A 57,413-nucleotide genomic window follows, 5' to 3' on the forward strand; every position below is an offset into this window, starting at 1 on the left:
GTCGGCAGCCTCTCGCGTTCCGGCGCGTAGCCCCGCTGCCGGGCCGTGATCCAGATGGCAACCGCGAGCGCGGCCCAGAGCAGCAGGCCCGGGATGATGCCGGCCGCGAAGAGCCGGCCGATCGAGACCTGCCCGACGGTGCCGTAGAGGATGAAGCCGATCCCGGGCGGGATGATCGGTGCCATGAGCGACCCGTACGAGATCACGCCGGCCGCGTAGCCGCGCGAGAAGCCGCGCTTCAGCATTTGGAGCCCGAGCACGCGGGCGTTCATGGCGGCGTCCGCGATCGAGGATCCCGTGACGCCGCTCATCAGCGTCGAGAGCGCGATGGAGGTCTGCGCGAGGCCGCCCGGCATGCGGCCGGTGATCACGGTCGCGAGCTTCAGAAGATTCTGGGTGATCCCCGACCCGTTCAGGAAGTTTCCGGCCAGGATGAAGAGCGGGACCGCCAGGAGCGCGAAATTCTGCGTCTCCGTCACGGTCAGCTGGATCGGGATGGTCGCCGGGAGCTCCGGGTTCTGCATGAAGAAGACGGTGCCGGCGATCGCGACCGCGAACGCGACGGGCATGCCGATCAGGAGCAGGACCGTGAAGGCGATGAGGACGAGGACCATGGCCGCCGCTCACATCACGTCGACGGCTTGATTGACGGCGTGCTCGCCTCGCATCTCGGCGAGGACTTTGCGCAATGTCGTCAGCAGCATCAGGGCGGCGCCGACCGGCAGGCTCATGGTCACCCACGAATAGCTGACACCCGGAATGCCCTGGAAGCTCCGGATGCGGCTGGTCCAGGACAGGTAACCCCCCCAGACGATCAAGTAGACCAGGAAGGCAGAGATGAGCGCGTAGTTGAGCATTCGGAACGCCGATTGGAGGCGCTCGGGAAGCTTGTCGGTCACGATCTCGATCGCCATCAGGCTGTTCTTGCGCCAGGCGATGTCGGCCGCCAGGAAACATGCCCAGGCGAAGAGGCATGTCGCCATGTCGATCGTCCAGTTCAGGGGGACATGCGCCAGCCGCGCCAGCCCGCCCACGAAGATCAGGACAACCATCAGGATCAGGAACGTGCCCGCGATGATGGCTTCGGCTTTGTTGAGGCCGGCGAGGAATAGGTTCATCTTGGGTTCCGTCGCCGCGAGCAAGGTCCTGTCGCTCAGTTCTTGCCGATTTCCTTGTGCACCGCCTGCTTCGTCTCGAGCAGGCCGAGCTTCTCATAGGCGGCGTTGCCGGCCTGCTGGAAGGCGGCCATGTCCACGTCCTCGACGATGGTCATCCCGCGACCCTTCAGCTGAGTCTTCACGGTCGCCTCGGAGGCCAGGATCTTCTCGGACGTCTCCCGGCCGGCCTTCTGGCATTCCTCGACCAGCGCTGTCTGGTACTCGGCCGGCAGACCGTCGAAGAATTTCGAGCCGACGACCTGGAAGTTGATCAGCATGATGTGCTTCGTCTCGCTGGCGAACTTCACCACCTCGTAGAAGCGGGCACCCGGGATGTTGTTGTAGACGAGCTCGACCCCGTCGATCGCCTGCTGCTGCAGCGCCGGATACATCTCGCCGAAGGCCATGGCGGTCGGCGCCGCACCGAGTGCGCGGATCGATTCCTGCCAGATCGGCGCCGGCGGCGTGCGGATACGCAGGCCCGCGAGGTCGGCCGGCTTGCGGACCGGCTTGTTGGTGAAGAAGTGGCGGTAGCCCTGGACCCAGTCGAAGCACACGACCTTGAGCCCGTGCTGTTTGGACAGCTCGTCGGCCGCCTTCGTGATCGTCGGCGCCTTGCCGAGCTTGTCGACATCCTCGAGCGAGGTCGCGAAATACGGGCCGTTCATCACGGCGAGGCTCTTCACGTAATTGCCGAGCCGGGCGGCGTCGGTATTCTGGCCGATGGCGGCGCCCTGGCGCATCTGCTCGATGATGTCCTCCTCCACGCCGAGCTGCGCCGAGTGGAAGACCTGGATCTTGAGCCCGCCCTTGGTTCGCTCGTCCACGCGCTTCGCCCAATCCTGGAAGCCGCGATGGAAAGGCTCGTTCGGGCCGAGCACGTGGTTCAGCCGCAGCGTAAAGGTCTTCTGCTGCGCATCGGCTGCAGGGACGCCGAGGAGCGTAGCGGCAAGTGTCGCGCCGAGGGCGACGGACAGGTGAACGGCTTTTTTCATGGTGACCTCCCTGATCGTTGGTTCGTCGAGACACTCGTCATTCGGCCGGACAGACCGGCTGCGGAAGCTCAAGACCGTGCCGCTCGGCCATGCTGGCGAAAGCAGCGAGCGTCGTCGGGTCGATCGGGATGCCGTCCCGTTCGCGGCCTGCCGCTTCCGCCCATTCCCGGTCGCCGGGCGCCATGACGGACCCGCCCTCGGTCGGACGCGACCCGCGCAGCGCCGTGAGATAACGCTGCATGCCGGCCCGGAACGCCTCCGGCTCCATGAAAGCAGACGGGTTCAGCGCCATGACGAAAGCGCCCATCTCGCGAGGTGTCGAGAGATCGGGTCCGCCCATCGGCAGGATCTCGGGGCTGAGCCGCATCCCGGTCAGCACCGCGCTGAAGATCTCGGCGACGCCTGCGAGCGCGGCGCCCTTGAACCCGAAGGCGGCGCCGAGCGGGGCCAGCATCTCGACGGCGCCCGGGTCGCGCGTCTCGCGCCCCTCTTCGTCCGAGGCGGTCCCGGGCGGGAGCTCGCGCCCAAGCCCCCGATAGAGCAGCACGCGGTTATACGGGATCGCGCTCGTGGCCATGTCGAGCAGCCAGGGGCGTCCGTCGCCGGTCGGAACCGCGAAGGCGAGCGGGTTCGTGCCGTGGAAACGCTCCGCGCCGTCGTGCAACCGGACGAAGCTGTCCGTGTTGCAGGTCGCAAAGCCGACGAAGCCTGCCTCGGCCGCGGCGAGCGCGTAGGCGCCGGCCGCACCGAAATGGGAGGAGTTGCGGATCGCGACCGCGCCGATGCCGAAACGGCCCGCGAGCCCGACGGCGTGATCCATGGCGGCATAGGCGGCTCGGGCCCCCTGCGCATGACCCGCGTCGAGGGTTGCGACTGCTCCGGCCCCGGTCTGGAAACGGAGCTCCGGCGAGCCCTTGACCCGACCCGCTTCGATCACGGCGGCATAATGGGGCAGGAGGCGGAAGCCATGGCTGTCCACCCCGAACCGGGACGCATGCAGCATCGACCGTGTCGCCGCATCCGCACTCGCTTCGTCCGCCCCGGCCAGCGCGAGCGCGTCGCGCGAGAAGGCCGCGAGCGCCTCGGCGGAGAAGCGGCTTTCCGCCTCTGCTCTCACAGCGTCTGCCCCCCGTCCACGACGATGACCTGACCCGTCGTGAAGGCCGAGTCGGGGCTGGCGAGATAGACCGCCGCGGCCGCCATTTCCTCCGGCGTGCCGAGCCGGCCCATGGCCTGCCGCGCGACGAACTCGCGTCGCCGGGCCTCCGGATCGGGTGCGCTCTGGATCCGCTCCTCGAGGGACGGCGAGAGCGTCGTGCCGGGGCAGAGCGCGTTGCAGCGAATCCCGGCCGAAACGCCATCGCGCGCGACGGCTTTGGTCAGTCCGATCACGGCGGCCTTGCTCGCGCCGTAGGCGGCGCGGCCCGCCACGCCCGTGATGCTGGAGGCGACGTTGACGATGGAGCCGGAGCGGCGCTCCAGCATGGCCGGAAGGGCGGCCTTGATGGTGTGGAACATCGAGGTGACGTTCTGGTCGAAGCTCTTCGCCCAGTCGGCCTCGCTCGTCTCGAGCAACGTGCCGCCATGCACCCAGCCGGCGCAGTTCACCAGGATGTCGAGCGGAGACGCGTCCGCGACGACGCGGGCGACGGCCGGTCCGTCGGTCACGTCGAGCGAAATCGGTGTGATGGCCGGCGAAATCTTGCGCAGATCCGAGAGCTTCGACGCCGTGCGGCTCGCGGCGATGACCTGCGCACCCTCCGCCGCATAGGCGAGCGCGATGGCGCGCCCGATCCCCTGGCCGGCGCCCGTCACGAAAGCGGTGAGTCCCGCAAGGCGCCCCGTCACGTTTCCTCTCCCAAAGATGTTCAACGGATACAGTGTCCAGTCGTCGGGATCTAGGCGGAGCGCGAGGCCGTTGACAAGTCCGACGAAGGGCGGGTCCGATATGGCCTGGTCCGAACGGGTGGGCATGACAGACAGCGGAATGGAGAATGCCCGCCATGAGCCCGGGCGGGCAGGCGCCGTCCCCCGGCTGCACAGCCAGGCTGCCGAGATCCTGGCCCGCCGGATCCGGGCGGGCGCGCTTCCGCCCGGGACGCGTCTCCTCGAATCCCGGGTCGCTGCGGATTTCGGGATCAGCCGGGCGCCTGCCCGGCATGCTCTCGCGGCACTGGCCGATGAGGGTCTCCTCTCGCGTGCTGAACGGCGCGGCTACGTGGTGACGAGCCTCGCGGGCTCAGGCGACGGTTCGGCAGAGGCGCCGGGGCCCATCCACCTTTCGCCCGCCGCGAGCTGGGAGCGCATCTACGCGGAGGTGGAGACGAACATCGTGTCCCGCACCGCCTTTGCGAGCTGGCGCGTGGTGGAGTCGGAGATCGCCAAGCATCACGGCGTGAGCCGGACCGTCGCCCGCGAGGTCGTGGCAAGGCTTAATCAGCGCGGGATCATCCGCAAGGACGACTCCCGTTGGTTCGCACCCGCGTTGACGCCGCTTCACGTGACCGAGCTCTACGAGATGCGCTGGACGCTGGAGCCGATCGCACTCGCGAAAGCGGCCGATTCGGTCCCGAAGGACCTGCTCCGCCGAGCTCTCCGGTCGACGCAGACCGCCATCGCGCGAGCAGACACTCTCACGGGGGCGGACCTCGATGCGCTCGAGGCGGAACTGCACGGCGAGATCCTCGGATTCTGCGGCCAGCGCACCCTCATGGAGGCGCTCCGCTCCTACCAGTCGCTCCTTGTGGCGCACAGCTTCCTGTACCGCTGGACGCCAGCACTATTTTCCTCCGAACCCTTTCTTCCGGAGCACCTGAAGGTGCTCGAGGCGCTGAACCAGGGGCGGACGGATCACGCCGTCGAGGCGCTGCGCGAACATCTCCGGGCGTCCCTCGGGCGTGCGCTCATGCGGATCGAGGCGGTAGCAGCCGAATTCCGCCCGGAACCACTCCCCTACCTTCAGAATGCGCCACAAGCGTCGACCAGCGACGCTGCTTCACTCGAGGGGAAACTGCCTGCCCTGGGAGGCCGTTAGTCCCGTCGCAGCCTGTCTGCCGCACGCCCCGACCGGAGCCTCCCGGCTTGTCGCGACGTCGAGCCTGCGACCGGACGCCGGCGGGTTGCACACCGGCTCCCGCGCGAACTTGCAAGCACGGTCGTTCCCAGTCCGGCGCTTCGCATGTACTGATAGCTGAAAAGCACGGCAGTGTGCGGTTGGGGGGAAACATGAGGCTTGGACACATCCTGTTCTCAGGCGCCGCAGCTGTCGCCTTGATTGCAGCGACAGCCGTGCTTCGGGTTCCCGCCAGCGCGCAACAGGCCTCGATCGCGCTGGACGAGGACGATATCGGCGGAGTGGTCACCGGGCCGAGAGGCCCGGAAGCCGGCGTTTGGATCATCGCGGAGACCACTGATCTCCCCACGACCTACGCGAAGATCGTCGTCACCGACGATCAGGGCCGTTACGTCCTCCCCGACCTTCCCATGGCCAATTACCAGGTCTGGGTTCGTGGCTTCGGGCTCGTGGACTCGCCCAAGATCCGAGCAAAGCCCGGCCAGAAGCTCGACCTGACGGCGGTCGCGGCGCCTGACGCGCGCTCGGCGGCGCAGTATTACCCGGCGATCTATTGGTACGCGATGATGCGGATGCCCCCGGCCAGCGACTTCGGGGGTGCCAGCGACATACCGAAGGACGTCACGCGCGAGCTCTGGCGCCAGCGCATGGGGAATGTCGATTGCGTCGGGTGTCACCAGCTCGGTCAGGAATCGACCCGGATGATCCCGGCGCAGCTCGGGGCTTTCGCGTCCGGCGAAGAGGCCTGGATGCGTCGTGTCGGCTCGGGTCATACCGGCGAGTGGATGATCAACCGTCTCGCCGGCCAGCTCGGCGGCGTGCCGTTCAAGTATTTCGGCGACTGGACGGACCGTGTGGCCAAGGGTGAGTTGCCCAAGGATCAGCCGCAACGGCCCCAGGGGGTGGAACGGAACGTGGTCGTCTCGTCCTGGGAATGGGGAACGGAGAAGACCTTCATCCACGACCTGATCTCGTCCGATCGGCGACAGCCGACGGTCAACGCCTACGGGCCGCTCTATGGCTCCCCGGAATATTCGAGCGACGACATTCCGATCCTGGATCCGAAGACGCACACGACGTCGTTCTTCAAGATGACCGTGCTCGACCCGGACGGGCCCGAGTCGTTCGGCCCTCCCTTCCACGCCACCGCCATGGCGGAGCCGACGATGCCGTCGCCATACTGGGGCGACGAGAAGATCTGGAAGCAGCGCGCCAACAATCACAACGGCATGTTCGATCGACAAGGACGCGTCTGGTTCGCGGCCGCCGTTCGCGGCAACGACAACCCGGCATTCTGCAGGGCCGGGTCGGACCACCCATCCGCGAAAGCGTTCCCTGTCGAGCGGTCCGGGCGGCAGGTGTCGATGCTCGATCCCAAGACGATGAGATACACGATGATCGATACCTGCTTCGGCACGCATCATCCGCAATTCGGCTACGATTCCGACGAGACGGTTTGGTTTTCCGGCGGCGGGCCGGTGGCCGGCTGGATCAACACCGCCGTCCTGGAGCAAACCGGGGACCCCATCAAGGCGCAGGGGTGGTCGCCCTTCGTCCTCGATACCAGCGGCAACGGCAAGCTCGACGACTGGACCGAGCCCGGGAAGCCGCAGGAGCCCGGCAAGGACATGCGCCTGGGGGGCTCCGGCCCCTATGCCGTGATGCCACATCCCACGGACGGATCGGTCTGGTACGCCACGAACACCTTCGTGGGAACGCCCGGCTTCCTGCGCTTCGATCCGAGGACGAAGCTGTCGGAATTCTACGCCGTGCCGAAGGACATCATCGGCCTGAGAGGGGGCGACATCGACAAGGACGGCGTCCTTTGGGGTTCCGGTTCGAACGGGGCACTGGTCAGCTTCGACCGGCGCAAGTGCAAGGGTCCGCTCACCGGGCCAGGCGCAACGGGCGCCCATTGCCCCGAGGGATATTCGCAGCACAAATATCCGGGTCCCGCGTTCGAGGGCTTCGAAAATGGCACCGCCGAGGCGAGCTACTATAGCTGGGTCGACCAGCACAACACGTTGGGACTGGGCGAAAACGTGCCGATCTCGACCGCGAACCTCAACGACGGCTTCGTGGCCTTCAGGGACGGCCAGATGGTGATGCTGCGGGTCCCCTACCCTCTCGGGTTCTTCGCCAAAGGCCTGGATGGACGGATCGACGACCCGAAAGCCGGCTGGAAAGGTCGTGGCCTCTGGAGCACCAATGGGGATCGAACCCCTTGGCTGAAGGAGGGCGGCAAGGGCTCGAAGCCCCGTGCCGTACACATCCAGGTGCGACCCGACCCGCTCGCGCATTGAGCTTGAGCCGGCGGTTCCGGGGCGCGATATCGAGCTGTATCATTCGCCGAGGGCAGGCGTCCGGAAGCGAGGAGGAACGGATGGACAAGGCAAGCCGCCGCAGGGTGCTGGAGGCGGCGCTGGGCGCCGTGGTCGGTGCGCAGGCACTACCCGGAACCGCGCAGGCCCAGGTTCAGGCTGGTCCGAAGGTGCCGTTCACGGTCGCGCAGACGCTCCTGCCGATCGCTGCCTCGGACGAGAGCTTTCCGGTTCGCCGCATCTATTGCATCGGCCGCAACTATGCGGCGCATGCGCGGGAGATGGGCTCGGATCCGACCCGCGAGCCGCCCTTCTTCTTCCAGAAGCCGACGGACGCGGTGCAACTCGTGCGCGTCGGCACGGTCGCGGACCACGCCTATCCGACGCTCACCAAGAACTACCATTACGAGCTGGAGCTCGTCGCCGCCCTGAAATCCGGCGGGCGGAACATCCCGCGGGAGCGGGCCCTCGAGCATGTCTACGGCTACGCGATCGGCCTCGACATGACGCGCCGGGACCTGCAGCGCGGGATGGGCGACCAGAAGAAGCCCTGGGAGATCGGCAAGAGCTTCGACAACTCCGCCCCGATCGGGCCGATCCACCCCGTCGAGACGGTGGGCCATTTCGAGAAGGGCAGGATCCAACTCCAGGTGAACGGGCAAGTGAAGCAGGAGGCCGACCTGTCCTACATGATCTGGTCCGTGGCGGAGCAGATCGCGAACCTCTCGGATGCCTTCGAGCTCAAGGCCGGCGACATCATCTTCTCCGGGACGCCTGAGAATGTCGGTCCCGTGGTGAAGGGTGACGTGCTGCTCGGGAAGATCGACAATCTGCCGGAGCTATCCATCCGGATCGTCTGACGCCCGTTGATTGGGTGGGCTGAGGTTCGCTGCAGCGCAGGAATAATCACGTGGGACTCGATCGTCGCGTGGCCCGTCGCTGCACACGACGGGATGCCTCATGGTTGGCGGCGGGTTCGGAAGTGTGAGGGGCGTACGCCCGTGACCTTCTTGAAGACGTTCGAGAATGCGAAGGCGTTCCGGTAGCCGACGCTGTCGGCGATGGTCTCGATTTTCGCGTCCGTCGTCACAAGCTGATGGGCCGCATGTTGAACGCGCAGGTTGGTCAGCTGCTGCATCGGGCTGCGGCCCAGACTGCCGTGGCAGAGCCGGCGCAGATGCTCACCCGAGAGCCCGGCGAGGCTCGCAAGCTCTGCCAGCGTCCAGGGCCGGGCAAGATCCTGGCGAACGCTGTTCCAGACGGCCACGAGGCGGGTTTCGCGCCGCCACGGCTCCGCGAAGGCGTCGACATAGGTTTCGATCAGATCGAGCCATAGCGCGCAGGTCGCGATGTCTCGTCGCCCCTGCATCTCGTCGTAGAGCCCCATGATGGCGTGGCCGAGCGGCCGGCAGTCGAAGCGCCCCACGATCGGCGCCATGGCGTGGATAATCGAGCGCGGTGACGTCGGCGTGAAACGGACCCAGCAATAGTTCCAGCGCCGCGACGGGATGGCGTGGAAGGCATGCAGGACATGGGCTGGCGCGAGCGACGCCATACCGCCCGCATGTGGACGCCAGCGGCCGTCGATCAGCATGCGGCCTTCGCCGCCGAGTGAGCCGTGCAGATAGGCACCGGAGAGTTTGGTGCGGACGATCCGGTACGGCACGGCGGCGTCGCCCAGACCGACATGCGCGATATGTCGGCGGGTCAAGGCCGGGCATTCCTCGGCCCTGACCGACCAGAGCTTCGTATCGGGCCCGTCGATGTGCGTTTCGAGTAGGTCGAGGTGGTCCCTGGCCATGGCGCCGGACTGTCGGTCCCGGCAATCTCACCGTCAAGAACAAGTCAGGGAGGACATCATGGTCAAGATGGCAGTGCGCTTTGCGTCCGTGTTGACGGCTGCGACATGCCTTGTCGCGCCAGCCTATGCTCAGGCACCCAAGATCTCGGACGGTGTCGTGAGGATCGGCGTCCTGACGGACATGTCGGGCATCTACTCGGATCTGTCCGGCAAGGGCGCGCTCGAAGCCGTCCGCATGGCCGTCGAGGATCACGGCGGCAAGGTGATCGGCAAGCCTGTCGACGTCGTCTATGCCGATCACCAGAACAAGCCGGATATCGGCGCCAATCTGGCGCGGCAATGGTTCGATACCGGCGGTGTGGATCTGATCCAGGACCTGTCGAATTCCGGTGTCGCACTGGCGGTCGCCGCGATCGCGAAGGAGAAGAAGCGCCACATCGTGGTCAACGGCTCCTCCAACATGGGGATCACGAACCAGGCCTGTTCCCCCTACGCCGTGCATTATGCCTATGACGCCTATTCGCTCGCGAACGGGACCGGACGCACCATCGTCGAGCAGGGCGGCGACAGCTGGTACTTCCTGACGGTCGATTTCGCCTTCGGGCACGGGCTCGAGAAGCAGGTCACGGACGTGGTCACCGCCGCCGGCGGCAAGGTCCTCGGATCGTCGCGCCATCCGCTGAACACGACGGACTTCTCGTCCTTCCTGCTGCAGGCCCAGACCTCGAAGGCCAAGATCATCGGCATCGCCTCGACCGGGGCCGACGCCATCAACGCGATCAAGAACGCGGCCGAGTTCGGCATCACGAAGAACCAGAAGCTCGCGGCTCTGCTGTTGTGGATCAACGACGTCCACGCTCTCGGGCTCGACGCGGCGGGCGGCCTTCAGCTGACCAACGCCTGGTACTGGGACCAGAACGACGAAACCCGCGCCTTCGCCAAGCGTTACTTCGACCGTGTCGGCTTGATGCCGAACATGAGCCAGGCCGCCGATTACTCGTCGACGCTGCACTACCTGAAGGCGGTCGAGAAGGCCGGCACGGATGAGCCGGACGCGGTGTCCAAGGCCATGCGCGAGCTGCCGATCAACGACATGTTCGCCAAGGGTGGCCGCATCCGCGAGGACGGCCGCATGGTGCACGACATGTATCTCTGGCAGGTCAAGACCAAGGCGGAATCCAAGTATCCGTGGGATTACCTGAAGCCGCTCGGCACCATCCCGGCCGACAAAGCCTTCCAGCCGCTGTCCCTGTCGACCTGCCCGCTGGTCAAGAAGGGCTGAACCTCAAAGGGCCGCCTGCGGGCGGCCATTCCTGGAGACCTTTCGACATGGCGGCAATCAAGCGGGCGGACATCGTCGCCCGGCTGAACGAGATGGTCTCGCGCCGGGAGCCGATCATCGGCGGCGGCGCGGGCACGGGGCTCTCCGCGAAATGCGAGGAGGCCGGCGGGATCGACCTCATCATCGTCTACAATTCCGGCCGCTACCGGATGGCCGGGCGAGGCTCCTCGTCGGGTCTCATGGCCTATGGCAATGCCAATGCCATCGTGAAGGAGATGGCGGTCGAGATCCTGCCGGTCGTCAAGAAGACGCCCGTCCTGGCGGGCGTGAACGGGACGGATCCCTTCATCATCATGCCGGTCTTCCTGAAGGAGTTGAAGGAACTCGGCTTCTCGGGCGTCCAGAACTTCCCGACGATTGGCATCATCGACGGCAATTTCCGGACGATGCTGGAGGAGACAGGCATCCAGTACGCGCAGGAGATCGACATGATCCGCCAGGCGCACGAGCTCGACCTTCTGACGACGCCCTACGTGTTCAATGCCGATGAGGCCGTCGAGATGGCGAAGGCCGGGGCCGACATCATCGTGCCCCACATGGGCACGACCACCGGTGGCACGATCGGGGTCACGACCGCGAAATCGCTCGACGATTCCGTCGCGCAGATCGACGAGTGGGCGGACGCGGCCCGGCGCATCCGCAAGGACGTGATCATCATCGCGCATGGCGGCGCCATCTCGTCCCCGGACGACGCCGCCTACGTCATGCGCAAGAGCAAGCATTGCAACGGCTTCTACGGCGCGAGCAGCGTCGAGCGGCTCCCGGTCGAGATCGCGATGACCGAGCATGTGCGAACCTTCAAGGCCATCACCTACTAAGCGGAGCCAGCGATGAAACGCGTCTATGTCAGCGCCGTGATCGATGCGCCGGTCGCCGCGACCTGGGCGGTGCTGCGCGATTTCAACGCGCTGCCCCGCTATAATGCGAACCTCTTCTCGACGAGCCACATCGAGGATGGCCTTCCGTCCGACCAGATCGGCTGCATCCGGAATTTCCGCACCAAGGACGGGACCGGACACATTCGGGAGCAGCTCCTGACGCTCTCCGACCGCGAACATGTCTGTGCCTATTGCATCCTCGAGGCGACGCTTCCCGTCCGCAACTACGTCTCCGAGATGCGGCTGAAGGAGGTCACCGAGACGAACCAGACCTTCGGCGAATGGTGGGCGACGTTCGAGGTCGATCCGAAGGACGAGCCGGAGGTGATGCGGGCCGTGACCGACACGTTCCGCTTCGCATTCCAGGGCGCCGAAGCGATTGCCCGATCGGGCGGCTGACGGCATGGTGGAGCGTCGCGCCTACGTGGTCGGGACCTTCGACACCAAGGGTGACGAACACCATTACGTGGCGGGTCTGATCCGTGCTGCGGGCGTGCCGACCACCACGGTCGATGTCGGCACGAAGAGCGATGCGCGCGAGGTCGATGTCACGGCGGCCGAGGTCGCGGCTTCCCATCCCGATGGGGCCGCCGCGGTCCTCGGAGCCGCGGACCGCGGCGTCGCCGTCACCGCGATGACCGAGGCGCTGCGTCGCTGGATCGGCGGCCGCGAAGACGTCGGCGGCATGATCGGCCTCGCCGGCTCCGGCGGCACCGCGATCATCGCGCCTACGATGCGCGCGCTGCCGATCGGCACGCCCCGGATGCTGGTCTCGACGCTGGCCGCGGGCGACATGTCCGCCTATCTCGGCATCCACGACATCACATCGATGTTCCCCGTGACAGACGTTGCCGGTCTGAACCGCATCTCGCGGGTCGTGCTGGGCAACGCCGCCCATGCTTTGGCCGGCATGATGCTGTGGCGGCCGCCCGCGAGCCCGGACGAGAAGCCGGCGCTGGGCCTCAGCATGTTCGGCGTCACGACGCCCTGCGTGATGGCGATCCAGGCCTTGGTCGCCGCCGAGTTCGATGCCCAGGTATTCCATGCCAACGGCCATGGAGGGCGAGCGCTGGAGGCGCTGGTCGATGCCGGCCTGCTGCGGGCCGTGCTCGACATCTCGACGACCGAGGCGATGGATCACCTGTTCGGCGGCGTCTGCACCGCCGGACCGGAGCGCTTCGACGCGATCTCGAGGACGGGAACGCCCTGGATCGGGTCGGTGGGGGCTTTCGACATGATCAACTTCTGGGCTCGCGAGACGGTGCCGGAGCACCATCGCGACCGCCTGTTCCACGTCCACAACGCCAATGTCACGCTGATGCGGACGACGCCCGCGGAGAACCGGGAGGCAGGCGCCTGGCTCGCCGAGAAGCTGAACCGCTCACCGGGGCCGGTACGGCTGCTGCTGCCGGAAGGCGGCGTCTCCATGCTCGACGCGCCCGGCCAGCCTTTCCACGCGCCCGAGGCCAGCGCGGCCCTGTTCGAGGCGATCGAGGGAACGTTCGTCGTCAGCGACGCCCATCGGATCCGCCGCGTGCCGCATCACATCAACGATCCGGCCTTCGCGGCCGTGATCGTGCGCGAACTCCGCGACGTGCTGGCGGCGGAGCCCTAACGCCAGTCCTGGCGATTGAGCGGGACCAGCCGCGTGAGCCGGCTCGGGTTCGGCTCCGCCAGGTAGAGATGGCCGTCGCGACCACCCCAGATGCCATGTGCGCCGTTGAGCACCGGCCTGCAACGTCCGAGGCGGGTGCCGTCGGGGGCGAGCATGTGCAGTGACGGCACGAGGTCCGTGACGAAGATCGTTCCGTCCGCCTCGCCCCAGATGTCGAGAGGCTGCCGAAAGCCCCTCCAGATCGCGCTCGGGCGCCCGGCAGCATCGAAGACCTGCAAGCGGTCATTCTCCCGGTCGGCCACGACGACGCGGCCGTCCGGCATCACCCAGACCGCGTGCGGGTTCAGGAAGCCGCCAGGGCCCTCCCCCAGGTCGCCGAACGATCCGAGTGCGCTGCCGTCGGCGTCGAAGCGGTGCAGGCGGCTGTCCGCGTATCCGCCGGAGACGAGGATCCCTCCATCCTGCGCGATGGCGACATCGCTTGGGTGGTTGAACGGCTCCAGCGGATGGTGGCGGCGCCCGAGGCCGCCGATCCTCTGCCCGTCCGTCGAGCAGATCACGACCTCATGGGCGTCCCGATCGACGATGAACAGCCTGTCGTCCGGCGCGCAGGCGAGCATATGCCCGTCGGCGATCAGGTCCTCGCCCCAGGACGCGAGCCGCCGGCCGTCCGGCGCAAGCTCCAGGACCGGGGTCCCTGGAGGACCCGCGAGCGAATCCGATCTCAGCAGGGCGAAGACGTGGCCGCGGCTGTCCACGGTGACGTCGCTGACCATGCCGGCACCGACCGGAATGTCGCCCCAGGGTCGCTCGACGCGGTAGCGCCGATCGCCCAATGCCACGATCAGCTGGCCTTCGCTCCGGGACATGGCCTTCTCTCAAATCCGATCGTTGAACCCAGCCCCGCTTTGTGATGACTGGACGGCCTCGGCAAGCCTTGGAGGCGAGATATGCGGGCGCTCGATCTCGTGATCCGCGGCGGCACCGTCGTGACCGGGACGGATGCGGTCCTGACCGATGTCGGCGTGAGCGACGGCCTCGTGACCGCGATCGGCCGGGACCTCGGTCCGGCCGAGGAGACCGTCGACGCCACCGGCATGCTCGTCATGCCCGGCGGGGTCGATAGTCACGTCCATCTCGACCAGCCACCGGTCGGCGCCGAGATGTGCGACGGCTTCGACACGGGCACCGCCTCGGCCGCCGCGGGAGGAACGACGACGGTCGTCGCCTTCGCCTGGCAGACCAAGGGATCGTCGTTGCTCGCGACGGTCGCCGACTACCACCAGCGCGCCAACCAAGCCCGGGTCGACTACGCGTTCCACATGACGATCACCGACCCAACCCCGACGGTGCTCAAGGAAGAACTCCCGCTTCTCGTCGCCGAGGGCAACCGCTCGATCAAGATCTTCCTGACCTACGACGGCGTGCGGGTCGACGACGCGCAGGCGATCCGGATCTTGGCGGAGGCGCGCCGCAACGGAGCCCTTGTCTGCGTCCACGCCGAACACCACGACCTCCTTGCCTGGCTCACGGAACAGCTCGTCGCGGCCGGACTGACGGCGCCGAAATACCACCCTTGGGCGAAGCCGATGGTGGTGGAGCGCGAGGCCGTGCACCGCATCATCGCGCTGGCGGAAGCCCTCGATGTGCCTATCCAGGTCTTTCACGTCTCCGGGGCTGAATCGGCCGAGGAGATCGCGCGCGCCCAGGCGCGCGGCCTCAAGGTGTGGGGCGAGACCTGCCCGCAATACCTCGTCCTGACGGCGGAGGACCTCGATCGACCGGATTTCGAAGGGGCAAAGTTCGTCTTCGGGCCGCCCGCTCGCACCAAAGCCGACCAGGAGGCGCTCTGGCGCTACATGCGCCGTGGCGTGATCGAAGTCGTCTCCTCCGACCATTCGCCGACCCGCTTCGATGCGACGGGCAAAAAGATCGCGGGCGAGAACGCCCCTTTTCACAAGATCCCGAACGGCATTCCGGGGCTCGCGGCACGCCTGCCGGTCCTGTTCACGGAAGGCGTGTCGAAGGGACGGATCGATGTGCAGACCTTCGTTCGCCTGGTGAGCACCAATCCGGCGCGGCTGTTCGGGCTGCATCCGCGCAAAGGGACGATCGCGGTCGGAAGCGACGCCGACGTCGTCATCTTCGACCCCCATAAGTCGGTGACGCTGACAAACGCCGCCATGCATCACGGCGGCGATTTCACGCCCTACGAGGGCTACCGAACCCAGGGCTATCCCGTGGCGACCTACCTGCGTGGCAAGCTCGTCTTCGACGGCCAGGAGGTCGTCGGACCTGCCGGGCAGGGGCGGTACTTGGCACGTGACTTGTATCCGATGATCGAGCCTCTCGGCAGGTTCACGTCGCCCTTCAACCCGGTTGACCGCATCCTGACGCGATGACTCTCGAAGGAGCGCTCGAGGACGTCAGCAGGGCCAAGCCGCTCGAAGATCGTTGTGCCTCCAAATTCATCGGCATAGCCTGGGCCGACTGACGCCGGTCGCACGAGCCCACCCGTCCATCGGAAACCGCATCATGCCTCACGAACTCAATCTGACCCGACGCGGCGTCGTTGGAGCCGGCACGGCAGCCTTGATCACGGGCTTTCCGGCCATCGTGCGCGCGCAAACGCGTGAGATCTTCATCGGCGGGCCAGCAACGCCCGGCATGCAGGACAAGTTGTTCCCGCTGATCGAGAAGAAGCACAACATCAAGGTGCTCTATGAGGGCACGAACTCTCTCATAAATCTCGAGAAGCTGCGCTCCAACAAGGCGCGTCCGACGATGACGCTGACCATGATGGACGATCCGGTTCTCGTGATCGCCGAGCGTGACAAGCTGATCAAGAAGCTCCCGGCGGAGATCACCAACTTGGCGGACCTGCCTGCCGGCGCCAAGCCGCGCGGCGCCATGTGGGCGAACTGGTGCCAGCCGATGTGCAGCTTTTCCTACAACACGCGCGCGCTCCCGCAGGGTCTCAAGAGCTATGCCGAGGCGTGGGACCCGAAGTTCCGCGACCGGATCATCCTCATCTCCATGCGGATCACGCAAGCTATCGCGCCGCTGATGGCCGCCACGCATCACGCCACGAAGAAGCCGCTCGGAGACTGCCTGCCGGAATGGCAGGCCGGCATCGAGCGCATGAAGGAGCTGCGCCCGAATATCCTGCAAGTCTCGACGAACGCGCCGCAGGCGCAGCAATTGCACGAGACCGGCGAGGCCGACCTCTACATGAGTCCGGATTCGCGCACGACCCTGTTCCGGAAGTCGCAAGGGGCGCCGGTCGAGCAGGGCCTGCCGGCCGAGGGCGTCATCGCGATGCCGGCCGGCGTCGCTCTGGTCGAGGGTGGACCCAACCAGGAGCTCGGAATGACCTTCCTGAACGAGATGCTGAGCCCGGAGACTCAGGCCTTCATCGCTCAGACCTTCTACTCGCGGCCGACGAACGCCAAGACCGTGCTGCCGGCGGGACTGAAGTTCCCCGAACTCGTCACCCTCGACTGGGAGTATTTCGCCGACAATCGCAACGCCATGATCGAGCGTTTCGAGCGGGAGGTGTCATCGAAATGAGCTTGGGCACGGCGGCGGCCGGACAGGCGGCCGCCGCCCCGTCCAGCTATCTCGACATCGCCGGCGTCACGAAAAGCTACGGCTCCGTCACGGTTCTCGAGAACCTGCATCTCGGCGTGAACCAGGGGGAGTTCGTGTCGCTGCTCGGTCCGTCCGGCTGCGGCAAGACCACGCTGCTGCGGCTTGTTGCCGGACTGATCGCGGCGGATGGCGGCAGGATCATGGTCGGGGGACGCGATCTCACCCGCGTCCCGGCGCACAAGCGCAAGATCGGCGTCGTCTTCCAGAGTTACGCCCTCTTCCCGCATCTCACCGTCGCCGAGAACGTGGCCTTCGGCCTGCGGGCGCAGCGAGCCCCGAGGGGCGAGATCTCGGCGCGCGTCCGCGACGCGCTCGCGCTGGTGCGCATGGAGAGTTTCGCCGATCGCGCCATTACGGCGCTGTCGGGGGGGCAGCAACAGCGGATCGCGGTCGCCCGCGCGCTCGTCGTCAAGCCCGCCCTCCTCTTGCTCGACGAGCCGTTCAGCGCGCTCGATCGCAACCTGCGCGAGACGATGCAGATCGAGCTTCGCCGGCTGCTGCGCGATCTCGGCATCACGTCGATCTTCGTCACGCACGACCAGGACGAAGCGCTCGTGATGAGCGATCGCATCGCCGTCATGCGCGAGGGAAAGATCGAGCACCTTGGCAGCCCGGCCGAGATCTATTCCCGGCCGCGAAGCCTCTACGTCCTCGAATTCGTTGGTCAGTCGACGCGGATCGCCGGGCAGGTCGCCTCCGCGGGCGGAGGCTCGGTCACGGTCGAGACCGCCTTTGGCGCGATACAGGCGCCGGGCAACTTCCTCGCCGGCTCTCCGGTCGCGATCGGAGTCCGGCCGGAGGCGATGCTGCTCGGGGCGGGCCCCGACGGCGGATACAACAATATTCGGGCCAAGGTTCTCGACATCGTGTTCCTCGGTGCCAAGACAACGCTGCTGTTCGCCGCGGAGCGATCGGGCGATCGCCTGATGGTCGAATTGGCCCGGCTTCCACCCGGCGTCGAGCCCGGCGCCGACGCGGCGATCCGCTGGCGGATCGAAGATACCATGGTGTATCCCGCCCCATGAGCACGGCGGCGATCGGCGCGGCTGATCAGGGCACCGGCGAGCGCCGCAGCTTTCTTTCCGGGCTGGACGGGAAGGCCGCTCTCGCGCTCCCGGGCATCCTGTTCATGGTGCTCGCCTTCGCCCTTCCCCTCGCGCTTCTCGTCGCCGAGAGTTTTCGCGGCGCGGAAGGGATCACGCTCGCCGGCTACCGCAAGGTCCTCGGCGATCCCTACTATCTCGGGATCATCTGGAATTCTGTGAAGCTTGCGCTGATCACCACCACGATCTGCCTTGTGCTCGGCTATCCGGCCGCCTTCGCCCTGGCACGCGCGAGCGGCACGACGCAGGTGGTCCTGTTCGCGCTGATCTTTCTGCCGTTGACGGTCAGTATCATCGTCAAGACGTTCGGTATCTCGATCATGATGGGCCGCGGTGGCTTCATCAACTGGCTCCTCGTGGCCTTAGGATTCATCGATCGTCCGATGCGGCTCGTCTTCACCGAATTCAACCTCTATTTCGGCATGGTGAACGTGTTCCTGCCGTTCATGATCCTGCCGCTTTATTCCATCATGCGCATGCTCGACGGGCGGCTGACGGACGCGGCGGCCTCGCTCGGCGCTTCGCCGCTCTACGCCTTCACGCGCGTCACGCTGCCGCTGACGATGCCTGGCGTGATCGCCGGCGTGTCGCTCGTTTTCTCCATCTCGGTTGCCGCCTACGTCACCCCGGGCCTGCTCATCGGCGACCGCTTCATGACCATGTCTCAGGTCATGGCGAAGGCCTACCTCAACATCCGCGACTTCCAGCTCGGCGCCAGCATGGCGGTGATCATGCTGGTGATCGCTGTCTCCGTCGTATTCGGGGCGTCCTGGCTCGGCCGCGGTCACGCCGTAAGAGGCCGCTGAGATGGCTCGTCTCGGCATTGCGCTGTCCTGGGCCGCTCTGGTCTTCGCGGTGGCCTTCCTGCTCATGCCGATCGCGATCGTGATGGCGGTGTCCTTCTCGCCCTCCGCGATCTTCGCCTTCCCGCCGGAAGGCATGTCGCTGCGCTGGTACGAGGCGGTCGGGCGGACCGACACGCTGCTCTCGGCCGTCTGGCTGTCGGTTCAGATCGCCTTCCTGTCGACCTGCCTCTCGCTCGTGCTCGGCACACTTTGCGCCATCGCCATCGTGCGCGGCTACGTCCCCGCCGGCGCCGCCATCGCGACCTTCATGGCCTCGCCCCTGATGCTGCCGGGGCTCGTCTTCGGGATCGCCTTCCTTCAGGCCGCGCGCGGCTTCGGCCTCTGGGACAGCTACACCTCGCTCCTCATCGCGCATGTCGTCATCACGATGCCGTTCGTCATGCGCACCGTGCTCGCGAGCCTGTCGCTGTTCGACTTCACCATGGTCGATGCCGCCCGCATGCTCGGCTGCTCGTATCCCGAAGCGCTGCGCAAGGTGCTCGTGCCCAATATCCTGCCGGGTTTCGTCAGCGCGGCGCTCTTCGCCTTCATCGCCTCGTTCGACAATTATCCGGTCTCGATCTTCCTGACCGACGTCCGCACCAAGACGCTGCCGATCCAGCTCCTGAACCAGGTCGAGATGTCCCCCGATCCGACGGTCGCGGCGGCGTCCTCGATCCTGATCCTCGCCACGATCGTCCTCCTCCTCGTGTGCGACCGCCTCGTCGGTCTGCGCCGGATGGCGTCACTTTGAGGGCGATGGCGGCCCCTCCGCCCTGGAGGTACTCTCCCTGGCCGGCCGAGCGCGCTGGGTCGAGGAGGACGGTGCCGACGTCCTGATATTCGCTGGGGCGCCGCTGTCAGGGCTGGCCGGACGCGTGGCCGGCCGAGCGAGGGCGCCGATCGTGAACCAGGTCGCCGCCGCCGTCCGCCAGGCCGAAACGCTGGCCCGGCTTCACCCGGCCGGCCGGCCCGGGCTGCGCCGGCTCCCGGCGAAAGCGACGACCGGCCTCCCGCCCGCTCTCGCTGCCCAGATCGAGCAATCGCACTGATGCGTCAGGCGGCCTGTCCGGTCGGGCGCGCGTGCGGGGCCGTGATCTGGCAGGTCAGCAGGGGGGAGGTCCGTCCGGATACTCGACGAGGGCCGACTGAGCGACCCTGACCTGGACCGGAGCGCCGATCGGACGGCGCATGGCAGCCGGCACGTCGACGAGGATCGGGGCCTGTTCGCCGCCGATCGAGATCGCGAGGCGGCAGGACGCGCCGAGAAATGTCGAGCCGATGACGTGTCCGGCGAGCGCCTCGCCTTCCGGGGTACCGCTCTCCGCGACCGAGGCCGCCTCCGGGCGGAACCAGATCGTGGCCGTCCGGTCGGGTCCGCCGACGGGAAGATGCCAGATACCGACGCGGAGAATGCCCTCGACGACCGGCCCCGTGATCCGGTTCGAGGTCCCGACGAACTCGGCCACGAAGCGCGAGGCCGGCCGGCCGTACACCTCCTCCGGCGTTCCGATCTGCGCGATGCGGCCGCGCTCCAGGACAGCCACGCGGTCGCCGATCGCCATCGCCTCGGCCTGATCGTGCGTGACATAGACGGCCGTGATGCCGAACGTCCGCAGGAGCGTCGAGATCTCGACCCGGAGCCGCTCGCGCAGGGCAGCGTCGAGGGCGGACAAGGGCTCGTCCAGAAGCAGGACGCGCGGCTTGATCGCGAGCGCGCGGGCGAGCGCCACGCGCTGCCGCTGCCCGCCCGAGATCCGGTCGATGCGGCGATCCGCGAATTCGACGAGGCCGACGGTGTCGAGAAGCCGCGCGACCTCCGCGTCCCGCTCGGCCCGCGCGACCTTCCGAACCTTCAGCCCATAGCCGACATTCTCGGCGACGTTCATGTTCGGGAACAGTGCGTAGGACTGGAACACCATCCCGACCTGGCGATGCTCGACCGGGATCCCGGTCACGTCCTCGCCATCGAAGAGGATCGTCCCGCCCCCGTCCGGGCGCTCCAGGCCGGCCAGGAGGCGCAGCAGGGTGGTCTTGCCACAGCCCGAGGGCCCGAGCAGGACCAGGACTTCGCCGGCCGCGATCGTGAGATCGGTCGGCTGCAGGGCCGCGACCCCGCTCACGAAGGACTTGGCCACCCCGGAGATCTCGACGCGAGATCCGCGCTTCGCCGGTCCGTTCACGCGCGGGCTCCGCGATCGGGCGCGCCAGCGGCCCACTGGAGGGCGAAGAGCAGAGGCATGATCATGATGAAGAACAGGAGCGTGTAGGCCGACGCGATCTCCAGCCGGAGCGACGCGTAGGCGTCAGCGAGGCCGACCGGCAGCGTCTTGGTCAAGGGCGTATGGAGCATCCAGGTCAGGTTGAATTCGCCGATCGACAGGGTCACGACCGTCAAGGCGCCGGCGAGGATGCCCGGACGGGCATTGGGCACGATGACGTCGACGAATCGCTGCCATTGCGATGCGCCGAGGCTCGCCGCGCCCTCGTCCAGGCTGCGCCAGTCGAGCGAGGCCAGCACCGCGATGACGGCGCGCAGCATGAAGGGGAGCGTGTAGAGCACGTGCCCCGTCACGATGAAGAGCATCGAGCCTCGGAACGTGCCGAAACTGCCATAGGCGATCAGGAGGGCGAGAGCGAGCGCCAGACCCGGCACGGCGACCGGCAGGGTCACGAATTCCTCGATGATGCGGGCCAGGCGCCCACCCCGGCGCACGAGGGCATAGGCGGCCGGCACGCCGATCGCGAGATCCACCAGGAGGGTGAGGATCGCAACGGCGATCGAGCGCCAGATCGTGCCCGAATAGCCGGTCCAGACCTGTTCGACCCAGGCGAGGGTCAGGCCGCTCGACACGCCACGCGCGTAGTTGACGGTGAGGCCAGCCACGATCGACAGCAATGCAGGCGTCACCAGGAATGCGGCGATCAGGACGGTGACGAACCCGGCCGCGACGGTGGTCAGGCGCATGGGTCAGGCCGCGGCCGCGACCGTGGCGCCCGATCCGAGCCGAGCCAATGCGAGCGCGATCCAGGTCACGGCGCCGAGCGCCAGCGAGAGCGCCGCCGCCATGCTGGCATTCGTGGCCAGCGTGAACTCGGTGTAGATGACCATGGGCAGGACATCGATGCGGGTCGCGAGGGTGAAGGCGGTCCCGAAAGCGCCCATCGCGGTCGCGAAGCAGAGGGCGCCGGCCGCGAACAGCGCGGGCGCGAGCGCGGGAAGCACGACGTCGCGCTGGATCGTGACCGGGCCGGCACCGAGGGACCGCGCCGCCTCGATCAGCGCCGGATCGAGCTTCTCCGTGGCTGCGATCAACGTCAGCACGACGCGCGGGATCGAGAAATACAGGTATCCCACGAAAAGACCGACGATCGAATAGGCGAAGACGACCTTCTCGCCGGTGAGCGCCTGCGTGGCCGACCCGACGAGGCCGAGCCGGCCGCCGATCAGGATCACCATGAAGCCGATCACCACGCCCGGGAAGGCGAGAGGGAAGGTCAGGAAGGCCACGAGCACCGAACGACCAGGGAAGTAGCGACCCGCCAGAAACTGCGCCGCGATCGTGCCGAGGATCAGGGTGGCGAACGTCGTCACGGCGGCCAAGGCGAGCGTGGCCAGGAGACTGTCGCGATAGCGCGACTCGGTCAGCACCGCGATGTAGGCGCGAGCCCCGCGTTCCCCGGTTCCGGCGACGAGCACGAGTTCGACGAGAGGGATCAGGAGGAAAGCCGCCGCGAAGATCGCGAGCGGCCCGAGCAGGAGGAGATCGAAGCGGAGCCGGGACCCTCGCGGGGCGCGCGAACCGCCCTCCCCAGTCAGCGGACTTCAGCCAGGTATTTTTCGCTGAAACCCTTTTGCATCGCCTGCGCCTTGCCCCAGTCGACCGCCTTGGCCCGCGCATAATCGCTGTCCGGCAGGAACTTGGCCTTGACGGCTGCCGGCAGCGCGATGGGGCGCGCCGGGCGCAGATAGGCATTCGTCCAGATGGCCTGGCCCTTGTCGGACAGAAGGTAGTCGAGAACCTTCTTGGCGCTGTCCGGGTGAGGAGCGTTCTTCACCATCGTCATGACGTAGGGAAACGAAACCGTGCCCTCGCAGGGGAGGACGAACTCGAAGTTGCCCTTCTCGGTGTATTTTGCCCGGTAGGCGTTGAAGTCGTAGTCGAACAGGATCGGGATCTCGCCGGAGACCGTGCGGGCGTAGGAGGTCTGCTTCGGCACGATCGGGTCGTTCTTGGAAAGCGCCTTGAAGAAATCGAGCGCGGGTGAGTAATCCGTCTCCGTACCGCCCAGCGCCGTGTTCACGGCGACGACGCCGACATAGCCGACCGCCGCGGAGGTCGGGTCGAGATAGCCGACGAGCCCCTTGTATTCGGGCTTCAGGAGATCGCGCCAGCAGGCCGGGACAGGCTTGTTCCCGAGCGCATCCTTGTTGACGAACAGGCCGAGCGTGCCCTGGTGAACCGTCCACCAATGCCCTTCCGGGTCCTTCTGGCCGGCCGGGATCTCGTCGAATTTCGCGGGTTTGTAAGGCTGCGTGAGCGCCTGGGCCTTGGCCGATATGCCGAAATTGACACCGAGATACGCCATGTCGGCCACGGGGCCGTTCTTCTCGGCGATGATCTGCGCGACCGCCTGGCCGGAATTCTTGTTGTCGCTGGGCATGTCGATGCCGAGATCCGCCTTGAGCGACTTCAGCATCGTGGCCCAGTCGGCCCATTCCGGCGGGCAGTTATAGCAGATCGCGTCGGCCGCCCTCGCCGTCGAAAGGCAGGCGCTGGACAGACCGGCCGCTGCCACGGCCGTCAGGAACAGTGAGCGTAGAGACATCTCGAACTCCACCCAGCCGGGATCGGCCAGGAGCCAACCTGTGACGGCCTTCCGTGCGCGGAGCGCAGGTCAGGCCTGAGGGCTGAGCCTGTAGGTGCTGGCCGTGACAGTTTGGCGACTGCGCGGCCGGCATGTCCGCCTGACCTCTCCGAACTGGATCGTCAGTGTGCGCACCGGCATTCTCTCGCTCCTCATCGATCGCCTTCTCCTCGCGCCGCTCGAACGGGGGAAGCCGGCGCATCCAGCGACGCAAGCCGCCGAACCGCCGGGGCCGGTGAACTCCGCTTGACAACGTTGATGTCTCGGCTTCAAGGCGCGGCTGCTGCGGCGAGGTCCTGGTATGACAGGATGACCGTATCGGCAGTCTCGATATCACCGACGCACATGGTCGGTTCAGGACGGGGAGAGCCGTTCCAGGTCAGCCCCGATGCAGCAAAGCGCGGCCTGCAGGCAGCGTAGCCCCATTGTCAGGTCCGACGAGGTACAGAGGCCTTCTCGGTGCATGTTGCTGAGCAGGCGGGCCGCCGCAGCGAGGGATTCGACCACGACGGGACCCTGCGAACCACCGCGGGCCAACATCAATCGAATCTGATCGTCGAGCGCTTGTGGATCAGACCCGATCGCGTGTCGCGCGAGAACGCTGGCATCGGCGGCATTCACGGTGCGGCCGACATCGTCCACCATTCCGGACGAGCGACCCTGCTGAGCCAGCATGAGGCGGGGGATAATCTCCGATTCGATCAGGCGCCCCATGCGGCTCGACCGTGAGATTGTTGCGACCTGAGCGTCGCGGCCGGTGAGCGGCAGGCACCGCTCGATCGCGGCCAGCTCGGCGGGACCCCACAATTCAGTCCCATCAGCGGCTTGTGCAGATCCCCTCACGTGGCCCTCCCACCCGCATTTTCAGCTCAGGAATCAGGCTATTCCGACAGGTTAAGTTGACACCTTCGGATGCCTTCCGAGCGGCCCTCCCTCGAAGAACCTGATCGTATCCCGTCATTGTCAAGCAAACTAGACAGTTTCATCGCTGCGGTGCAGCGTGGGTGCGGTCGGGGCTGGTCGAGCACTGCAAGCCACCAAGGCACTTGAACCGCGAGGGTCAGGAAACCTGATCTGGCAACGGGGCGAGGACAGAAGGCGGCAATCCATCGGCCGGCGCTCGCGCCCGCCGTTGGTTTTCGACGATGGTCTCGGGAAACCGGGAGAGGCTGGTCTTTGTCTGGAAGATCCGAAGAATGTAGAGAGAACCTCCGCTTCAGCGGCGACGGCGTCCGCGGATGGATCGCGAGGTGGTCGGTTATGCCTTCCGTGACGTCCACCCAGTCTGCGCACGCGGGCAGGCCGCGATGGTGAAACCCGACCCTGCCACGCGGCCGGACGTCACGCTCGTCCTCGACAGGGAGGGCTTGGTTCAGCAGACGAGTGTCACCGACACATTGTCGGAGCCGGACGTGAGCGAGTGGCTCGGCCGACCCTGGCAGGACACGGTCGCGGATGGCGCGATCGAAGTCGCAAAAGCCATGATCAAGGACGCCGAGACGGAAGGCGTGTCCGGCTTCCAAAGCATCCTGCAGCGTTTCCCGAGCGGGCGCGAGCTCCCGATCGAGTACACGATGGTCCGGTTTGGAGGCAACGCGGGCTACATCGCTGTTGGAAAGAGGCGGCATGCCGTCGCGGAACTCGAGTTCCGCCTGAATGCGACGCAGCGTGCCATGGAGCGGGATTACTGGAAGCTCCGTCAGCTTGAATCGCGCTATCGGCATCTTTTCAATACGTCGAATGACGCCGTACTTTTGGTGGCGGCCGACGAGACGTTGTCGATCCTCGAGGCAAATCCTCAAGCGATCCGGGCGCTCGCGCCAGCGCTCCACGATGTGGTTGATCGGGACCTGCTTTCGTTCCTGGTCCCTCGGCAGCAGAATGCCTTGCGGGATATGCTCGGTCGGGTTCGGGAGGAGGGGAAAGTTCCGGGCGTGCTGATCCATCTCGGCGCGGAGCGTAGGGCCTGGATCGTGCGGGCGACGCCAGCGGCTTCCGAAGGCGGATCCGTTTTCCTGCTCCAGCTTTCCGCCCTCGACCCCGTTCATTTCCAGCGTGGTTCCGGCATGGTCGCGCCCCTTCCCGCGCTGATAGACCGATTGCCTCACGGGTTCGTGGCCATCGACCGCGACGGAGTCATACGGCACACCAACCGGGCATTCCGCGATTTGGCTCAGGTGAGTGCCGACGAGTCCCTTGCCGGGCAGCATCTTGGCCACTGGCTCCGTGAGCCGGGAGCAGGCGTGGACGATTTGCTTGCCGCCTTGAGCAGGGACGGCGTCGTGGAGGAATTCGCGACGATGATACATGGCGATCTTGGTTCCCGGGCGGAGATCGGCGTTGCGGCCGCCAGGGATACGGAGACAGAGTTCCGGTTCGTGGCGCTCTCGATTCGGCATCTGCGCCCGCTCGGTCGGCGCTCGGATCAGGCGACGTCGCTGCTGTCCGCTTTGGGCGACATCAGCGCGCAGCTTGGCAAGGAGCCGCTCCGTGCCGTGGTGGACAGGGCCGTCGGATTGATCGAGCGACACTGCATCGAGAACGCCCTCGAACTGACCGCAGGAAACCGATCGGCCGCCGCCGATATCTTGGGTCTCAGTCGGCAGAGCCTCTACGCCAAGCTCGACCGCTATCAGCTTGCCTTGCGGTCCGAGGTAGCACCGCTTTCGGAGACCTGACCTGGATCAGCACATGGCATCCGGCGCTCTCCAGGAGCCCGCTTTCGGGCAGGCCGACCTTTCGAACTGCGAGCGCGAGCAGATCCACCTGGCCGCCTCGATCCAGCCGCATGGTGCCTTGCTGGTCGTCTCCGGGCCGGACCTGACCGTCGTACAGGCGAGCGCAAATGCATCGACGTTCCTCGGAATCCGTGGCCCTGTCCTAGGACGATCTCTCTGCGAATTCGGCGGAGACATCGCACAGCTCGTTCGCGCCTCTCTCGCCGAAGTGGCGGAAGGCACCGCTGTCGCCCTCCGTGTGAGGGTCGGCGATCCCGCCGGGTTGTTCGACGGGACCATGCACCGCTCGGCCGGCAACGGCTTCATCATCGAACTCGAGCGGGCAGGCTGCCCAAGCGATGTGTCCCCCCAGCTCGAAACAGCCGTGCGGACCATCCTGGCCTGCTCGTCCCTCTTGGGCCTGTGTGACGACACCGCCCGGATCTTCAAGGCTCTCACCGGGTACGACCGCGTGATGGTCTATCGCTTCGACGACGAGGGACACGGAGAGGTCATTTCGGAGCAGAGGGAACACGACCTGGAACCCTATCTGGGTAACCGTTATCCGGCGTCGGACATACCTCAAATCGCGCGCCGCCTCTATGAACGCAACAGGGTGAGAGTGCTCGTCGATATTCAGTACGACCCTGTCGAGCTTCAACCTGTCATCTGTCCGCTGACCGGGCAAGACCTTGACATGTCGCTTTGCACGCTCCGCAGCATGTCGCCTATTCATATCCAGTACCTGCAGAATATGGGCGTTGCCGCGACGTTGGTGATCTCGCTCATCGTCGGCCGCCGCCTCTGGGGTCTCATCGCGTGCCACCATTACGTTCCTCGCGTCACGCCCTTCGAAGTCCGGGCCGCCGGCGATGTGCTCGCCGAGGTCGTGGGGACGCGGATTGCGGCTCTGGAGAGCTTCATCCAATCCCAAGCGGAGACGTCGGTCCGGCGCCTCGAGCAGCGCATGATCGAAGCCGTGGCTCGGGACGGGGACTGGAAAGTCGCCCTGTTCGATGGGTCGCAGCTGCTCCTGCAGGCGACCGGTGCAACGGGCGCCGCTCTCCTCCTTGAGGATCAGGTCTTCTCCACGGGAGAGGTGCCGGGCACGCCGCAGCTCAAGCAGCTCGGCCAGTGGCTCGATTCACGACCCAGGCTCCCGGTCGCCGCGACGGCGTCGCTCGCCGCCGACGAGCCGCGCTTCTCGCCGCTCGTCCAGGTCGCGGCTGGGCTCCTCGCGGCTCCCATCACACGATCGCCTGGCGAGTATCTCTTGTGGTTCCGGCCGGAGCGCGTGCGAACGGTAACCTGGGGTGGAGACCCCAGGAAGCCGGTGCTTCTGGGACACGATCCAGCACAGCTGTCACCGCGCCGGTCGTTCGCGCAGTGGCATGAGATCGTCGAGGGAACCTCGGAGCCCTGGGGTGCCGCTGACCTTAATGCGGCGCGGCTCATCGCGCAGATCGTCGAAGACATCGTGGTCCAGTTTCGATCCGTCCGGATGCTGATTGCTCAGGATCAGCTCGTGCAAGTCAGCGGTCAGGTCGAGAACTCGGATCAGCCTCTCGTCATCGCAAGCCCTCAAGGCCAGATCATCGTTGCCAATAAGGCCTTTGAGAATCTGTTCCAGGTTGGTTCGCGCCGACTTCAGTGGATCGAGGATCTGTCTTCGCTATTCGCTGACCCGGGCGCGGCCCGGAACATCTTGCGAGAGCTGCTCGCCAAGAAGCGAACCTGGAGAGGCGAGCTCCTGATGGACGCGGCGACCGGGTCGGAGCGACCGCTTCTTCTGCGGGCCGATCCGGTCCTCACGTCGTCGGGGCGCCTCTTGGGTTACGTTCTACTCTTCGCTGACCTGACGGAGCGCAAGGCCGCCGAGACAGCCCGCCGTCGCTTTCAGGATGGGATCCTCGAGCCCCACCGGCCAATGACCGGCCGTCTCGATACGAGAATGGACCTCGTCTTCCACAACGTTCTGTCATCGATCATCGAGAACGCCCAGCTCGCCGCCCTGGAGATAACCGATAGCCTGGAGGTCTCGCGAATGCCTCACATGCTCGAGAGCGTTCGCTGTTCGGTGGAAAGGACGACGGAGGTGCTGGAGCAGTTCATGAGACATGCGAGCCGCACGTCGAGGAACTAGGAGTGAGCGCAAGGGCTTTCTTACGGGCGACCACGCGACAGGATCACGAGCAGGTCGACCGCATCTATGCACGCTTCGACCTTACGACCGTCGCGGGATACCGCTGCTTTCTGAGCGCGATCGCGACCGCCCATCTGCCGGTCGAGGCGGCGCTCGACCGCTGGGATGCGCATGCTGTCCTGCCGGATTGGACCGGCAGGCGGCGCGCGGAGGCTCTCCGCATCGATCTGATTGAACTCGGTGCGGCCACCTCGATCGGATTGCACGCTCCGGACTTCCCAAGCGTCCCGGCGCTCCTGGGCGGTCTCTACGTCCTCGAGGGCTCGAGGCTTGGTGGCGCCATGCTTCGACGATCGTTGCCGCCGGGATCGCCCGCGCGCTTCCTCGGGGCAGCGGCCGAGCCTGGATCGTGGCGAATGCTCCTCGACAGGATGGACTGGGCCCTTCAGGCACCGCACGATGTCGAGATCGCGAGCGCTGCCGCGCGCGCCGTGTTCCGCGTCTTCGCCGCAGCCGGCGACGAGATCTGCAGCAGGTCAGCCGACCGCGACTGAGCTGCGCTCGCCGCCTGTGCCGAGCCACTCACGCCGCGCGCTCCGCCGCGGCGTTGCGTCCGGCGATCCAGCCGAAGGTGAGGGCAGGCCCAAGCGTAATGCCCGGCCCCGGATAGGCGCCCTCCATCACCGACGCCATGTCGTTGCCGCAAGCGTAGAGGCCGGCAATGGTCGAGCCGTCCTGGCGTAGCACGCGGGCCTGCGGGTCGGTCACGATCCCGGCCGACATGCCGAGGTCGGCCGGTCGTACTGCAACGGCGTAGAAGGGCGCATCCTGGAGAGGCGCCACGCAGGGATTCGGTCGATGATCGGCGTCCCCGAGATGACGCTGGTAGATGTCGCAGCCTCGACCGAAGGCGGAATCTTCCCCGTGTCTCGCGCCATGGTTGTAGGTCTCGACCGTTTCGGCAAGCGCCCGAGCGGGCACGCCGATCGCGGCCGCAAGGTCGGCAAGGGTGCTGGCCCGCTTGAGGTAGCCGCTCGCGACATCCCGCTCGACCGAGCGGCTGAGCGGCTTGACCTTGCCGAGCCCGTGTTTCCGGAGGAACCGGTGGTCGCAAAGCAGCCAGGCTGGAATCGCGCGGCCCTGGCTCGCCAACTGGGCGCGGACGAACTCGTGGTAGGACACGGCCTCGTTGACGAAGCGCCGTCCATCCCCGTCCACCGAGATGAGGCCCGGCTTCGCCCTGTCCGTGACCGTGTGCGGGAAGTTACCGACCGAACCGTCCCGGCGCGTGAAGGTCGAGGCCGGCACCCAGAAGGCCCCCTCGTCCGTCGGCGCGCTCAGGCGGGCGTCGAGATCGCCGGCGAGCTGCGCGCCACGCCGTGCTCGCCCGGGATCGACGGCCGCAGTGAGCGTGCCCGCGGCATGCGGCACATAGGCGTTCCTCAGGTCGCCGCCATGCGAGAGCCCGCCCGTGGCCAGGACCACGGCGCGGCGGGCCCCGATCGCCCGCGGCGGGCCGTCGTGGGAGATTGTCTCGATGCAGCAGACGCGGCCGTCGGCCCCGGTTGAGAGGCGCTCCACGGCCGTACCGGTTCGGATCGCGACGCCGAGGTCGAGGGCCGATTTCAAGAGGCGCCCGGCAAGCGCATTGCCGAGATAGAGGGTCGTGCCCCTTCGCCAGCGAAGGCGCTGCAGGCCATAGCCGGCGAGCAGCTTCGCGACATGAAGCGTCGATCGAAGCGAGCGGAAGACGCGTCGGAGATGCGGAATGTCCTGGCGGCTGATCATCATGCCGTCGAAGAGCATGAACTCGGGCAGGGGATCACGCAGGATATCGAAATCGTTCCCGAGCGCGGTTGCGTCGAACGGCACGGGTTCGAGTACCCGTCCACCCGACGTGGCGCCCGGCAGGTCGGGGTAGTAGTCGGGATAGATCGCAACGGGCCGAAGCCGGAGCGAGGTGCGGGATTCGAGATCGCGCATCGCTTCGTCGCCCCACGACAGGAATGCGTTCAGGCGCTGACGATCTCCGGGCGGCAAAGTGGCCTCCAAATAGGTCCGCGCGGCCTCCAGGCTGTCGGGTTTTCCGGCCGCGGCCGTCTTCGCGTTGGCCGGGATCCATATCATCCCGCCGGAGATGGCCGTGGTTCCGCCAACGACCGGCGACTGTTCGACGAGCAGCACGGAGGCGCCGTCCATGGCGGCCTTGCAGGCGGCCGCGAGGCCCCCGGCACCGGCGCCGACCACCACCACGTCGAAGGTCTCGCCGCTCTCGGGCGACGACCGAGCGTCGTTCACACCAGGCTCCTATTCGCTTGCTACCGCGGACCCAAGAGGCCTCCTGTGCCGGGTCGGCGTGGCCCTTTCAGCGCGGCTTCGGCTCGTCGTCGGTCGGCGGGCTCGTGATCACCAGGAAGACGAGAGGGTCGATGCCGGTGTTGTGAAACGCGTGGACGACGCCGGGCGGAATGTAGGTCACGTCGTTGGCGCGGACGAGCCGCCGCTCGCCGTCGACGGTCAGCACCCCCTCGCCGGTCAGGATATGGTAGATCTGTTCCTGCACCTTGTGCGAGTGGCTCTCCACATAGGCGCCGGCCTCGTAGGTCGAGATGCGGTGATCGAAGAAGCGGCTTCCGACCGTCGCTGGCGTGACGATGGCCTTCGAGAGCGCCTGATGAAAGTGGCCAGGATACTGGATCCAGGGAAGCTCGGCGAGGTTGCGGGTGACGGCATAGGTCTTCTCGGTCGCGTCGGCGTGTGCGTTGGGGTCCTCGATGATCGTGGGCACGAGCATTCTCCTGCGCGGTGGTCGCCAGCCGCATCACCTCTGCGCCGGAACGGGTCGATAGGGTGCGCCAAAAACCGGCTCCTTGAAGGGCACGGGAGGCAGCTGCCAAGTTCCCGTCGAAGGCGGCCTGACCTCTGCGTCGACGTGGAGATCGATGACGCAGGGCCGCCGGTTCTTCACGGCTGCCTCGATCGCGCCCGCCAGATCCTCGCTGCGCGTGACGGTGACGCCGTCCGCGCCGCAGGCGCGCGCCCAGGCGGCGAAATCGGGGTTGTAGCGATCGCCGCCCGGGCCCTGGTTGCCCTTGTAGAAGGCCGTGCCGAGCTCGCGCCCTTCGAACAGCCCGTACTGGATGTCGCGGATCGCGGCCCAGGCGAAGTTGTTCCAGACCACCCAGACGCAGGGAAGATTGTACTCCACGGCGGTCGCGACGACATACGGCGCCATCATGAAACCTCCGTCTCCCACGACGGCGACACAGGGACGCTCGGGCGCCGCGAGCTGTGCCCCGAGGATGCCGCAGACGCCGAAGCCCATCGACGAGAACCCCCAGCTGTTCAGCATGCTTTGCGCGCGCCGGGGCTTCCAGAACTGCATGAACCAGTTGTGATGCACGCCGGAGTCGAGCGACATGATCACGTCGTCCGGCAGCGACTTCTGAAGCTGGCCGACGATGTATTCGGGCCGGATCGGCGTCGTGATGGCAGTGAAGTTCGGGCGGATGAACGCCTCCCACTCCTGCTGCCACTCCGCCACCGTCGCCCGCCAGCCGGCGTAGCGGTCGCGGGCGATGTCGCGCCGGCTCTCGAGCGCGCCGAGGAGCTGGCCGGCGAAGGTCTTGGCATCTGCGATGATGCCGATCGTCGGTGGATAGTTGCGGCCGAGCTCGGCAGGATCGAGGTCGACCTGGACGAGCTTCGTGGACGGGAAGTTCCACGAATAGCCGGCATGCCAGCTCGACGAGGAGCGGTCGTCGAAGCGAGTGCCGATGCAGAGAACGAGGTCGGCATGACGGCCGGCCTGATTGGCCGGAAAGGTGCCATTGCGGCCGATGAAGCCGAGCGTCAACGGGTCATCCGCCGGAACGCAGCCCATGCCGTTCGGGGAGGTGATCACGGGAATCCCGAGACGAGCCTGAATCTCGCTGATCTCCGGCCCGGCTTCCGACAATGTGGTGCCTTGCCCGATGAAGAAGACCGGCTTCGAGGCTTGCGCGAGCAAGTCCAGGACGGCCCGGAGATCGGCGTCGTTCGACGCGGGCCGGTGGTGTCCTTGGCGGTGGGACGGTGGGGGAAGTTCGATGTCGGCCTCCTCCTGGAAGACGTTGTAGGGGATGTCCAGGTTCACCGGGCCAGGGCGACCGGTGACCATCGTGTCGAAACCCTGCCGCAACGCGAGGGGCAGCATGTCGACCCGGCTCGGCTGGAACGTGCGTTTGACGACCGGCCGCAGCACCTGCGCGAAGTCCGACTGATTGTGTGCGTACAATTCCTGGAACGGGCCGCGATTGGCCTGCGAGGTCGGCACGTTCGCCGTGATCGCCATGAAAGCGGAGGAATCGGAAAGGGCCGTGGCCAGCGGCATCACCATGTTCGCGGAACCCGGTCCAGTCGAGGTCAACGTCACGACCGGTTGATGCTTCACGCGGAAATAGGCGTCCGCCATGTGGCCCGCACATTGTTCGTGGCGGGGCGAAATAAACGAAATCTGGTCCCGAACCGCATGGAGCGCGTCCAGGATGCCGACATTGCCGTGGCCGCAGATGCCGATGACATAGGGCACCTTCTGCTTGACGAGATATTCGGCGATCAATTCGCCGCCCTTCATGGTGGGCATTCGCGGGTTCCTCTCCAGCGCCGCCGTTCACGACAGCAGGGTGATCATGCGCCCTTCGCTCATCTCACGCGCGGCGAGTAGGCCTCTTGCCCGAGCCGCTGTCCCGTTTTCTTGGTCCCAGTGTCTTTATCGCGGACAGGGCAGGATCCAAGAAAGACAGACCCTGGACACCATCGACAGCCTCTTCTCGCGGTCCGCCCTGGAACAGGTCTTGCACTTGCTTGTGAAACGACAGGCGTGTCCCGTTCAAGAGGCGCGCAAGTCCGGGGAGGACGGGTATGATCTCGAGGCGAGCAGGGTTGGTCATGGGTGCCCTGGCGGGATTGTCGGTCGTATCCGGCGCCGTCGCACAAACCTGGCCATCGAAGCCGATCCGGCTCTTCGTCGGCAACCCGCCCGGCGGTACGAACGACATCCTGGCGCGGCTGATCCAGAACAGCGTGTCCGAAATTCTCGGCCAGCAGATCGTGATCGAGAACAAGCCCGGAGCCGGCACCGTAGTCGCCACGGAAGCGACGGTCCGCTCCGCTCCGGACGGCCACACGATCGGCACGATCATCAGCGTCCACGCGTCGAACCCGTCGCTGCAGCCCAAACTGCCCTACGACCCGATCAAGGATGTCACGCCGATCGCGTTTCTCGGGCATGTCGCCAACCTTGTCGTGGTGCACCCGTCCGTTCCCGCGAACACGCTTCCCGAGCTGATCGCGCTCGCGAAGGCGAAGCCCGGCACGATCCATCACGGGACGTCGGGGAACGGTACCTCCCAGCACTTCTCGGGCGAGCTCCTGAAGCTCGGCGCCGGGATCGACATCGTGCACGTGCCCTATCGGGGCGGCGGACCGGCCATCAACGACGTCGTCGGCGGCCAGATCCAGATGATGTTCGGCAACTTCGCCTCGATCCTGCCGCACGTGCAGTCCGGCCGGGTTCGCTCGCTCGCGATCACCAGTCCGCAGCGCTCGCCGGTCTTCCCGAACCTGCCGACCGTTGCCGAGGCAGCCGGGATCCCGGGCTATGCGGTCACCGAGTGGTACGCGGTCATCGGCCCAGCGGGCATGAACCCAGAGCACGTCAAGAAGATCAACGAGGCGATTTACACGACGCTCAAAAAGCCGGAGATCGCCTCGAAGCTCCGCGACCAGGGTATCGAAGTGGACTACAAGACGCCTGAGGACTTCGGGAAATTCCTCGTCGCCGAAATCGCCAAGTTCAAAGACATCGTCGAGCGCGCGAAGATCAAGATCGCCGACTAATCTGATCGTGGCCTCGGCCACAGCCATCTCGCTCCGGCTTCGCCTCGCGGCCTGAGAGCGGCGTCAGGCCGAGCCGCGCACCTCGACGCCTGACCAGCCCTCGAACAGCTTCACGATCGTGGTGATGTCGTCCTTGGGGTGCTGCTCGGCCCAGCCGTGCCAGAGATCGGAGAGGTGGGTCGCGATCGGCGCCTTGACGCCGACCCGCGCCGCCTCGTCCAGGAACAGGTGCAGGTCTTTGTCGACCGTGTAGTTCGTAGCGCCGTAATTGAAGCTACGCGGCAGCACGGATTTGGGAAATTTCACCTCTGTAGCCGAGTTCTTGCCGGTTCCGGTGTTGAGGACGTCCAGCACGATCTTCGGATCGAGCCCGGCCTTCACGCCCAGCACCATGGCTTCCGAGGTCGCCGCCATGGCAAGGTAGTTCAGCATGTTGTTGATGACCTTGACGGTCTGGGCCTGACCGGGACGCGGCCCCACAACGAAGATGTTGGATCCGACCGCCTCGAGGGCGGGCCTCGCGCGCTCGATCGCCTCGGGCGCGCCCGAAGCGATCACGGTCAGGGTTCCGGAGGCCGCGCGCGGCGTCCCGCCCGTCACGGGTGCGTCGACGAAGCCGATCCCGGCTTTCGCCAAGGCCTCGCCGAAGCGCTCGGCCGCTTGCGGGCCGGAGGTCGAGAAGTCGACGACGCAATCCACCCGGCGCGAGGCCACCCCGTCCGGCCCGAAGAGAACCGCCTCCGTGTCCTCGTTGCTGGACACGCAGGTGAGGACGATGTCGGCTGCGTCCGCGGCCGCGCCGGGGCTGTCGGCCCAGGCGGCGCCGGCCGCGAGCAGCGGCTCCGCCTTCTCGCGCGTGCGGCTGTGAACGGTGAGGGGCAGCCCGGCCTTGAGCAGGCAGGACGCCATCGGGTGCCCCATCGCGCCCGTTCCGACAAAGGCGTAGCGAGCCTCGGACATGATGCTCCCTCGCCCGCTACCAGATCGAGTCCGGGAGCGGCAGGCCGGCGTAGAGCTCGGCCGGAACGGCGGGCACCTCAGGCACGCCGAGCTCGTTCAGCGCGAAGGCGAGCTGCCGCATGTGCTGGGCGGAGTGCCAGGTCTGGCGCTCCAAGAAATGGTGGAGCGGCAGCACCCCCGTATAGGTCGCGACGAACTCCTGGCAGCTCTTGTCGGCGAGGTCGCGCCACCATTGTCGCAACCGGTCTTCGATGCCGTTGGCGTAGCGGACGATGTCGTCGGCGTTGCGAATATCGGCCGGCACCGGCCGCATGGAGACGGTGACCCAGTCCTCCTCGCCGTCCTGAACGCATCGCAGGAACGACTCGGCGATCTGGAAGACATGAAAGGCGAGGAAGCGCATGTCGCGCGTCGACACGGGGTAATGGTCCCACTTGTCCTCGGGCACCTTGCGGGTCAGCGCCTCGGCCATCTCGAGCACGGCGAGCCAGCGCTCGATCAACACGTCCGGGGCGAGACGGGTGATCTTGGCCTCGATGCCGACGAATTTGGCCACGTCCTCGATCGATTGGGCGAAGGTGAAGGTCCCGCCCCGCGCCACCACAGGCACGCTCTTCGCGCCGAGCCGCATCAATTCCTCGCGGCCGCCCGGATCGCCCGCCACGTTCACGGACCGGTACGGGATGCCCTGCTTCGTCAGATACTCCTTCACGCGTGCGCAGCTCGTGCAGCCCGGCTGCCAGAATACGCTGAAGCCCTCAGCCGTGCTGTCTGTCTCGGCGGCGAGTTTGGCCGACATGTCTTCCTCCCGGGCGTCTGACGACGGCGCTCGCTTCCGTGCGGTGCTTCTGGCCCGTCGCCTGGTCGACTCAGCAAGACGCGGGCCGCGAGCTCGCATGCCGTCTGCGGGTGTGCAGAGCGGTGGGCGAATGACCCGTATCTGGCGTCCGGTGGGCCGGCGCTGGACGGCGCGCCGCTCGGAGATGTGGGGCTCCTGAGCGCTTACGCCCGGCCAGGGTGAGACGCTATCCGGCCGTCGCAGGCGGGGCTGCGGATCGCCTGTAGCCCAAATGCGCGAGGCGCTCGGCGCTGTCGCAGGTGTCGCGGTCGGGGTCGTGCGAGATGATCTCGAGCATCGTCAGCTCGCGATACCCGATCTCCGCCAGGACCGGCGGTACCGTCGCGAAAGGCACGTCCCCCATCCCGACCGGGTCGTGTCGGTACACGGACCGACCCGTGTCGGAGACGTGGACGAGACCCAGCCGGTCGCGGACGATCCGCAATCCCTCGCCGGGCTCCTCGCCGATATAATGCGCGTTCGCCACGTCGTAGATGATGCCGACCTCGTCGTCCCCGTGGTCCAGGACGGCGTCCAGCAGACTGCGGGCGTCCGGCAGGAAGGCAAACGGCATGTTCTCGACCAGGAGCCTGACCCCGGCCTTACCGGCCAGCGGGGCCAGGCGCTCGAGCGCCGCATGGAAATGACCGAGCAGGAGCTCGCGCGGGGCTGAGAAGAGCGGGTTGGCTTTGCCCGGTCCGATGATCATGGAGGGTGCGCCGAGATCGCCGGCCACCTCCAGGAAACGCGAGAGCAAGCCCAGCGAATACTCCCGCATTTCACTGCTTGCCGCCGCGACGTTGATGTCGACATTCGGCATGTTGACGGACACGATCCGCATCCCGTGCGCCTCGCAGGCTCGCCGGATAGCGGCCCGCCCTGCCCTGTCCGTCTCCGTCGGCCAGAGATGGCCCGGATACATCATCAGCTCGACGCCCGGAAAGCCGAGCCCGCCCAAATGGTTGACCGTCGCCAGCGCGGTACGACCCAGCGTGTACGAATAGGTATTCACGCCGAAGATTCCGCTCGCGTCCATATGTTCCGCCCCGACGCCCTCTGCAGGCCGGCGAGTAGGTTGCCGCGTCCTGCGCTGTCAAACGCAGTCGGCAAGACGGGTCTGTCCGCATCACGGGCAGTCCGGCGTACACTGTCCTCCGCAGCTTCACCCTCTCCCGGTCAGCGTCGGATCCGAGATGTTGGCCCGGCTCGTCATCTCCTCGCTGCGGCTTCGGCGGTAGCTTGGCCGCTGCCATGAGCCCCTTCGCGCTCGGCACGCCCTTTGCTGCAAACCCAATCAGGCGGGGCCAGCCCAGCCAAAATGAAACCCGTGATTTTCGTATCGCGGTTCGTCGCGCGCACGGGCACAAAAGGGACGGTCGGCAAGACAAGCCGCCGAGGTCGTACAAAGTAGAACAACAGACCGGATCGTAGCGGCCGGTAACGGATGGGGCGGATGGAACTGGAACTCAGCGGCAAGCGTGCGCTGATCACGGGGGCGAGCCGCGGCATTGGTCTCGCGATCGCCCAGGTTCTCGCGAAGGAGGGCTGCAGCCTCGTGCTGACGGCCCGCGATCCGGATCGACTCGCCGAAAGTGCCGAGATGCTTCGTACCGATCACGGCGTCGAGGTCGAGCAGGTCGCAGCCGACCTCACGATGCCGGGCGAGATCGACCGCATGGCAGGGCTGGCGGGCCCGCTCGATATCCTGATCAACAACGCCGGCGCCATTCCGAACGGGACCTTGCAGGAGTTGGATGCCGCCAAGTGGCGATCATCCTGGGAGCTCAAGGTCTTCGGCTATATCGACCTGACGCGAGCGATCTATCCCGGCATGGTCGAGCGCGGACGCGGCGTCGTCCTCAACATCATCGGCATGGCCGGTGAGCGTCCATCGGCCTGGTACATCGCCGGCAGCACGGGGAACGCATCGCTCTACACGTTCACGCGCGCCCTCGGGGCGGACAGCTTCGACCACGGCGTCCGAGTGCTTGGGCTGAGTCCCGGCTACATCGAGACGGACCGGCAGCGGGTGAAGATGATGAACCGGGCGGAAGCGGAACTCGGCGATCGGGAGCGCTGGCGGGAATTCGCGAAGAACCTCCCGCAATCCCGCCTGGCCCAGCCGAGGGAGGTCGCGGACGTTGCCGCCTTCCTGGTCTCGGACCGGGCGAGCTTCATCTCGGGTACCGTCGTGACCGTCGACGGCGGAATGGCCTCGCGCCCGGCGCTCATCTGACCGTGGCGACGAGCATCAACAGGTATCCGAACGACGGGCGTCGAACGAAGGATTCGAACGTGAGGAGAAACCAGACGGCTTGAACTCGGAGCCCTGGGTCGCAAGCAGGTCGACAAGGTCAAGGCTGAACAAAAACGTTGCAGCCATGACCTCGGAGTGGAGCTCGGGATAACAGCTCCGCCGAGTTCAGGAGGCTTTATCGCTCGCGACATGGACGATCAGAAGACAGTCGTCGGTAGATCGAGATCACGATTGAGAAGAAGAACGGCGCGAACGCCCACAAAGGAGGAAGCCATGATCCGGATGCGCAGTCCGCACGACGTGCTCCTGGGCCTGTTCATGATCTGCGCGGCAGCGATCGGCGCCTATCTTTGTCGCGACCTGCGCGTCGGGACCTCCGCCCGGATGGGGCCGGGCTACATGCCGCTGGCCATGAGCATCCTGCTCGCCCTGCTCGGTGCCGTGTCGCTCGTTCGAGGACTCGCCATCAAGGGCGACGCGCTCGACGCATGGCGCCTCCGGCCACTGGCCCTGATCACGCTCAGCATCAGCTTCTTCGCCTTTGCGATTGAGCGCTTAGGTCTCGTCCTCGCCATCATCGGCCTCGTCTTCATCGGCAGCCTTGCGGCCCCGGAGACAAAGCGTCTGGAGTCCTTCGTCCTCAGCGTCGGCCTAGCCACCTTCTGCGTCCTCGTGTTCGCAAAAGCTCTGGGTCTGCCATTCCAGCTCTGGCCGGAGGTCTTCAACTGATGCTGGACATTCTCTCGAGCTTCGCCGACGGTTTCCTGATCGCGGCGACCCCGACGAACCTCCTGTACTGTCTCATCGGCGCCCTGATCGGCACGCTTATCGGTGTGCTGCCCGGCCTCGGTCCGGTCGCGACTGTCGCGATGCTCTTGCCGGTCACGTTCTACCTGCCTCCAGTCTCCGCGCTGATCATGCTCTCCGGAATCTACTATGGCGCGCAGTATGGCGGCTCGACGACGGCGATCCTCGCCAACATCCCGGGCGAAAATTCGTCGATCGTGACCTGCCTCGACGGCCACCAGATGGCCCGGCAGGGACGAGCCGGCCCAGCGCTCGCCATTGCGGCCCTGAGTTCGCTCGCCGCCGGCTGCTTCGCGACCTTCTTCATCGCCTTCTTCGCGCCGCCACTCGCCGAGGTCGCGCTGTTGTTCGGCGCGGCCGAATACTTCTCCTTGATGGTGCTCGGCCTGATCGCGGCGATCGTCCTCGCACACGGCTCCATCGTAGCGGCGCTCGGGATGATCGTCCTCGGCCTCCTGCTGTCGGCCATTGGCACGGACGTGAACACGGGCGTGCAGCGCATGACGCTCGGCATCGTCGAACTCAGCGACGGGATTGGCTTCGTCCCGCTCGCCATGGGCCTCTTCGCGATCGGCGACATCATCCGCAACATCGAGGCGGCGGAAAGCCGCGTCGTCCTGAGCGGCAAGGTGGGCAGGCTGTGGCCGAGCCGGGAGGACTTTCGCCGGAGCTTCGGACCCGTCATTCGCGGCACGGCGCTCGGCTCCTTCCTCGGCATTCTGCCGGGCGGAGGCGCCATGCTGAGCTCGTTTGCGGCCTATGCGGTCGAGAAGAAGATCTCGAAGGAGCCGCACCGCTTCGGCAAGGGCGCGGTGGAGGGGGTGGCGGCGCCTGAAGCGGCCAACAACGCCGGCGCTCAGACATCCTTTATCCCGCTCCTGACGCTCGGCATTCCGTCGAACCCGGTCATCGCCCTCATAGCCGGAGCCATGATGATCCATGGCATCCAGCCTGGGCCGCAGGTCATGACCAAGAACCCCGATCTCTTCTGGGGCTTGATCGCCAGCATGCTGATCGGGAACGCGATGCTGGTGCTCATCAACCTGCCGCTCATCCAGATCTGGGTGACGCTTCTGCGAGTGCCCTACAGGCTGTTCTTTCCGGCACTTCTCGTGTTCAGCTGCATCGGCGTCTACACGTTGAACAGCAGCGTGGCCGAGGTCGTCATGCTGCTTGTATTCGGCATGCTCGGCTACGTTCTCCTGAAACTGCGCTGCGAGCCGGCACCTCTCCTCCTCGCCTTCGTGCTCGGCCCCCTGATGGAGGAGAATCTTCGGCGCGCCATGCTGCTCTCCAAGGGGGACGCGACCACGTTCCTGGTGCGTCCGATCAGCCTGACGCTCCTGCTCCTTGCCCTGGGGCTTCTGCTGCTCGTCGTCCTGCCCGCTTTCCGACGCACCCGTGAGGTCGCCTTCGAGGAGGCATAACCCGCCCGGCCCCACCAACCGCGAGAGACCGATGACCACCAGCGTGTTCAATGAAACCGACGCCTTCCGAACAGGTCTCTCGATCCGCAAGACGTGGCTCGGCGAGGAGCATGTGGAGCGCTCCTTGAAGGCCGCCGAGGCGAACCCCTTCACGGTGCCGATGCAGCAAATCGCGACGGAGTCGGTTTGGGGCCAGCTCTGGTCGCGCCCGGGCCTTGAGCTGAAGGAGCGGAGCCTCATCACGCTGGCCATCCTGGGCGCCCTCCACATGGAGGAGGAACTGCAGCTTCACACGGGCGCCGCGCTCCGCAACGGTCTGACCGAGGAGCAGATCTCCGAGGTTCTTCTGCACGTCGCGCTCTATGCCGGAGTGCCGCGCGGGATCGCGGCGTTCCGGGCCGCCCGGGCCGTGGTCGAGGCCGGGGGTGCCGGGAGCGAAGCGTCGAAGGCCGACCCCGCAGGCGGCTCGTGAGCGCCTCGCCCGGAGCGGCCGACGAGGATACGCTCGCCGGGGCTCTCGCGTCTTTCGCCGCCCGCACGACCTGGGACGATCTGCCCGACACGATCCGGCACGAGGCCAAGCGCTCGCTGCTGAACTTCTTCGGCACGGCCCTCGGCGGCTGGATCGATCCGGCGGTCGAGCAGCTGCACGATCTCCTGACATCGGTTTCGGGGCCGGCGGAGGCCAGCGTGATCGGCTGCTCCGCGAAGCTCGATGTTCTCGGTGCGTCGTTCCTGAACGCGGTCAGCGCCAACGTGCTCGACTTCGACGACACCCACATGCCCACCATCATTCACCCGAGCGCGCCGGTGGCGCCGCCGCTCCTTGCGCTGGCCGAGCGAACACGCATGCCCGGCCGTGACCTGCTGGCCGCCTTCGCGGTCGGGGTCGACGTCGCTTGCCGGCTCGGCGCCTCCGTGTCGCCCGGCCACTACGCCCGGGGCTGGCACATCACGACGACCTGCGGCGTGATCGGCGCAGCAGCCGCCTCCGCCAAGGCTTTGGGCGTCGGCCGTGACGGGATCGCGCACGCGATCGGCATCGCAGCCTGCGGGTCGGCCGGCCTTGTCGAGAACCTCCCCAACGGGGCCAAGAACGTTCAGGTCGGCAACGCCGCCCGCAACGGCCTTTTCGCCGCCCTCGCGGCCGAGCGGGGCATCACGGCCGCGCCGTTCACACTCGAGGGGACGGGAGGCTGGGGCGCGGCCTTCGGCGTGCAGCCCGACCGCGCCGTCCTGCTCGGCGGGCTCGGACAAAGGTGGGAACTCGCCCGCAACGCCTACAAGGCCTCGCCCTGCGGGATCGTGCTCGCGCCCGTGATCGACGCCGCGCTCATGCTGCGCTCCGAGCACGGTGTGCTGGCGGGTACGGTCGCCAAGGTATCGGTGCGAGGCAGCCCGCTACTCCTCGCCCGCGCGAACCGGCCGGCCGTCCCCGACGACCGCATCGCGAAGCTCAGCATCCAGCACAGCGTCGCGGTGGCGCTCCTGCTTGGCGCGGCGGGAGTGCCCGAGTTCTCCGACGCCGCCATCCGCAGGCCCGACGTTGCGGACCTGCGCTCGCGCGTGGACGCCGAGGCCGATCCCGATCTCAGGGCCGAGGAGGCGTATGTGACGGCTTATCTCAACGACGGGCAGCACATCGAGGTTCATGTTCCGCATGCTCGGGGCAGCCTCGAGAAGCCGCTGAGCGACGCCGAGATCGAAGACAAGCTGCGCGAGCTCGCCCGCCTCGGTGCGCCCGGCTTGGATCCGGCTCCCCTCATCGACGCCGTCTGGGCGCTCGACCGGAGCGACGACGCGGGTGCCATCATGAGACACGCGCGCCCGAACTGAGAGGTGGAGACCCCTGCGGGCAGGCCGACTTGAGGGGCCGCCTCGTCGGCGAAGCGCGCTGAGGCCGGAATAGGAGCCGTTCGTGGACGCGTTGCCCGAATCCGATCTATCGCCCACGCTCTCTGAGCGGCTTGGCGCCTTCGTGGCGAACCTCAGGCACGAGGAGGTGCCCGAAGCCGTCCGACGGCGGGCCGCCTTCCTGATGCTCGACGCCGTCGGGGCTGCTCTCGCCTCCGCCTCGTTCGACTTCGGGCGCATCGCGGCCCGCGCCCTCGGCGGTCTCGAAACCGGTCGCCTCCCGGTCATCGGTCGTCCCGAGCGCCTGTCTCTGCGCGACGCAGCGCTCGTCAACGGCATTCTCGTGCATGGGCTCGACTACGACGACACGTCCGCGGCAGGGCGGCTTCACCCGAGCTCATCCTGCATGCCCGCCGCGCTCATGACCGGGATCCATCTCGGCTCCAGCGGCCGGGAGGTGCTGACGGCCTACATCGCCGCGCTCGAGACCACGATCCGGCTCTCAGCAGTGGCGAAAGGCGGTTTCCAGCGGCGTGGCTTCCATCCGACGGGCGTCATGGGCGCGTTCGGAGGCGCCTTTGCGGCGGCAAGACTTTTCGGCCTCGATGCGGCCGAGACGGCGACCGCCCAGGGCATCGCCTACAGCACGGCATCGGGCAACCAGTCCTACGCCGCGACGATGGCCTGGACGAAGCGCTTCCACCCCGGCTGGGGCGCAGCAGGAGGCATCACGGCTGCGGCTCTCGCGAAGGGCGGTTTCGTCGGGCCGCGTCACGCCTACGAAGGACGCTTCGGTCTCTACGCGGTCTATCTCGGCGAGTTCGCAGCCGAGTGCGACCTGTCGCTTGCGACGGTCGGGCTCGGCCTGCGCTGGATCGTCCAGGAGATCTCGCTGAAGCCGCTCCCGGCCTGCTACTTCAACGTCCCACTGATCGATGCCGCTGCTCGGATCGCTGCCGAGCATAGCCCGCTTCCGGAGGAAATCGACTCCGTCACGGTGCTGGTGCCCGAGGCGGCGATCCAGCAGGTCTGCGAGCCGGTCGCCCGTAAGCGCCGCCCGACCGACGCCTACGCGGCCCAGTTCAGCGCGTTCTATACGGTCGCCGCGACGCTCGTGCGCGGGCGGTTCGGCCTCGACGACCTCGACGATGCGGCCCTGGCGGACGAGCGCGTCGCGGCTCTTGCCCAGCGGGTCATCCACGCGGTCGACCCGCATACGACATTCCCGAAGCACTATTCCGGGGCGGTCCTCGTCACCATGCGGGACGGGACCCGCTTCGAGGCCCGGGAGACTGTCGAGCGCGGCTCACCCGAGCGCGCGCTCACGGAGGAGGACATCCTGGCGAAGTTCAACGGCAACGCCACCCGCGTCCTCTTGCACGAGCAGGTCGAAAGGCTGCGGGACGCGATCCTCGGAATCGAGCGGATGGACGACGTTCGGCAGCTCGCACCTCTCCTCGCCGGGCCCGCATGAACGCGCTTGGCCGGACGGACCCGGGCGACCCGCGTCATCAGAGGATTCGGCTTGCGGCGGGAGGGGCGGAGTGTTCGGGGCAGCTGTTACTGCCCGACCGCGTTTGCCCCGACGATCGACGTGGCCTGCCTTGGCCAGCGCAGACGGCGCCCCGCCGCGCCAGCTCGCGCCTGTCCTCGCCAGCGACGAATGTCGCGGCCGCGGACACGAGCGGGCTCGTCCGGCGTCGTCGGAAGACGAGACGATCGCGGCCTGCAACTTGCTTGAAACCCTGCCGAATAGGTTCACCACAATGATCGCGGAACGCGACGTTCAGGGAGGAACGACCGTGAGGAGACGATCCGTTCTCGGGGGGCTCGCACTGGCGGCTCTGGGCGCGCGGTACGCCCGTGCTCAGGATGCCTGGCCGACGCGGCCCGTCCGGTTCATCATGCCCACCGTGCCGGGCGGCGGCACCGACAACCTCGCCCGCCTGCTGCAGCAGCATCTCGCCGCGAGGCTCGGTCAACCCGTCATCATCGAGAACCGGCCCGGAGGCGCCTATATTCCCGGAACGGAGGCGGTCGTCCGGGCCACGGACGGGCACACGATCGGCATGATCGTCGTCAACACGCATGCCGCGAACGCGACCGTCCAGAAGAAGCTTCCCTACGACACGCTCAAAGACATCGCGCCGATCGTCAACCTGACGAGCTCGCCGAACATCATCGCGGTCCACCCGTCCATGCCGGTCAAGACGCTCGTCGAGTTGATCGCGATGGCGAAGGAGAAGCCGGGGAGCCTGTTCTACGCGACGTCGGGCATCGCCGGCGGCCAGCATTTCGCGGGCGAGATGCTGAAGAAGCAGGCTGGGGTGGACATCGTGCACGTTCCCTATCGCGGTTCGGGCGCGTCGCTGACCGACGCCGTGGCCGGCCAGGTGAAACTGATCTTCGCGAACGTGATCTCGGCCCAGCCTCATCTTTCGGCCGGCAAGCTCCGGCCGCTGGCCGTCACGAGCGCGGAGCGCTCTCCCATGTTCCCCGACGTTCCGACCGTGGCCGAACAGGGCTTTCCCGGCTTCGACATATCCGACTCCTACGGCGTCATCGGGCCGGCCGCCATGCCGGCACCAGTCGTCACGAAAATCTACGAGGCTTTCCGGGACGCGATGCTGTCGCCTGACCTGACGCCGAAGCTGCGCCTGCAGGGCGTATTCCCGCGCATCATGGACCCTGCCGAGTTCAAGACCTTCATCGGGAGCGAGGTCGCAACGCTCCGGCAGGTCGCCATCGAAGGTGACATCAAGGGCGAGCAGTAAAGCCGTCGAGACCTCGCCCGCCGCTCGGGAGAGACTGGCTGCGGCAGCGAGGCTCTGAGCAGGGCTCTACATCGTCGATGAGCAGGGGGCCGAAAGGCATGGAGAACGATTCACGTCGCCTCGCGATCGTCACCGGAGCATCCGGCGGCATCGGTAAGGACCTGGGCGAGCGGCTGGCCGAAGCGGGCTACGCCGTTGCGCTTTGGGACCATGATGGGGCGGGCGCGGAGGCCCGGTCGCAGGCGCTGAACGATGCGGGCCGCCGGTCCATCTGGGCCCGCTGCGACGTGACCAGCACGGCCGATGTCGAGCGCGCGACGGAGGAGGCCGTCAGCCAGTTCGGCCCGCCCTGCCTTCTGGTCAACAACGCGGCCATTCGGCACCGGATGCCGCTGGAGGATCTTCCCCGCGAGAACTGGGACCGCGAGATTGCCGTGAACCTAACGGGCGCGTTCCAGTGCACGCAGACCGTCGGCCGCCGCATGCTGGCGGCGGGCGGCGGCGTGATCGTGAATATGGCGTCGATGAGCGGGACATTCGGACAACCGATGCGCGGCGCCTACTCGCCCTCGAAGGCGGCGTTGCTCGGGCTCACGAGCATGACGGCCGTCGAATGGGGCCCACGCGGCATCCGCTGCAACGCGGTCAGCCCGGGCATGATCGAGACGCCCGTCCACGCTCAATTCTACGGTAACGATGCCGTCCGGAGCGCCCGGGAAGCGATGGTGCCGCTGGGCCGGCTCGGGACCGGCTCAGACGTCGCGGACGTCGTCGTGTGGCTCGCATCCGAAGCTGCGCGCTACATCAATGGAGCCAACATCCCGGTGGATGGCGGCGTCACCCGAGCCCTGGTCGGGCTTATGCCGGTCATGACGGAAGCGGGCGGCGTGACCACGACGCTCGCGCAGCTTGCCGGGGCCGCCGGGCAGCTTCCTGAACCGACCGAGACCGCTTAGCCTGCGGCCAGTCGGGTCGCCGTTGCGCCGGAGCGAACTTCGAGTGAGTGCCGGACAGGCGTTCACGCCCGAGTGACGCACCTGTTCAGCACTTAGGGTGGGATGGGCTGCAAGTCAGGCAAGGCAAGGCGAGGCGTGCGCGTGGGAGTTGCTAGGTCGGCCTTCTGCGAAGGCTCGTCGCCACCGTGAAGCGGCCGGCCGGATGCGTGCTGACCGACACCTCGAAACAGGCCCCCGCATCGTCGAGATAGCGGCGGATGATGCGAAGACCCGGCGAATTCGGTTCGGCTCGCAGCTGTCCCGCGAGATCATCCGGGATGGCCGTGGCGGTCACCTCCTGACGAATTTCGGCGCAGCTCTTCCCGAAACGGCTCTCGACGAGTGTGCTGATCAAGGTGCCGGGTTCGTCCCGTACCACCTCGCGCAATCCTGCATAGGCGGCGTCCACATAGGTGTCGGTCCAGCCGATCGGCAGAGAAGCTGCCTGGCCGTCGAGGCGCAAGCTTGAGACCCGAAGCCAGCGCCGGCCCTTCGCGCAGCCGAGCAGCCTTGCCAGAGGGCCGTCAGCCACGACGTCCTCGACGTCCTGCACGACCCGTGTATGTGCCTCTCCGAACTGGACCAGGTCCTCGATGCTGGCGAGAGACGGCCGATACTCTCCGGCCTGGGCCGTCGCGGCTTCCACCCGGGTGCCGAACTTCTTGCGCCGCGAGACGAGCCCGAGATCCTGGATCTGCCTGACGGCGGCCCGGACCGTATGCCGGCTCGCATTGTAATGGTCGCACAGTTCGAATTCGGTCGGGAGCACCGATCCGACCGGAAAGCGACCGCTCGCGATGCCTTCCGCGAGGTCGCGCGCGATCTGCGCATATCGTGTGTCGAGCATTGCGTCTCATCTCGGAGCTGCCGATCATCGGACAGCACCCTCTTGACCTCAATCCGCACATACGTACGATCGTTATGTCCGGACATATAATGCGCGGCAGGGAAACGCGATGCAGGGTTCCTCGATCCCGACGGCCACGACCGTCCTCGATTCCATCCTGTTCCGGGACGCATTCGGGACGCCCGGCATGCGCGAGGCCTTCTCCGACTACGCGCTCATCTCGCGTTACGTCGAGGTCGAGGTCGCGTTGGCCAAGGCGCAGGCGCGCTGCGGAGTGATCCCGCAGGCGGCCGCCGATGACATCACTCGCTTGTCGGACCCGTCCCGGCTCGATTTCGATCTCCTCCGGCAGGAGACGGATGTCGTCGGCTATCCGATCCTGCCGCTCGTCCACCAACTCGTGAAGCAATGCGGCGAGGCGGGTCGCTACGTCCATTGGGGCGCGACCACCCAGGACATCATGGACACCGCCGTGATCCTCCAGGTTCGCGCCGGCCTGAAGATCATCGAGGACGACGTCGCGGAACTGCGCCGCATCCTGGCCGACCTCTCGCGGCGCCATCGCGATACGCCGATGGCCGGCCGCACGCATCTCCAACAGGCCCTGCCGGTCACCTTCGGCTACAAGACCGCGATCTGGCTCGCGATGTTCGATCGCCACGCCGAGCGGCTCGAGCAGCTGAAGCCGCGTGTGCTGGTCGGCGAATTTGCGGGCGCGGCAGGCACGCTCGCCTCTCTCGGCGACAGGGGGTTCGAGGTCCAGCAGGCGCTCTGCGAGGAGCTTGGCCTCGGCGTGCCGGTCTCCACCTGGCACGTCGCCCGCGACGGTCTCGCCGAGGTCGTGAATTTCTTCGGCCTCGTCACCGGTTCGCTCGGCAAGATCGCGCTCGATGTCATGATCATGGCCTCGACCGAGTTCGGCGAGCTCTACGAGCCCTTCGTGAAGGGCCGCGGCGCGTCCTCGACCATGCCGCAGAAGCGCAACCCGATCTCGTCGGAGCTGATCCTGGCGGCCGCCAAGGCCGTCCGGCAGCATGCCGGCCTGATGCTCGACGCGACGATCCAGGATTTCGAGCGCGCGACCGGCCCCTGGCATGCCGAGTGGATGGCGATCCCGGAAAGCTTCGTGCTCACGGCCGGCGCCCTGCACCAGGCCAAGTTCGCCCTCGGCGGGCTGATCGTGGACGAGGCCAAGATGGCGAGGAATCTCGACATCAGCCGCGGCCTCATCGTGGCCGAGGCCGTGATGATGGGCCTCGCCCCGCAGGTCGGCCGGCAGGAGGCGCATGATGTCGTCTACGAGGCCTGCCGCATCGTGAACGAGACCGGCGGCACGCTCGCCGAGGCCCTCGCAGCCAGCCCGGAGGTCAGCGGCCGCATCGACCGGGCGACGATCGACCGCCTGACCTCGCCCGGCAACTATCTCGGCCTCGCGCCCGCCATGGTCGACCGCGTGCTCGGCTCGGTGCCGCGGCAGGGCTGAGATGTCCGACCGATGAGCCAGGACAGCATCGCTTGAAGATCGTGGACATCCGCCACCTCGCGGTGCCGCTCGAGGGCGAGGTCGCCAACGCGGTCGTGTCCTTTGCCGGGCATGACGTTTCACTGGTCGCGATCGTGACGGACATGGTTCGTCGCGGCCGGCCAGTCGTCGGGCTCGGCTTCAACTCGATCGGCCGCTTCGCGCAGGGCGGGATCCTGTGCGACCGAATGATCCCGCGGCTCAGGGCGACGGATTCCGGCACGCTGCTCGATGCGTCGGGCGAGCGCATGGATCCCGCAAAGGTGCTCCACGTCATCATGCGGGGCGAGAAGCCGGGCGGACATGGCGACCGTGCGGGCGCGGCCGGCGCGATCGAACTCGCGATCTGGGACCTGAACGCCAAGCTCGCCGACGAGCCCGCCCATGTGACGATCTCCCGGGCGTTTGGACGGTCTGGGGGTGCGAAGTCGGTGCCAGTCTACGCGGCCGGAGGTTATTACTACCCGGCTGGCAGCGGCCGGACGCTCGCCGACGAGTTCCGCGCCTACCAGGATCTCGGCTTCGACGCGTTCAAGATGAAGATCGGCGGCGCCTCGCTGGCCGAGGACGTCCGCCGGATCGAGGAGGCACTCGCCGTCGCGGGCAAGGGTCACCGACTTGCGGTCGACGCGAACGGGCGATTCGATCTCGAGACGGCGCTCGCCTATGGCCGGGCACTCGAGCCGTTCGGGTTGCGCTGGTACGAGGAGATCGGCGATCCGCTCGATTTCGCGCTCAATCGCGAGATCGTCGCGTCCTATGCCGGCACGGTCGCGACCGGAGAAAACCTGTTCTCGGCAAGCGACGTCAAGAACCTCCTGAACTTCGCCGGCATGAAGCCAGGCCGCGACGTTTTCCAGATGGATCCGGGCCTGTCCTACGGGATCACGGAATATGCCAGGATGCTCGCCCTGATGGAGGCCCATGGGTTCAGCCGGGCACAGGCTTTCCCGCATGGCGGACATCTGATCAACCTGCACATCGCCGTCGGGCTCGGACTGGGCGGGTGCGAGGCCTATCCGGGCGTGTTCCAGCCTTTCGGCGGCTATCCGCCGGGTTGCGGGGTGGGCGGCGGCGAGGTTCGGCCCACGGACGCGCCGGGCTTTGGGCTGGAGGAGAAGCCGGAGCTCGCGTCCTACATCGCGTCGCTCGGGCTGCCCGGGCGGACGTGACTCCTGGTTGCGTCATCGCTGACGCCTCCTCGCCAAGACGAGGTCGAAGGGCCGCCCTCTAGCGGCCCAGGTCTTTCGAAACAGAGCAAGGACAGGGAGGACAGACGAATGATGTGGAAGACCTCTGCCGCCATCGCGATCGCGGCCGCCTTCAGCGGCAACGCCGCCACGGCACAGACCTATCCCGCCCGCCCCGTCACCATGGTCATGCCGTATGCGGCTGGCGGGCCGGGCGATACGCTGGCGCGGCTCCTCGCCCAGAGCATGACGCCCGTCCTCGGCCAGCAGGTCGTCGTCGAGAACATCGGCGGGGCCGGCGGATCGGTCGGCAGCGCCAAGGTCGCGTCGTCGCCGCCCGACGGCTACAATCTCCTCATGATCCACATCAGCCACGCCACCAATCCGGCGCTGTATCCGAGGCTGAAATACGACCCGGTCAAGGACTACGAGCCGATCGGCCTCGTCGTCGACCTGCCTTCTGCCTTCGTCGCCAAGAAGGACCTTGCGCCAAAGTCGTTCGAGGAACTGGTCGCCTACGTGAAAGCCACTGGCGAGAAGGTGAACTACTCGCATGCCGGGATCGGGTCGGCATCGCACCTGTGCGGTCTGCTCTTTGCCGACGCGATCAAGACCAAGTTCACCAACGTCGCCTATCGCGGCACGGGCCCGGCCATGAACGACATGATGGGCGGGCAGGTCGACGTGATGTGCGACCAGATCGTCAACGTGGTCTCGAACGTCGAGGCGGGCACGATCAAGGGCTATGCGACGACCGGCACCGAACGGTCGGCCGCCCTGCCGAACCTTCCGACCGCGGCGGAAGCAGGGCTCCCCGGATTCACCTACAAGGTCTGGTATGGGCTGTTCGCCCCGAAGGGCACGCCGAAACCCATCGTCGACAGGCTGGTGGCTGCCTTGAACGAGGCCCTCAAGGACAAGACGCTGCGCGACCGGATGGCCCAGCTCGGCGCCGATCCGGTGACGCCCGAGCGGGCCACCCCTTCGGCACTCGCCGCGCATCTGACATCCGAGATCGCCAAATGGACCCCGATCATCAAGGCGGCGGGCGTCACCGGCACCCAATGACGGCCCCGTCCACCCGGCGGGAACGCGACGCCTTCGGCGAGATCGCGATCCCGGCGGATCGGTACTGGGGCGCGCAGACGCAGCGCGCCCTCGACGTCTTCGCCATCGGCGAGGAGCGTTTCCCGGTCTCGCTGATCCGGACCTTCGGATTGCAGAAGCGGGCCGCTGCGCGCGCCAACCGCCGGCTCGGAGGGCTTCCGGACCGGCTTGCGAACGCGGTCGAGGCGGCCGCCGACGAGGTCCGGCAGGGGCGGTTCGACGCGCATTTCCCGCTTCCCGTCTGGCAGACGGGGAGCGGCACCCAGACCAACATGAACGCGAACGAGGTGATCGCGAACCGCGCGAACGAGATCCTCGGCCAGCCGCTCGGGACGCGCGACCCGGTCCACCCGAACGACCACGTCAACCGGTCGCAATCCTCGAACGACAGCTTCCCGACCGTCATGCAGATCGTGACGGCGACCGAACTCCGGGACCGGCTCGAGCCGGCCGCCGCGACACTGCAGGCGGCTCTCGCCGCGAAGGCGGGCCAGTTCAGAGACGTCATCAAGATTGGCCGGACGCATCTCATGGATGCGCTGCCGATGACGCTCGGGCAGGGCTTCGACACCTTCGCGCGCCAGATCGCGGCAGGGCGCGACCGCATCGGCGATGCCATGCCCCGCCTGCTTCAGCTGCCCCAGGGCGGGACCGCGATCGGAACCGGCCTCAACGCGGAAGCGGGGTTCGATCGTCTCGTCTGTGACGAGATCGCGGCAGCGTCGGGGCTCGCCTTCCGCCCGGCGGAGAGCAAGTTCGAGGGCATGGGCGCGCATGACGTGCTGGTCGAGGTGTCCGGCCACCTCAACACGCTGGCGGTCTCGCTCCTCAAGATCGCGAACGACCTGCGCTGGATGGGTTCTGGCCCGCGCGCCGGCCTCGGCGAGCTGATCTTTCCGGATGACGGCCTGACCTCGTCGATCATGCCGGGCAAACGCAATCCGACGATCGCGGAGGCCCTCGTCCAGGTGGCCTTCCAGGTGATCGGCCACCATGCCGCCATCACGGCGGCCGGGGCCTCGGGGTCCTTCGAGCTGAACGTTGCGAAGCCCGTCCTGATCCACAACCTGCTCGGCTCGATCCGCCTGCTGGGGGACGGCATGGAGGTCTTCGCCGCCCGCTTCGTCGCCGGTCTCGAGGCCGACACCGAGCGGCTCGCCGCCAACGTCGAGAGCTCGCTCCTGCTCGCGACCGCGCTGAACCCGATCCTCGGCTACGACAAGGTTGTCGACATCACCCGCAAGGCGATGGCCGACGGCACGACACCGCGCATGGCCGCCATCGCCTTGTCGCTGCTCACCGCCGACGAATACGACCGCCATGTCGATCCCCGCAGGATGCTGGGACAGACGAGGGATGACTGAGGCAGAAACAGTTGCGGCGGCTCCGGATGCGATCGAACGAGACGCCGGCAGAGCGATCCGCTACGCCGGCCGCCATCGAAACGACGAGGACCAGAATGGACGCCAAGGTCATTGCCGAACTCGCGCCTACCGGCACCCTGCGGGCGGGCGTCAATCTCTCGAACTTCCTGCTCGTGACCGGGCGCACCGCTTCGGGCGACCCCGAGGGTGTCTCGCCTGACCTGGCGCGGGCCGTCGCCGACCAGCTCGGCGTTCCGGTCCGCTACGTCACCTATCCGCGCCCGAGCGAACTGGCGGATGCGGCGGAGACGGGTGCCTGGGACATCGGGCTGATCGGGGCCGAGCCGGCCCGCGCTCAGAAGATCGCCTTCACGGCGGCCTATGCCGAGATCGAGTCGACCTATCTCGTGCCCGCCGGATCTCCCCTGGGCGAGATCGGGGACGTGGACCGGCCGGGCATCCGCATCGCGGTCGCGGCCGGGAGCGCCTACGATCTCTGGCTCTCGCGCCATATCGCCCATGCCGAGCTCGTCCGCGCCGACACCATCGACGCATCCTTCGACGCTTTCGTCGACGGCAAGCTCGACGCCCTCGCCGGCCTGCGTCCGCGCCTCATCTCGGATGTGGAGCGGCTCCCGGGAGCGAGGATCCTCGAGGGTCGTTTCTCCGCGGTGCAGCAGGCCATCGGCACCGCGCACGGCAATGCAGCCGGTGCAGCGTTCCTGCGCGACTTCGTCGAGGAGGCCAAGCGGTCGGGGCTCATCGCGAGGCTGATCGAGAAGCATCGTGTTCAAGGCCTGTCCGTCGCCCCTCCCGCCGGCTGACGCGTCGAGACCACCCGCCTTAAGGCACGAAGCGCCTGCGAGCGCCGGCCTTTGCCGTGAGAGCGGGTCGGGCTAAGCCCAATGGGATACGAGAGCCTGAAGAGCTCGGAGCGGATCGGGGGAGACGAGGAGATGGAGGCCGAGCAGAGCTTTCTGACGCTGCACGAGATCGTCAGGGCTGCCTACGACCGGACCGATCGCGGCATCTGGGACTACATCACGGGCGGGACCGAGACCGAGACCACCGTCCGGCGCAATCGCCTCGCCTTCGATCGCCTCGCCTTCCGGCCGCGGGTGCTGCGCGACGTCTCCCGCATCGAATGCTCGGGGCGCTTCTTCGGGCGCACGACGCGCCTCCCGGTCTCACTGGCGCCGGTCGGAGGCCTCGAATCGATCGGGCCTACGGGCGAGATCCTCGTCGCACGCGCCGCCTCGGGCTTCGGCGTGCCGTTCTATCTCAGCTCGGTGACCAAGGTCGGCATGGAAGAGGTGGCCGCCGCCGCCCCCGACGGCCCGAAGGTGTTCCAGCTCTACGTCCGCGGCGACGAGAGCTTCGTCGACGACCACATCCGGCGGGCGATCGACAGCGGCTACGACGCCTTCTGCCTGACGGTCGATACGGCGATCTATTCCCGGCGCGAGCGCGACATCGCCCGACGTTTCGTCAAGCCCTGGCGCGACCGCGCCGGTGGCCAGGATTATCAGGCGGCTCTGGCCTGGTCGGACGTGGAGCGGATCAAGGCGAAATACGACGTCCCACTGATCCTCAAGGGCATCGCGACGGCGGAAGACGCCGAGATCGCCTGCCAGCACGGCGTCGAGGGCGTCTATGTCTCGAACCATGGTGGCCGGCAACTCGATCACGGCCGCGGTGCGCTGGATGCCCTGCCCGAGATCGTCCAGGCCGTCGCCGGGCGGGCGTCGATCACGGTCGACGGCGGCGTCTGCCGGGGCACCGACGTCGTCAAGGCCATCGCGCTCGGCGCCGATACGGTCGGGATCGGCCGGCTGTATTGCTACGGCCTCGCGGCCGCCGGCCAGGAGGGCGTCAGGCGCGTGCTGGACTTGCTCGAGACGGAGATCGTGTCCTGTCTCGGACTCCTCGGCGTCGCGAGCTTCGCGGAGCTGCAGACCAGCCATCTTTGTGAAGCGTCCCCGGTCGGCGAGCCCCACGTCCTCAGCGCATTTCCCCTGATCACGCTGCCCAAGGACGAGTATTGAGGCGACCGTCCGGCGACGAACCGTGACCAACGCGAACGCCGCTCGGTAGGCAGCGGCCGGCGTCGTGTGTTACGCATCGGTCAAGACGCATCGCGGCTGAACCGCGCGCTCGGGAGGACGTCCGTTGGCTGTCGATGCGTTAGGCGTCGAGCATACCTATGCGCTGTCCGTGCGCGATGCCGGCCGTGGCGCGAGGACACGCTCGGCCTTGCGCTGGCTTTGGTCCGGGACACTTCTGTCGATCCTGACCTTCCTGGTCCTCTATCCCGTCGCGATGCTGCTGCTCGGGGCCGTCACCAACGCCAATCCGGTCGTGGACGGCTTCTCGAAGTTCCAGCTGTCGTTGTCGAACTTCACCGAAGTGATGGGAAATTCGAACGTTCATCGAGCGCTCGGGAACTCGCTGATCGCCTGTGGTGGCGGCACCGCGCTCGCCGTCGTCATCGGCCTCACCTTCTCGTGGATCGTCGTGCGCACGAACACGCCGTGCAAGCGCTTCATTGCCTCCGCCAGCATGCTGCCCCTCTTCGTGCCGCCTCTGGTCGGCGGCGTCGCCTGGGCCATCCTCGCCTCGCCGAAGACCGGACTGCTCAATCTCCCGCTGAAAAGCCTGGATATCGGATTCCGCTTCGACGTCTATACGATGACCGGGCTGGTCGTGATCTTCGGGATCTACTACGCGCCCTACGTGTACATGTTCACCGCCTCCGCGCTGCGGAACATGGATCCGGCTCTGGAGGAAGCCGCCGAAGTGTCCGGCGCTAGCGCGTTCTCGACGCTCTTCACGGTGACCTTCCCGCTGATCATGCCGGCCATCATCTCCGGCATGCTGCTGTCATTCGTCGTGATGCTCGGCATCTACGGAATCCCGGCCGTCCTCGGCACGCCGGGCGACATTCCCGTCCTGACGACCTACATCTTCAAGCTGACCAACTGGTCGCCGCCGCTCTATTCGACCGCGGCCGCCGTCGCCATCCTGCTCATGGTCGTGACCGGCTTCCTCGTCTGGCTGCAACAGAAGGTCCTCTCCGGGCGCAGCTACACGACAGTCGCCGGCAAGGCCTTCCGGCCGCGGTCGCTCGATCTCGGTCCTTGGCGCTGGCTGACCCTTGCGCTCGCGCTCGTCTATATTTCCATCGTCGTGATCCTGCCGATGCTGGCGCTGATCATCGCGTCAACGCGGCGATTCCTGTTCATCCGGGACTTCCAGGCCCTCATCAACCTGCAGCAATACTCGTTCATTCATTACGAGAAGCTGTTCGACAACCCGCTGACGACCCGCTCGATCGTGAACACGATGGAGGTCGGCTTCGTAACCGCGATCTTCGGCGGCATGCTCGCCTTCGCAATCAGCTATACGGTGAACCGCACGCAGATGCCGGCCCGGCGGACGATCGATCTCATCACGACGCTACCGGTCGCGATCCCGGGCCTCGTCGTCGGCGTCGCGTATCTCTGGGCCTGGATCGGTCTTCCGGGCGGCCTCTACGGCACGATGTGGATCCTCTCGCTCGCCTTCATCGCCCGTTTCATGCCGGACACGGTCAAGGCGCTCTCGACCTCGCTGATGCAGATCCACCGGGAGCTGGAAGAAGCAGCCTGGATCTGCGGCAAGAGCGTGCTCGGCACCATCCGGACGATCGTGCTGCCGCTGGCGCGCCCCGGCGTCGTCGCCGCGATGACGCTCCTATTCATCCTGGCCGTGCGGGAGCTCGGCTCCTCGCTCTTCCTCTACACCAGCGAGTCGATGGTCATGGCCGTCCTCCTCCTGGACTATTACGAGGGCGGCAATGTCGGCATCACGGCCGCGTTCAGCATCGTGCAGATCGTCCTCCTCGCAGGTCTGATCAGCGTCGCGAACCTCCTGTCCTGGAGTGGCGGGGGCAGTTCCAGCATCGGCCGCGCTGGCTGACAACAACAATGTCCAACGGGAGAAACACTGTGCAGCTCGATCGTCGACAAGTTCTCGCAGGCGCAGGGGCGTCGCTGGCCCTGGCCCTGGCCGCAACACCGGCGGCCGCCCAGGCACAGTTCGGGCCGCCCGAGCTGATCGAGGCTGCGAAGAAGGAAGGAAAGGTCGTCTATTACACGGCCGACTTCCTCGAGACCGAACAGGAGGCCATCAAGGAGTTCAACAAGCGCTTCCCCTTCGTCCGGGTCGAAATCGTGCGCGCTCCGGGCGGCCAGCTGATCACGCGGATCAGGACGGAGGCGGCCGCGGGCAAGCTGCTGGCCGACATCGTCAAGCATTCCGATCGTGGTCTGATGATCGGCATCGAGGATCTGTTCCAGGATTACGCGCCGCCGAACGCGAAGGATTACCGGGAAGATCTCCTCGTCTCGCCCAAGTTCTGGCCGACCGCGACGCTCGGGTGGGCCATAGCGTACAACACCGAGCTCGTGAAGAACCCGCCGAAATCCTGGGCGGATCTCACGAAATCTGAATACGGGAACAAGCAGATCGGCCAGGTGATCGGACCGTCCGGCGGGACAACCTGGACGCGCATCATGTTCGAGCGCGAAGTGCTCGGCGAAGATTACTGGAAGAAGCAGGCCGCGACGACACCGATGCTCTATCCGTCCGGCGCGCCGACCTCGGACGCCGTGGTGCGCGGCGAAGTCGCGATCGCGCCACTCCTCTACAACATCATCTATGTGAAGAAGCGAGACGGGGCACCCGTAGAGATTGTCTTTCCACCGGAGGGCGTTCCGGTGAATCCCTACGCGGCAGGGATCACGAGGGCTTCCGCCAGTCCGAACGCCGCAAAGCTGTTCATGAACTGGCTCCTCTCCGAGGAGGGTCAGAGCTTCATGATCAAGCAGCAGGGCAACCTGACAGGTCTCAAGAAGCCGCCCGTCAATCCACCGGGATATGATCCCGAAAAGGTCAAGCTCTGGGTGCCGAACTTCGAACGCTATGTGAAGAACCGCGACGCGTGGGTCGAGGAGTGGAACAAGACATACGGCTATCGGCAATGAAGGCGTGATCCGTGACGCGTGCGGCCGTGGCATTCGTCGCGTCCCATCATGATGGCC

Annotated in this window: 53 protein-coding genes; 34 read left to right on the forward strand and 19 right to left on the reverse strand. The window is 66.8% G+C overall.

The features are described from left to right. The 5 genes from ACFE87_RS09655 to ACFE87_RS09675 all read right to left on the reverse strand — a co-directional run. Nucleotides 1–614, reverse strand: a 614-nt coding sequence (locus ACFE87_RS09655; protein ID WP_375459416.1) for a TRAP transporter large permease subunit, incomplete at its 3' end; no start/stop codon positions are given. A 9-nt stretch (nt 615–623) separates the two neighbouring features. Beyond that, the gene (locus ACFE87_RS09660; protein WP_375459417.1) at nt 624–1,118 is read right to left on the reverse strand and encodes a TRAP transporter small permease; all 495 of its coding nucleotides are present in this window, start codon (nt 1,116–1,118) and stop codon (nt 624–626) included. Nucleotides 1,119–1,153: 35 nt separating this feature from the next. Beyond that, nucleotides 1,154–2,152, reverse strand: coding sequence for a C4-dicarboxylate TRAP transporter substrate-binding protein (locus ACFE87_RS09665; protein ID WP_375459418.1), 999 nt, complete (start codon nt 2,150–2,152; stop codon nt 1,154–1,156). A gap of 37 nt (nt 2,153–2,189) precedes the next feature. Continuing rightward, nucleotides 2,190–3,269, reverse strand: a complete 1,080-nt coding sequence (locus ACFE87_RS09670; protein ID WP_375459419.1) for an Ldh family oxidoreductase — start codon at nt 3,267–3,269, stop codon at nt 2,190–2,192. After that, nucleotides 3,266–4,000 carry an SDR family oxidoreductase gene (locus tag ACFE87_RS09675; RefSeq protein WP_375459420.1) on the reverse strand — a complete coding sequence of 245 codons (735 nt, stop codon included), beginning with the start codon at nt 3,998–4,000 and terminating at the stop codon, nt 3,266–3,268. Before ACFE87_RS09675 ends, ACFE87_RS09670 begins: the two co-directional genes overlap by 4 nt. Nucleotides 4,001–4,124: 124 nt before the next feature. Here ACFE87_RS09675 and ACFE87_RS09680 point away from each other — a divergent pair, with 124 nt between their 5' ends. From ACFE87_RS09680 to ACFE87_RS09690, 3 genes are all read left to right on the forward strand, one after another. Next, entirely contained in the window at nt 4,125–5,186 is a 1,062-nt protein-coding gene (locus tag ACFE87_RS09680; protein ID WP_375459421.1) for a GntR family transcriptional regulator, read from the forward strand. A 191-nt stretch (nt 5,187–5,377) separates the two neighbouring features. Then, on the forward strand, nt 5,378–7,528 hold the full coding sequence (locus ACFE87_RS09685; protein ID WP_375459422.1) for a carboxypeptidase regulatory-like domain-containing protein: 2,151 nt from the start codon (nt 5,378–5,380) through the stop codon (nt 7,526–7,528). Nucleotides 7,529–7,608: 80 nt separating this feature from the next. Continuing rightward, nucleotides 7,609–8,406 (forward strand): fumarylacetoacetate hydrolase family protein, encoded by a 798-nt coding sequence (locus ACFE87_RS09690; protein ID WP_375459423.1) that lies wholly within the window; start codon nt 7,609–7,611, stop codon nt 8,404–8,406. 98 nt (nt 8,407–8,504) lie between these two features. Here ACFE87_RS09690 and ACFE87_RS09695 read toward each other — a convergent pair whose 3' ends face one another. Next, a complete protein-coding gene (locus tag ACFE87_RS09695; RefSeq protein ID WP_375459424.1) occupies nt 8,505–9,347 on the reverse strand; it encodes an AraC family transcriptional regulator in 843 nt (280 codons plus the stop codon). 67 nt (nt 9,348–9,414) lie between these two features. On the opposite strand from ACFE87_RS09695, the gene ACFE87_RS09700 reads away from it, so the two are divergent. From ACFE87_RS09700 to ACFE87_RS09715, 4 genes are read left to right on the forward strand one after another with little or no spacing between them, the layout of a single operon-like run. Further along, nucleotides 9,415–10,629: an ABC transporter substrate-binding protein gene (locus tag ACFE87_RS09700; protein ID WP_375459492.1), complete on the forward strand. Its 1,215-nt coding sequence runs from the start codon at nt 9,415–9,417 to the stop codon at nt 10,627–10,629. A 47-nt stretch (nt 10,630–10,676) separates the two neighbouring features. After that, nucleotides 10,677–11,507, forward strand: coding sequence for a phosphoenolpyruvate hydrolase family protein (locus tag ACFE87_RS09705; protein WP_375459425.1), 831 nt, complete (start codon nt 10,677–10,679; stop codon nt 11,505–11,507). Between the two features lie 12 nt (nt 11,508–11,519). Next, nucleotides 11,520–11,966, forward strand: coding sequence for an SRPBCC family protein (locus ACFE87_RS09710; protein ID WP_375459426.1), 447 nt, complete (start codon nt 11,520–11,522; stop codon nt 11,964–11,966). A 4-nt stretch (nt 11,967–11,970) separates the two neighbouring features. Further along, nucleotides 11,971–13,182 carry a Tm-1-like ATP-binding domain-containing protein gene (locus tag ACFE87_RS09715; protein ID WP_375459427.1) on the forward strand — a complete coding sequence of 404 codons (1,212 nt, stop codon included), beginning with the start codon at nt 11,971–11,973 and terminating at the stop codon, nt 13,180–13,182. Here ACFE87_RS09715 and ACFE87_RS09720 read toward each other — a convergent pair. After that, on the reverse strand, nt 13,179–14,051 hold the full coding sequence (locus ACFE87_RS09720) for a hypothetical protein (protein ID WP_375459428.1): 873 nt from the start codon (nt 14,049–14,051) through the stop codon (nt 13,179–13,181). The genes ACFE87_RS09715 and ACFE87_RS09720 overlap by 4 nt on opposite strands. Before the next feature lie 81 nt (nt 14,052–14,132). Between ACFE87_RS09720 and hydA the strand changes: the two genes are divergently transcribed. From hydA to ACFE87_RS09750, 6 genes are all read left to right on the forward strand, one after another. Beyond that, complete coding sequence (gene hydA, locus ACFE87_RS09725) at nt 14,133–15,584, forward strand: dihydropyrimidinase (RefSeq protein WP_375459429.1); 1,452 nt, start codon at nt 14,133–14,135, stop codon at nt 15,582–15,584. A 133-nt stretch (nt 15,585–15,717) separates the two neighbouring features. Further along, nucleotides 15,718–16,752 (forward strand): extracellular solute-binding protein, encoded by a 1,035-nt coding sequence (locus tag ACFE87_RS09730; RefSeq protein WP_375459430.1) that lies wholly within the window; start codon nt 15,718–15,720, stop codon nt 16,750–16,752. Beyond that, complete coding sequence (locus tag ACFE87_RS09735; RefSeq protein ID WP_375459431.1) at nt 16,749–17,858, forward strand: ABC transporter ATP-binding protein; 1,110 nt, start codon at nt 16,749–16,751, stop codon at nt 17,856–17,858. The genes ACFE87_RS09730 and ACFE87_RS09735 overlap by 4 nt, the downstream gene beginning before the upstream one ends. Then, nucleotides 17,855–18,742, forward strand: a complete 888-nt coding sequence (locus tag ACFE87_RS09740; protein ID WP_375459432.1) for an ABC transporter permease — start codon at nt 17,855–17,857, stop codon at nt 18,740–18,742. The genes ACFE87_RS09735 and ACFE87_RS09740 overlap by 4 nt, the downstream gene beginning before the upstream one ends. 1 nt (nt 18,743) lies before the next feature. After that, on the forward strand, nt 18,744–19,535 hold the full coding sequence (locus ACFE87_RS09745) for an ABC transporter permease (RefSeq protein ID WP_375459433.1): 792 nt from the start codon (nt 18,744–18,746) through the stop codon (nt 19,533–19,535). 151 nt (nt 19,536–19,686) lie between these two features. Beyond that, complete coding sequence (locus ACFE87_RS09750; protein ID WP_375459434.1) at nt 19,687–19,833, forward strand: hypothetical protein; 147 nt, start codon at nt 19,687–19,689, stop codon at nt 19,831–19,833. A 54-nt stretch (nt 19,834–19,887) separates the two neighbouring features. On the opposite strand, the gene ACFE87_RS09755 is transcribed toward ACFE87_RS09750, so the two are convergent. The 4 genes from ACFE87_RS09755 to ACFE87_RS09770 are packed head-to-tail and all read right to left on the reverse strand — an operon-like array spanning nt 19,888 to nt 23,611. After that, entirely contained in the window at nt 19,888–20,964 is a 1,077-nt protein-coding gene (locus ACFE87_RS09755; protein WP_375459435.1) for an ABC transporter ATP-binding protein, read from the reverse strand. Then, a complete protein-coding gene (locus ACFE87_RS09760) occupies nt 20,961–21,749 on the reverse strand; it encodes an ABC transporter permease (RefSeq protein ID WP_375459436.1) in 789 nt (262 codons plus the stop codon). Before ACFE87_RS09760 ends, ACFE87_RS09755 begins: the two co-directional genes overlap by 4 nt. Before the next feature lie 3 nt (nt 21,750–21,752). After that, entirely contained in the window at nt 21,753–22,601 is an 849-nt protein-coding gene (locus ACFE87_RS09765) for an ABC transporter permease subunit (RefSeq protein WP_375459493.1), read from the reverse strand. Then, nucleotides 22,598–23,611 (reverse strand): extracellular solute-binding protein, encoded by a 1,014-nt coding sequence (locus ACFE87_RS09770; RefSeq protein ID WP_375459437.1) that lies wholly within the window; start codon nt 23,609–23,611, stop codon nt 22,598–22,600. The genes ACFE87_RS09765 and ACFE87_RS09770 overlap by 4 nt, the downstream gene beginning before the upstream one ends. Before the next feature lie 103 nt (nt 23,612–23,714). Here ACFE87_RS09770 and ACFE87_RS09775 point away from each other — a divergent pair, with 103 nt between their 5' ends. Next, a complete protein-coding gene (locus ACFE87_RS09775; protein WP_375459438.1) occupies nt 23,715–23,900 on the forward strand; it encodes a hypothetical protein in 186 nt (61 codons plus the stop codon). Nucleotides 23,901–24,004: 104 nt separating this feature from the next. Here ACFE87_RS09775 and ACFE87_RS09780 read toward each other — a convergent pair whose 3' ends face one another. Beyond that, the gene (locus tag ACFE87_RS09780) at nt 24,005–24,364 is read right to left on the reverse strand and encodes a hypothetical protein (protein ID WP_375459439.1); all 360 of its coding nucleotides are present in this window, start codon (nt 24,362–24,364) and stop codon (nt 24,005–24,007) included. Nucleotides 24,365–24,888: 524 nt separating this feature from the next. Here ACFE87_RS09780 and ppsR point away from each other — a divergent pair. The 3 genes from ppsR to ACFE87_RS09795 are packed head-to-tail and all read left to right on the forward strand — an operon-like array spanning nt 24,889 to nt 29,064. After that, nucleotides 24,889–26,328 carry a transcriptional regulator PpsR gene (gene ppsR, locus ACFE87_RS09785; RefSeq protein WP_375459440.1) on the forward strand — a complete coding sequence of 480 codons (1,440 nt, stop codon included), beginning with the start codon at nt 24,889–24,891 and terminating at the stop codon, nt 26,326–26,328. Nucleotides 26,329–26,341: 13 nt separating this feature from the next. Continuing rightward, complete coding sequence (locus tag ACFE87_RS09790) at nt 26,342–28,510, forward strand: PAS domain-containing protein (protein WP_375459441.1); 2,169 nt, start codon at nt 26,342–26,344, stop codon at nt 28,508–28,510. Between the two features lie 2 nt (nt 28,511–28,512). Beyond that, nucleotides 28,513–29,064, forward strand: coding sequence for a biliverdin-producing heme oxygenase (locus tag ACFE87_RS09795; RefSeq protein ID WP_375459442.1), 552 nt, complete (start codon nt 28,513–28,515; stop codon nt 29,062–29,064). Nucleotides 29,065–29,092: 28 nt separating this feature from the next. Here the strand turns inward: ACFE87_RS09795 and ACFE87_RS09800 are convergent, their stop codons facing one another. The 3 genes from ACFE87_RS09800 to ACFE87_RS09810 form a co-directional block, all read right to left on the reverse strand. Next, nucleotides 29,093–30,808 carry an FAD-dependent oxidoreductase gene (locus tag ACFE87_RS09800; RefSeq protein WP_375459443.1) on the reverse strand — a complete coding sequence of 572 codons (1,716 nt, stop codon included), beginning with the start codon at nt 30,806–30,808 and terminating at the stop codon, nt 29,093–29,095. A gap of 67 nt (nt 30,809–30,875) precedes the next feature. Further along, nucleotides 30,876–31,298: a cupin domain-containing protein gene (locus ACFE87_RS09805; protein WP_375459444.1), complete on the reverse strand. Its 423-nt coding sequence runs from the start codon at nt 31,296–31,298 to the stop codon at nt 30,876–30,878. A gap of 33 nt (nt 31,299–31,331) precedes the next feature. Beyond that, nucleotides 31,332–33,134 (reverse strand): thiamine pyrophosphate-binding protein, encoded by a 1,803-nt coding sequence (locus ACFE87_RS09810; RefSeq protein ID WP_375459445.1) that lies wholly within the window; start codon nt 33,132–33,134, stop codon nt 31,332–31,334. 305 nt (nt 33,135–33,439) lie between these two features. Between ACFE87_RS09810 and ACFE87_RS09815 the strand changes: the two genes are divergently transcribed. After that, nucleotides 33,440–34,390, forward strand: a complete 951-nt coding sequence (locus ACFE87_RS09815) for a Bug family tripartite tricarboxylate transporter substrate binding protein (protein WP_375459446.1) — start codon at nt 33,440–33,442, stop codon at nt 34,388–34,390. Nucleotides 34,391–34,453: 63 nt separating this feature from the next. Here the strand turns inward: ACFE87_RS09815 and ACFE87_RS09820 are convergent, their stop codons facing one another. From ACFE87_RS09820 to ACFE87_RS09830, 3 genes are all read right to left on the reverse strand, one after another. After that, nucleotides 34,454–35,350 (reverse strand): NAD(P)-dependent oxidoreductase, encoded by an 897-nt coding sequence (locus ACFE87_RS09820; RefSeq protein WP_375459447.1) that lies wholly within the window; start codon nt 35,348–35,350, stop codon nt 34,454–34,456. Between the two features lie 16 nt (nt 35,351–35,366). Next, on the reverse strand, nt 35,367–36,149 hold the full coding sequence (locus tag ACFE87_RS09825) for a glutaredoxin domain-containing protein (RefSeq protein WP_375459448.1): 783 nt from the start codon (nt 36,147–36,149) through the stop codon (nt 35,367–35,369). A 226-nt stretch (nt 36,150–36,375) separates the two neighbouring features. After that, complete coding sequence (locus ACFE87_RS09830; RefSeq protein WP_375459449.1) at nt 36,376–37,200, reverse strand: sugar phosphate isomerase/epimerase family protein; 825 nt, start codon at nt 37,198–37,200, stop codon at nt 36,376–36,378. A 441-nt stretch (nt 37,201–37,641) separates the two neighbouring features. Between ACFE87_RS09830 and ACFE87_RS09835 the strand changes: the two genes are divergently transcribed. The 8 genes from ACFE87_RS09835 (at nt 37,642) to ACFE87_RS09870 (ending at nt 46,263) form a co-directional block, all read left to right on the forward strand. Then, nucleotides 37,642–38,424: a short-chain dehydrogenase/reductase gene (locus tag ACFE87_RS09835; protein WP_375459450.1), complete on the forward strand. Its 783-nt coding sequence runs from the start codon at nt 37,642–37,644 to the stop codon at nt 38,422–38,424. 294 nt (nt 38,425–38,718) lie between these two features. After that, the gene (locus ACFE87_RS09840) at nt 38,719–39,174 is read left to right on the forward strand and encodes a tripartite tricarboxylate transporter TctB family protein (protein WP_375459451.1); all 456 of its coding nucleotides are present in this window, start codon (nt 38,719–38,721) and stop codon (nt 39,172–39,174) included. A 2-nt stretch (nt 39,175–39,176) separates the two neighbouring features. Then, nucleotides 39,177–40,679 carry a tripartite tricarboxylate transporter permease gene (locus ACFE87_RS09845; RefSeq protein WP_375459494.1) on the forward strand — a complete coding sequence of 501 codons (1,503 nt, stop codon included), beginning with the start codon at nt 39,177–39,179 and terminating at the stop codon, nt 40,677–40,679. Nucleotides 40,680–40,710: 31 nt separating this feature from the next. Beyond that, nucleotides 40,711–41,151, forward strand: coding sequence for a carboxymuconolactone decarboxylase family protein (locus ACFE87_RS09850; RefSeq protein ID WP_375459452.1), 441 nt, complete (start codon nt 40,711–40,713; stop codon nt 41,149–41,151). Then, nucleotides 41,148–42,515 carry an MmgE/PrpD family protein gene (locus tag ACFE87_RS09855; RefSeq protein WP_375459453.1) on the forward strand — a complete coding sequence of 456 codons (1,368 nt, stop codon included), beginning with the start codon at nt 41,148–41,150 and terminating at the stop codon, nt 42,513–42,515. Before ACFE87_RS09850 ends, ACFE87_RS09855 begins: the two co-directional genes overlap by 4 nt. A gap of 82 nt (nt 42,516–42,597) precedes the next feature. After that, complete coding sequence (locus ACFE87_RS09860; RefSeq protein ID WP_375459454.1) at nt 42,598–44,007, forward strand: MmgE/PrpD family protein; 1,410 nt, start codon at nt 42,598–42,600, stop codon at nt 44,005–44,007. A 328-nt stretch (nt 44,008–44,335) separates the two neighbouring features. Next, the gene (locus tag ACFE87_RS09865; protein ID WP_375459455.1) at nt 44,336–45,307 is read left to right on the forward strand and encodes a Bug family tripartite tricarboxylate transporter substrate binding protein; all 972 of its coding nucleotides are present in this window, start codon (nt 44,336–44,338) and stop codon (nt 45,305–45,307) included. 98 nt (nt 45,308–45,405) lie between these two features. After that, complete coding sequence (locus tag ACFE87_RS09870) at nt 45,406–46,263, forward strand: SDR family NAD(P)-dependent oxidoreductase (protein ID WP_375459456.1); 858 nt, start codon at nt 45,406–45,408, stop codon at nt 46,261–46,263. Nucleotides 46,264–46,414: 151 nt separating this feature from the next. Here the strand turns inward: ACFE87_RS09870 and ACFE87_RS09875 are convergent, their stop codons facing one another. Next, nucleotides 46,415–47,149, reverse strand: a complete 735-nt coding sequence (locus ACFE87_RS09875) for a GntR family transcriptional regulator (protein WP_375459457.1) — start codon at nt 47,147–47,149, stop codon at nt 46,415–46,417. A 109-nt stretch (nt 47,150–47,258) separates the two neighbouring features. Between ACFE87_RS09875 and pcaB the strand changes: the two genes are divergently transcribed. The 8 genes from pcaB to ACFE87_RS09915 all read left to right on the forward strand — a co-directional run bounded on the left by pcaB (nt 47,259) and on the right by ACFE87_RS09915 (nt 57,356). Then, nucleotides 47,259–48,632: a 3-carboxy-cis,cis-muconate cycloisomerase gene (pcaB, locus tag ACFE87_RS09880; protein ID WP_375459458.1), complete on the forward strand. Its 1,374-nt coding sequence runs from the start codon at nt 47,259–47,261 to the stop codon at nt 48,630–48,632. A gap of 41 nt (nt 48,633–48,673) precedes the next feature. Beyond that, nucleotides 48,674–49,843: an enolase C-terminal domain-like protein gene (locus tag ACFE87_RS09885; protein ID WP_375459495.1), complete on the forward strand. Its 1,170-nt coding sequence runs from the start codon at nt 48,674–48,676 to the stop codon at nt 49,841–49,843. Between the two features lie 111 nt (nt 49,844–49,954). Continuing rightward, a complete protein-coding gene (locus ACFE87_RS09890; RefSeq protein WP_375459496.1) occupies nt 49,955–50,929 on the forward strand; it encodes a tripartite tricarboxylate transporter substrate-binding protein in 975 nt (324 codons plus the stop codon). Beyond that, entirely contained in the window at nt 50,884–52,332 is a 1,449-nt protein-coding gene (locus ACFE87_RS09895) for a class II fumarate hydratase (protein WP_375459459.1), read from the forward strand. Before ACFE87_RS09890 ends, ACFE87_RS09895 begins: the two co-directional genes overlap by 46 nt. A 95-nt stretch (nt 52,333–52,427) precedes the next feature. After that, a complete protein-coding gene (locus ACFE87_RS09900; protein ID WP_375459460.1) occupies nt 52,428–53,156 on the forward strand; it encodes an ABC transporter substrate-binding protein in 729 nt (242 codons plus the stop codon). Nucleotides 53,157–53,288: 132 nt separating this feature from the next. Then, the gene (locus ACFE87_RS09905; protein ID WP_375459497.1) at nt 53,289–54,377 is read left to right on the forward strand and encodes an alpha-hydroxy acid oxidase; all 1,089 of its coding nucleotides are present in this window, start codon (nt 53,289–53,291) and stop codon (nt 54,375–54,377) included. A 124-nt stretch (nt 54,378–54,501) separates the two neighbouring features. Continuing rightward, on the forward strand, nt 54,502–56,289 hold the full coding sequence (locus ACFE87_RS09910; protein ID WP_375459461.1) for an ABC transporter permease: 1,788 nt from the start codon (nt 54,502–54,504) through the stop codon (nt 56,287–56,289). A gap of 29 nt (nt 56,290–56,318) precedes the next feature. Beyond that, entirely contained in the window at nt 56,319–57,356 is a 1,038-nt protein-coding gene (locus tag ACFE87_RS09915) for an ABC transporter substrate-binding protein (RefSeq protein WP_375459462.1), read from the forward strand. Nucleotides 57,357–57,413 lie beyond the last annotated feature (57 nt).

The organism is uncultured Enterovirga sp. (genome assembly GCF_964242715.1).
GTDB lineage: Bacteria > Pseudomonadota > Alphaproteobacteria > Rhizobiales > Beijerinckiaceae > Enterovirga.

Coding starts and splice junctions, on each gene's coding strand:
- ppsR (WP_375459440.1), top strand. CDS start 24,889: ATGGATCGCGAGGTGGTCGGTTATGCCTTCCGTGACGTCCACCCAGTC.
- ACFE87_RS09710 (WP_375459426.1), top strand. CDS start 11,520: ATGAAACGCGTCTATGTCAGCGCCGTGATCGATGCGCCGGTCGCCGCG.
- ACFE87_RS09810 (WP_375459445.1), bottom strand. CDS start 33,134: ATGCCCACCATGAAGGGCGGCGAATTGATCGCCGAATATCTCGTCAAG.
- ACFE87_RS09850 (WP_375459452.1), top strand. CDS start 40,711: ATGACCACCAGCGTGTTCAATGAAACCGACGCCTTCCGAACAGGTCTC.
- ACFE87_RS09690 (WP_375459423.1), top strand. CDS start 7,609: ATGGACAAGGCAAGCCGCCGCAGGGTGCTGGAGGCGGCGCTGGGCGCC.
- ACFE87_RS09660 (WP_375459417.1), bottom strand. CDS start 1,118: ATGAACCTATTCCTCGCCGGCCTCAACAAAGCCGAAGCCATCATCGCG.
- ACFE87_RS09840 (WP_375459451.1), top strand. CDS start 38,719: ATGATCCGGATGCGCAGTCCGCACGACGTGCTCCTGGGCCTGTTCATG.
- ACFE87_RS09875 (WP_375459457.1), bottom strand. CDS start 47,149: ATGCTCGACACACGATATGCGCAGATCGCGCGCGACCTCGCGGAAGGC.
- ACFE87_RS09760 (WP_375459436.1), bottom strand. CDS start 21,749: ATGCGCCTGACCACCGTCGCGGCCGGGTTCGTCACCGTCCTGATCGCC.
- pcaB (WP_375459458.1), top strand. CDS start 47,259: ATGCAGGGTTCCTCGATCCCGACGGCCACGACCGTCCTCGATTCCATC.
- ACFE87_RS09720 (WP_375459428.1), bottom strand. CDS start 14,051: ATGTCCCGGAGCGAAGGCCAGCTGATCGTGGCATTGGGCGATCGGCGC.
- ACFE87_RS09745 (WP_375459433.1), top strand. CDS start 18,744: ATGGCTCGTCTCGGCATTGCGCTGTCCTGGGCCGCTCTGGTCTTCGCG.
- ACFE87_RS09715 (WP_375459427.1), top strand. CDS start 11,971: ATGGTGGAGCGTCGCGCCTACGTGGTCGGGACCTTCGACACCAAGGGT.
- ACFE87_RS09770 (WP_375459437.1), bottom strand. CDS start 23,611: ATGTCTCTACGCTCACTGTTCCTGACGGCCGTGGCAGCGGCCGGTCTG.
- ACFE87_RS09815 (WP_375459446.1), top strand. CDS start 33,440: ATGGGTGCCCTGGCGGGATTGTCGGTCGTATCCGGCGCCGTCGCACAA.
- ACFE87_RS09705 (WP_375459425.1), top strand. CDS start 10,677: ATGGCGGCAATCAAGCGGGCGGACATCGTCGCCCGGCTGAACGAGATG.
- ACFE87_RS09695 (WP_375459424.1), bottom strand. CDS start 9,347: ATGGCCAGGGACCACCTCGACCTACTCGAAACGCACATCGACGGGCCC.
- ACFE87_RS09680 (WP_375459421.1), top strand. CDS start 4,125: ATGACAGACAGCGGAATGGAGAATGCCCGCCATGAGCCCGGGCGGGCA.
- ACFE87_RS09700 (WP_375459492.1), top strand. CDS start 9,415: ATGGCAGTGCGCTTTGCGTCCGTGTTGACGGCTGCGACATGCCTTGTC.
- ACFE87_RS09895 (WP_375459459.1), top strand. CDS start 50,884: ATGGACCCCGATCATCAAGGCGGCGGGCGTCACCGGCACCCAATGACG.
- ACFE87_RS09730 (WP_375459430.1), top strand. CDS start 15,718: ATGCCTCACGAACTCAATCTGACCCGACGCGGCGTCGTTGGAGCCGGC.
- ACFE87_RS09790 (WP_375459441.1), top strand. CDS start 26,342: ATGGCATCCGGCGCTCTCCAGGAGCCCGCTTTCGGGCAGGCCGACCTT.
- ACFE87_RS09905 (WP_375459497.1), top strand. CDS start 53,289: ATGGAGGCCGAGCAGAGCTTTCTGACGCTGCACGAGATCGTCAGGGCT.
- ACFE87_RS09820 (WP_375459447.1), bottom strand. CDS start 35,350: ATGTCCGAGGCTCGCTACGCCTTTGTCGGAACGGGCGCGATGGGGCAC.
- hydA (WP_375459429.1), top strand. CDS start 14,133: ATGCGGGCGCTCGATCTCGTGATCCGCGGCGGCACCGTCGTGACCGGG.
- ACFE87_RS09740 (WP_375459432.1), top strand. CDS start 17,855: ATGAGCACGGCGGCGATCGGCGCGGCTGATCAGGGCACCGGCGAGCGC.
- ACFE87_RS09735 (WP_375459431.1), top strand. CDS start 16,749: ATGAGCTTGGGCACGGCGGCGGCCGGACAGGCGGCCGCCGCCCCGTCC.
- ACFE87_RS09890 (WP_375459496.1), top strand. CDS start 49,955: ATGTGGAAGACCTCTGCCGCCATCGCGATCGCGGCCGCCTTCAGCGGC.
- ACFE87_RS09835 (WP_375459450.1), top strand. CDS start 37,642: ATGGAACTGGAACTCAGCGGCAAGCGTGCGCTGATCACGGGGGCGAGC.
- ACFE87_RS09870 (WP_375459456.1), top strand. CDS start 45,406: ATGGAGAACGATTCACGTCGCCTCGCGATCGTCACCGGAGCATCCGGC.
- ACFE87_RS09685 (WP_375459422.1), top strand. CDS start 5,378: ATGAGGCTTGGACACATCCTGTTCTCAGGCGCCGCAGCTGTCGCCTTG.
- ACFE87_RS09665 (WP_375459418.1), bottom strand. CDS start 2,152: ATGAAAAAAGCCGTTCACCTGTCCGTCGCCCTCGGCGCGACACTTGCC.
- ACFE87_RS09780 (WP_375459439.1), bottom strand. CDS start 24,364: ATGGGGCGCCTGATCGAATCGGAGATTATCCCCCGCCTCATGCTGGCT.
- ACFE87_RS09900 (WP_375459460.1), top strand. CDS start 52,428: ATGGACGCCAAGGTCATTGCCGAACTCGCGCCTACCGGCACCCTGCGG.
- ACFE87_RS09825 (WP_375459448.1), bottom strand. CDS start 36,149: ATGTCGGCCAAACTCGCCGCCGAGACAGACAGCACGGCTGAGGGCTTC.